Origin of the sequence: Micromonospora sp. CPCC 205546 (assembly GCF_036902715.1) — a bacterium.
Taxonomy (GTDB): domain Bacteria; phylum Actinomycetota; class Actinomycetes; order Mycobacteriales; family Micromonosporaceae; genus Micromonospora.
The window spans coordinates 1-57,671 of sequence record NZ_JBAKHL010000001.1; the positions used below are offsets into that span (position 1 = coordinate 1).

46 protein-coding genes and 1 pseudogene (1 of these 47 running past the window's edge) are annotated in these 57,671 nt (G+C 73.8%); 23 read left to right on the forward strand and 24 right to left on the reverse strand.

From position 1 onward, the window contains the following. Window positions 1–2,529: pseudogene (locus V6U77_RS00005) on the reverse strand (hypothetical protein); the annotation flags it as partial. A gap of 144 nt (window positions 2,530–2,673) precedes the next feature. Here V6U77_RS00005 and V6U77_RS00010 point away from each other — a divergent pair. Together V6U77_RS00010 and V6U77_RS00015 are read left to right on the forward strand one after the other, a co-directional pair. Then, window positions 2,674–3,312: a TetR/AcrR family transcriptional regulator gene (locus tag V6U77_RS00010; RefSeq protein ID WP_334603963.1), complete on the forward strand. Its 639-nt coding sequence runs from the start codon at window positions 2,674–2,676 to the stop codon at window positions 3,310–3,312. Window positions 3,313–3,377: 65 nt separating this feature from the next. Beyond that, window positions 3,378–3,605: a DUF3107 domain-containing protein gene (locus V6U77_RS00015; RefSeq protein ID WP_088960194.1), complete on the forward strand. Its 228-nt coding sequence runs from the start codon at window positions 3,378–3,380 to the stop codon at window positions 3,603–3,605. A 58-nt stretch (window positions 3,606–3,663) separates the two neighbouring features. Here the strand turns inward: V6U77_RS00015 and V6U77_RS00020 are convergent, their stop codons facing one another. Further along, the gene (locus tag V6U77_RS00020) at window positions 3,664–4,317 is read right to left on the reverse strand and encodes a ferritin-like fold-containing protein (RefSeq protein ID WP_334603964.1); all 654 of its coding nucleotides are present in this window, start codon (window positions 4,315–4,317) and stop codon (window positions 3,664–3,666) included. A gap of 314 nt (window positions 4,318–4,631) precedes the next feature. On the opposite strand from V6U77_RS00020, the gene V6U77_RS00025 reads away from it, so the two are divergent. From V6U77_RS00025 to V6U77_RS00035, 3 genes are all read left to right on the forward strand, one after another. After that, window positions 4,632–6,302 carry a DEAD/DEAH box helicase gene (locus V6U77_RS00025; protein WP_334603965.1) on the forward strand — a complete coding sequence of 557 codons (1,671 nt, stop codon included), beginning with the start codon at window positions 4,632–4,634 and terminating at the stop codon, window positions 6,300–6,302. 215 nt (window positions 6,303–6,517) lie between these two features. Further along, on the forward strand, window positions 6,518–7,678 hold the full coding sequence (locus V6U77_RS00030; protein WP_334603966.1) for a class I SAM-dependent methyltransferase: 1,161 nt from the start codon (window positions 6,518–6,520) through the stop codon (window positions 7,676–7,678). Window positions 7,679–7,810: 132 nt separating this feature from the next. After that, on the forward strand, window positions 7,811–8,227 hold the full coding sequence (locus tag V6U77_RS00035; protein ID WP_334603967.1) for a helix-turn-helix domain-containing protein: 417 nt from the start codon (window positions 7,811–7,813) through the stop codon (window positions 8,225–8,227). Window positions 8,228–8,269: 42 nt separating this feature from the next. On the opposite strand, the gene V6U77_RS00040 is transcribed toward V6U77_RS00035, so the two are convergent. From V6U77_RS00040 to V6U77_RS00070, 7 genes are all read right to left on the reverse strand, one after another. Continuing rightward, window positions 8,270–9,361 carry a hypothetical protein gene (locus V6U77_RS00040; protein ID WP_334603968.1) on the reverse strand — a complete coding sequence of 364 codons (1,092 nt, stop codon included), beginning with the start codon at window positions 9,359–9,361 and terminating at the stop codon, window positions 8,270–8,272. A 127-nt stretch (window positions 9,362–9,488) separates the two neighbouring features. Then, entirely contained in the window at window positions 9,489–11,651 is a 2,163-nt protein-coding gene (locus V6U77_RS00045; RefSeq protein WP_334603969.1) for a RecQ family ATP-dependent DNA helicase, read from the reverse strand. A gap of 283 nt (window positions 11,652–11,934) precedes the next feature. Then, on the reverse strand, window positions 11,935–13,062 hold the full coding sequence (locus V6U77_RS00050; RefSeq protein WP_334603970.1) for a branched-chain amino acid ABC transporter permease: 1,128 nt from the start codon (window positions 13,060–13,062) through the stop codon (window positions 11,935–11,937). Continuing rightward, complete coding sequence (locus V6U77_RS00055) at window positions 13,059–13,949, reverse strand: branched-chain amino acid ABC transporter permease (RefSeq protein WP_334603971.1); 891 nt, start codon at window positions 13,947–13,949, stop codon at window positions 13,059–13,061. The genes V6U77_RS00050 and V6U77_RS00055 overlap by 4 nt, the downstream gene beginning before the upstream one ends. Beyond that, complete coding sequence (locus V6U77_RS00060; RefSeq protein ID WP_334603972.1) at window positions 13,949–14,716, reverse strand: ABC transporter ATP-binding protein; 768 nt, start codon at window positions 14,714–14,716, stop codon at window positions 13,949–13,951. Before V6U77_RS00060 ends, V6U77_RS00055 begins: the two co-directional genes overlap by 1 nt. 55 nt (window positions 14,717–14,771) lie before the next feature. Continuing rightward, complete coding sequence (locus tag V6U77_RS00065) at window positions 14,772–15,515, reverse strand: ABC transporter ATP-binding protein (protein WP_334603973.1); 744 nt, start codon at window positions 15,513–15,515, stop codon at window positions 14,772–14,774. A gap of 6 nt (window positions 15,516–15,521) precedes the next feature. Next, window positions 15,522–16,721, reverse strand: a complete 1,200-nt coding sequence (locus tag V6U77_RS00070; RefSeq protein ID WP_334603974.1) for a substrate-binding domain-containing protein — start codon at window positions 16,719–16,721, stop codon at window positions 15,522–15,524. A 323-nt stretch (window positions 16,722–17,044) separates the two neighbouring features. Here V6U77_RS00070 and V6U77_RS00075 point away from each other — a divergent pair, with 323 nt between their 5' ends. Beyond that, window positions 17,045–17,758: an LPXTG cell wall anchor domain-containing protein gene (locus V6U77_RS00075; protein WP_334603975.1), complete on the forward strand. Its 714-nt coding sequence runs from the start codon at window positions 17,045–17,047 to the stop codon at window positions 17,756–17,758. A gap of 205 nt (window positions 17,759–17,963) precedes the next feature. Here the strand turns inward: V6U77_RS00075 and V6U77_RS00080 are convergent, their stop codons facing one another. Continuing rightward, the gene (locus V6U77_RS00080; protein WP_334603976.1) at window positions 17,964–19,088 is read right to left on the reverse strand and encodes a glycerophosphodiester phosphodiesterase; all 1,125 of its coding nucleotides are present in this window, start codon (window positions 19,086–19,088) and stop codon (window positions 17,964–17,966) included. A 141-nt stretch (window positions 19,089–19,229) separates the two neighbouring features. Here V6U77_RS00080 and V6U77_RS00085 point away from each other — a divergent pair, with 141 nt between their 5' ends. Then, window positions 19,230–20,564, forward strand: a complete 1,335-nt coding sequence (locus V6U77_RS00085; RefSeq protein ID WP_334603977.1) for a TrkH family potassium uptake protein — start codon at window positions 19,230–19,232, stop codon at window positions 20,562–20,564. Beyond that, on the forward strand, window positions 20,554–21,225 hold the full coding sequence (locus V6U77_RS00090; protein WP_442934340.1) for a potassium channel family protein: 672 nt from the start codon (window positions 20,554–20,556) through the stop codon (window positions 21,223–21,225). Before V6U77_RS00085 ends, V6U77_RS00090 begins: the two co-directional genes overlap by 11 nt. An 11-nt stretch (window positions 21,226–21,236) precedes the next feature. Here V6U77_RS00090 and V6U77_RS00095 read toward each other — a convergent pair whose 3' ends face one another. The 7 genes from V6U77_RS00095 to V6U77_RS00125 all read right to left on the reverse strand — a co-directional run bounded on the left by V6U77_RS00095 (window position 21,237) and on the right by V6U77_RS00125 (window position 30,002). Then, window positions 21,237–22,928 (reverse strand): serine/threonine-protein kinase, encoded by a 1,692-nt coding sequence (locus V6U77_RS00095; RefSeq protein WP_334603978.1) that lies wholly within the window; start codon window positions 22,926–22,928, stop codon window positions 21,237–21,239. A gap of 70 nt (window positions 22,929–22,998) precedes the next feature. Next, window positions 22,999–24,552, reverse strand: coding sequence for a fused MFS/spermidine synthase (locus tag V6U77_RS00100; protein ID WP_334603979.1), 1,554 nt, complete (start codon window positions 24,550–24,552; stop codon window positions 22,999–23,001). Between the two features lie 36 nt (window positions 24,553–24,588). After that, window positions 24,589–25,536 (reverse strand): coiled-coil domain-containing protein, encoded by a 948-nt coding sequence (locus V6U77_RS00105; RefSeq protein ID WP_334604202.1) that lies wholly within the window; start codon window positions 25,534–25,536, stop codon window positions 24,589–24,591. Between the two features lie 279 nt (window positions 25,537–25,815). Beyond that, window positions 25,816–26,628 carry an inositol monophosphatase family protein gene (locus V6U77_RS00110; RefSeq protein ID WP_334603980.1) on the reverse strand — a complete coding sequence of 271 codons (813 nt, stop codon included), beginning with the start codon at window positions 26,626–26,628 and terminating at the stop codon, window positions 25,816–25,818. Then, window positions 26,621–27,073 (reverse strand): response regulator, encoded by a 453-nt coding sequence (locus V6U77_RS00115; protein ID WP_311413128.1) that lies wholly within the window; start codon window positions 27,071–27,073, stop codon window positions 26,621–26,623. The genes V6U77_RS00110 and V6U77_RS00115 overlap by 8 nt, the downstream gene beginning before the upstream one ends. Next, complete coding sequence (locus V6U77_RS00120; RefSeq protein ID WP_334603981.1) at window positions 27,070–28,827, reverse strand: sensor histidine kinase; 1,758 nt, start codon at window positions 28,825–28,827, stop codon at window positions 27,070–27,072. The genes V6U77_RS00115 and V6U77_RS00120 overlap by 4 nt, the downstream gene beginning before the upstream one ends. Beyond that, the gene (locus tag V6U77_RS00125) at window positions 28,824–30,002 is read right to left on the reverse strand and encodes a PP2C family protein-serine/threonine phosphatase (RefSeq protein ID WP_334603982.1); all 1,179 of its coding nucleotides are present in this window, start codon (window positions 30,000–30,002) and stop codon (window positions 28,824–28,826) included. The genes V6U77_RS00120 and V6U77_RS00125 overlap by 4 nt, the downstream gene beginning before the upstream one ends. A 306-nt stretch (window positions 30,003–30,308) precedes the next feature. Between V6U77_RS00125 and V6U77_RS00130 the strand changes: the two genes are divergently transcribed. Both V6U77_RS00130 and V6U77_RS00135 read left to right on the forward strand, forming a co-directional pair. After that, window positions 30,309–32,684, forward strand: coding sequence for a M28 family peptidase (locus V6U77_RS00130; RefSeq protein ID WP_334603983.1), 2,376 nt, complete (start codon window positions 30,309–30,311; stop codon window positions 32,682–32,684). 142 nt (window positions 32,685–32,826) lie between these two features. Beyond that, a complete protein-coding gene (locus tag V6U77_RS00135; protein ID WP_334603984.1) occupies window positions 32,827–33,132 on the forward strand; it encodes a hypothetical protein in 306 nt (101 codons plus the stop codon). Window positions 33,133–33,179: 47 nt separating this feature from the next. Here V6U77_RS00135 and V6U77_RS00140 read toward each other — a convergent pair whose 3' ends face one another. The 3 genes from V6U77_RS00140 to V6U77_RS00150 form a co-directional block, all read right to left on the reverse strand. Then, complete coding sequence (locus V6U77_RS00140) at window positions 33,180–33,434, reverse strand: Smr/MutS family protein (RefSeq protein ID WP_007465523.1); 255 nt, start codon at window positions 33,432–33,434, stop codon at window positions 33,180–33,182. Window positions 33,435–33,650: 216 nt separating this feature from the next. Next, window positions 33,651–34,019: a tetratricopeptide repeat protein gene (locus V6U77_RS00145; protein ID WP_334604204.1), complete on the reverse strand. Its 369-nt coding sequence runs from the start codon at window positions 34,017–34,019 to the stop codon at window positions 33,651–33,653. Between the two features lie 95 nt (window positions 34,020–34,114). Beyond that, the gene (locus V6U77_RS00150) at window positions 34,115–34,885 is read right to left on the reverse strand and encodes an ROK family protein (protein ID WP_334603985.1); all 771 of its coding nucleotides are present in this window, start codon (window positions 34,883–34,885) and stop codon (window positions 34,115–34,117) included. Between the two features lie 75 nt (window positions 34,886–34,960). Here V6U77_RS00150 and V6U77_RS00155 point away from each other — a divergent pair, with 75 nt between their 5' ends. From V6U77_RS00155 to V6U77_RS00165, 3 genes are all read left to right on the forward strand, one after another. Then, the gene (locus tag V6U77_RS00155; protein ID WP_334603986.1) at window positions 34,961–36,598 is read left to right on the forward strand and encodes an ABC-F family ATP-binding cassette domain-containing protein; all 1,638 of its coding nucleotides are present in this window, start codon (window positions 34,961–34,963) and stop codon (window positions 36,596–36,598) included. Window positions 36,599–36,636: 38 nt separating this feature from the next. Beyond that, window positions 36,637–36,951: a hypothetical protein gene (locus tag V6U77_RS00160; protein ID WP_334603987.1), complete on the forward strand. Its 315-nt coding sequence runs from the start codon at window positions 36,637–36,639 to the stop codon at window positions 36,949–36,951. A 68-nt stretch (window positions 36,952–37,019) separates the two neighbouring features. Then, window positions 37,020–37,745 (forward strand): methyltransferase domain-containing protein, encoded by a 726-nt coding sequence (locus V6U77_RS00165; protein ID WP_334603988.1) that lies wholly within the window; start codon window positions 37,020–37,022, stop codon window positions 37,743–37,745. A gap of 203 nt (window positions 37,746–37,948) precedes the next feature. On the opposite strand, the gene V6U77_RS00170 is transcribed toward V6U77_RS00165, so the two are convergent. Then, window positions 37,949–38,956, reverse strand: coding sequence for a LacI family DNA-binding transcriptional regulator (locus V6U77_RS00170; protein ID WP_334604206.1), 1,008 nt, complete (start codon window positions 38,954–38,956; stop codon window positions 37,949–37,951). Window positions 38,957–39,093: 137 nt separating this feature from the next. Between V6U77_RS00170 and arfA the strand changes: the two genes are divergently transcribed. Genes arfA through V6U77_RS00195 form a run of 5 tightly spaced genes read left to right on the forward strand, consistent with a single transcriptional unit; the run spans window position 39,094 to window position 44,881 of the window. Next, window positions 39,094–40,608, forward strand: a complete 1,515-nt coding sequence (gene arfA / locus V6U77_RS00175) for an arabinosylfuranosidase ArfA (RefSeq protein WP_334603989.1) — start codon at window positions 39,094–39,096, stop codon at window positions 40,606–40,608. A 58-nt stretch (window positions 40,609–40,666) separates the two neighbouring features. Next, the gene (locus V6U77_RS00180) at window positions 40,667–41,995 is read left to right on the forward strand and encodes an ABC transporter substrate-binding protein (RefSeq protein WP_334603990.1); all 1,329 of its coding nucleotides are present in this window, start codon (window positions 40,667–40,669) and stop codon (window positions 41,993–41,995) included. Window positions 41,996–42,001: 6 nt separating this feature from the next. Further along, entirely contained in the window at window positions 42,002–42,967 is a 966-nt protein-coding gene (locus V6U77_RS00185) for a carbohydrate ABC transporter permease (RefSeq protein WP_334603991.1), read from the forward strand. A 10-nt stretch (window positions 42,968–42,977) separates the two neighbouring features. Next, window positions 42,978–43,868, forward strand: a complete 891-nt coding sequence (locus V6U77_RS00190) for a carbohydrate ABC transporter permease (RefSeq protein ID WP_334603992.1) — start codon at window positions 42,978–42,980, stop codon at window positions 43,866–43,868. Further along, window positions 43,865–44,881 (forward strand): glycoside hydrolase family 43 protein, encoded by a 1,017-nt coding sequence (locus tag V6U77_RS00195; protein WP_334603993.1) that lies wholly within the window; start codon window positions 43,865–43,867, stop codon window positions 44,879–44,881. Before V6U77_RS00190 ends, V6U77_RS00195 begins: the two co-directional genes overlap by 4 nt. Window positions 44,882–45,023: 142 nt before the next feature. Here V6U77_RS00195 and V6U77_RS00200 read toward each other — a convergent pair whose 3' ends face one another. Beyond that, window positions 45,024–46,526 carry an amino acid permease gene (locus tag V6U77_RS00200; RefSeq protein WP_442934341.1) on the reverse strand — a complete coding sequence of 501 codons (1,503 nt, stop codon included), beginning with the start codon at window positions 46,524–46,526 and terminating at the stop codon, window positions 45,024–45,026. Between the two features lie 311 nt (window positions 46,527–46,837). Here V6U77_RS00200 and V6U77_RS00205 point away from each other — a divergent pair, with 311 nt between their 5' ends. Together V6U77_RS00205 and V6U77_RS00210 are read left to right on the forward strand one after the other, a co-directional pair. After that, a complete protein-coding gene (locus V6U77_RS00205; protein ID WP_334603994.1) occupies window positions 46,838–48,502 on the forward strand; it encodes a glycoside hydrolase family 10 protein in 1,665 nt (554 codons plus the stop codon). 179 nt (window positions 48,503–48,681) lie between these two features. After that, entirely contained in the window at window positions 48,682–49,218 is a 537-nt protein-coding gene (locus V6U77_RS00210) for a phospholipase (RefSeq protein ID WP_334603995.1), read from the forward strand. Window positions 49,219–49,318: 100 nt separating this feature from the next. On the opposite strand, the gene V6U77_RS00215 is transcribed toward V6U77_RS00210, so the two are convergent. Both V6U77_RS00215 and V6U77_RS00220 read right to left on the reverse strand, forming a co-directional pair. Further along, entirely contained in the window at window positions 49,319–52,156 is a 2,838-nt protein-coding gene (locus tag V6U77_RS00215) for an ATP-binding protein (RefSeq protein WP_334603996.1), read from the reverse strand. Window positions 52,157–52,350: 194 nt separating this feature from the next. Then, the gene (locus tag V6U77_RS00220) at window positions 52,351–52,569 is read right to left on the reverse strand and encodes an FmdB family zinc ribbon protein (RefSeq protein ID WP_334603997.1); all 219 of its coding nucleotides are present in this window, start codon (window positions 52,567–52,569) and stop codon (window positions 52,351–52,353) included. Window positions 52,570–52,625: 56 nt separating this feature from the next. Between V6U77_RS00220 and V6U77_RS00225 the strand changes: the two genes are divergently transcribed. From V6U77_RS00225 to V6U77_RS00235, 3 genes are all read left to right on the forward strand, one after another. Beyond that, window positions 52,626–54,218, forward strand: coding sequence for a lytic transglycosylase domain-containing protein (locus V6U77_RS00225; protein WP_334603998.1), 1,593 nt, complete (start codon window positions 52,626–52,628; stop codon window positions 54,216–54,218). A 72-nt stretch (window positions 54,219–54,290) separates the two neighbouring features. Continuing rightward, a complete protein-coding gene (locus V6U77_RS00230) occupies window positions 54,291–55,307 on the forward strand; it encodes a GNAT family N-acetyltransferase (protein WP_334604209.1) in 1,017 nt (338 codons plus the stop codon). A 97-nt stretch (window positions 55,308–55,404) separates the two neighbouring features. Next, window positions 55,405–57,671, forward strand: partial view of a lamin tail domain-containing protein gene (locus V6U77_RS00235; RefSeq protein ID WP_334603999.1) — the 5' portion only. It continues 1,012 nt past the right edge of the window; only the first 2,267 of its 3,279 coding nucleotides appear in the window; its start codon is at window positions 55,405–55,407; its stop codon lies beyond the right edge, outside the window.

Genomic DNA, 57,671 nt, shown 5'->3' on the forward strand with positions numbered 1-57,671 from the left:
CTCGCAGCGCCGGCCCCCCCGCCTCCCCCCGGCCCCCCGGGGCCCGGCGCCCCCCGCCTCGACGGAGCGCGCCGCGGAGCCCGGTGCCCTGGCGTCGACGACGCGCGGCTCGGCCGACCGGCGGCGCACCGGCGCAGCGGGCGCGGCCGGCATGCCGGGCAGGTTCTGCGGGGCGGCGGCCAGCCCCATCCGGTCCTGCAGCAGGCGGGCGACCTGCCGGCTCACCTCGGCCGGGTCGGCCCCGTCGGCCAGGTCGAGCCGCAGGCTGTGCGCGCCCGCCGGGGTGCGGCGCAGGGCCGCGTCGCGGACGCCGGCCACGCCGCGGACGGCGTCGAGGATGGCGTTGACGTCGAAGCCCTCCGGGCGCTCCCGCAGCGGGGCGGGCTCGTCGTCACGGCGCAGATGGGTGGCGATGCGGGCGAGTTCGGGGGTTTCGGCGGGTGGCTCCACGGCTGGCGGCTCCGGCACGACGGGCACGTCCGGTTCGGCGGGGACGCGCTGCGGCAGCACCGCCGACGCGGGGTCCGGCGCCTGGTCGGCGGCCGGCGGAGCCGGCTCGGGGGCGGATCGGCGGGCCGCGTAGGGAGGTGCGCCCGCCGGGGCGGGCGTGGACGGGTCGCGGGCGGGCCGCCCGAACCCGCCGGTCGTGGCCTCGGCGACGGGCTGCGGCCCGCCCGGGGCCGGTTCGGGGCTCTCCGGCCGGAGCCGGAACGGCCGGGTGACGCGGTCCGGGGTGTCCTCGGCGCGTGGCGCCGCGACGGTCTGCGGGGCGTACGCGAGCGGGGGCGCGCCCGCCGGGGCGGGGACCGACCCGCCGGTCGCCCAGGCCGGTAGCCCGCTCGGGGCGGACGGTTCGACCTCGGACCCCGCCGGACGGTCGACGGCGGTGGCCGGTCGCTCGTACGCCGGTCGGGTCACCGGCGCGGGCTGGTCGACGTCGTAGGGGTGGCCGGGCTCACGGGGCGGCTCGTAGGGCCGGGCCGGCTCGGCACGCGGTGGCTCGTACGGGCGGTGCGGCTCACCGGCCCAGGCCGGCTGCTGTTCCTCCCGGGACCGGCGGCCGACGGGCTCGGCCTCCTCCCGCGAGCGGCGCCCCGCCGACTCGGACTCCTCGCGGGACCGGCGGCCGACCGGCTCGCTCTCCTCCCGCGAGCGGCGCCCCGCCGACTCGGACTCCTCCCGTGACCAGGGCGGCGCCCAGGCGGCGCCCCAGCTCGGGCGGTTCCAGTTCGGGCCGGTCCAGTCCGGCTCGGCCGTCGCGGGCCACTCCGCCCCCGAGCGTCGCGGCCCGCCTGGTTCGGGGTCGGACGACGGTTGCCGGTCGATGCCCGAGGCGCGCTGTGCGCCGGCCTGGTCGGTGACCGGCGACCGGCCCCCTCCCGGTTCCGGGTCGGCGCCGAAGCCACGCCCGGCCGGTCCGGCGGCACGGGGCAGGCGGTCCTGACCGGATCCCCCGGCCGTGCGGTCCGGGTCGAAGCCGCCCGCCGTCGGTTCCTGGCCGGCGCCCGGCGTCCGCTCCACGCGGGAGCCGCCGGCCGCGGGGTCCTGGCCCGGGCCACCGGGCGCGCCCTCCGGGCGGAACTGCCCGCCGTCCGTGCCGACGGCGACGGGGTCGACCCCGCGGTCCTCGCGGAAGGCGCGGTCCGCGCCCAGCGCGTGATCCACGCCGGTGACCCGGTCGCCGGGAACCGCCCGGTCACCGGTGGCGGGGGCGGCGTCGGCAGGGCGCTCGGCGGCCCCGCGCTCGATGACGGCACGGTCGGCGGCGGCACGGTCGGCGCGCGCCGGGAAGGGGCGCGGTTCGGCGGCCGGCGGCTCCGACGGGAAGTGGTTGCCCCAGCCGTGCGCCGTGCCGGCGCCCGGGGGAGGCTCCTCGGCGGCGGCACGCTCGGCGGTCGGCGCGTGGAAGCCGGGCGGCACCTCGAATCCGCTGGCGGCGGTGCCCACGGGCGGAACCTGGACGGCCGGGGGCGCCGACGTCGGCAGGCCCGCGTCGGACCAGCGGCTCGGGCGGCCGGTCGACGGGCCGTCGGAGGAGCGCCGGAGCGCCCCGGACTCCGGCTCGGTGAACCCGTGCTGTGACTCCGGCGGTTGTTCGGCCGCCGGAACCGGGCGCTGCGCGGGCACCACCAGCCGGTCGTGGCCCGGGTCGCGGCGCTGCTCGCCGAGCAGGCCGGGCGGGGCGCTCACGGGGGCCTGGCGGTTGACCGGCGCGTCGTCGGCGGCGTGCTCGACGCCGTTGGTGCGGTGGCCGTTGACCCGGGTCGGCGACTCCGCCCCGGCAGGCGGGCCTGGCACCGGTGGTGGCAGGTCGCCGTGTCGCGGCGACGAGGCGGCCCAGCCGGGGGTCGGTTCGGGCGGCCCCCACGGCGAGACCGGCTCGCGAGGGCCGGAGACCTCCCCGCCCCGGGACCAACTGGCCGCCGGGGGTGCCCACCCGCCGCCGGAACGGCCCAGGTCGTCCTGCGGACCCGTTCCGTCGCCGTGCTCTCCCGGGGTGGCGGCACCGGGTTGCCCTGTTTCACTCACCGCGCGCTCCTTGGTCGCCCCCGCTGAGGCTACCGTGTGGTGACAGTGGCGATAAGTTACGGCGGCGGGCCAATTCCGCGACGGGTCCCGGGCCCGACCGGTTCGGGTGAAATGCCGGCTCGTACGAAGAACTCGGAGGTTCCCATGACCGCTGTGGGGAACGGTGCCCATACCGCCGGCCGGCCCACCCGCCTGCCCCGTTCGGCGCGCCGCAAGCAGTTGCTCGCCGCGGCCCAGGAGGTGTTCGTCGCCCAGGGCTACCACGCGGCCGCGATGGACGACATCGCCGAGCGGGCGGGAGTCTCCAAGCCGGTGCTCTACCAGCACTTCCCCGGCAAGATGGAGCTCTATCTCGCCCTGCTGGACACGCACTGCGACGCGATCCTGGCGAAGGTGGACGACGCCATGCGCGGCACCAACGACAACAAGGAGCGGGTCAGCGCGTCGGTGCGCGCGTACTTCGACTTCGTCGACCACGAGAGCGAGGCGTTCCGCCTCGTCTTCGAGTCGGACCTGCGCAACGACCCGGCGGTACGCCAGCGCGTCGCGCGGGTGGAGCAGGGCTGCATCGCGGCGATCACCGACACCATCATCTCCGACACCGGAGTCAGCCGGGCGCACGCCGAACTGCTCGCCTCCGGCCTGGTCGGCGCGGCCGAGACCGCCGCGCAGTTCTGGCTCGCCCGCGGCCGGCAGCTGCCCAAGGCCGAGGCGGAGGCACTGGTCGCGGCGCTCTCCTGGCGGGGCATCGCCAGCTTCCCGCTGCAAGGTGAGTCAGCCTGAACATCCGGCCCCGAGATCGGATAGCCTTCCCATCGGCGGCTCTTTCGCCCGAATGAGGAGGCACAGTGGAGGTCAAGATCGGCGTGCAGTACGCGCCCCGTGAGCTGGTCCTGGAGAGCGCGCAGTCGCCGGCCGAGATCGAGCAGATCGTGACCGACGCCTTCGGCAAGGACGAGGGCACCCTCTCCCTGACCGACGAGAAGGGCCGGCGGGTCATCGTGCCGGTCAACAAGGTCGCCTACGTCGAGATCGCCGAGGCGTCGCCGCGCGCGGTCGGGTTCACCGTCCGCTGACCGCTCCGTCCGCGACGGGTGACCGGACGATCGCCCGTCGCGGACGGCCGGTCGCGGATCAGTTGTTCAACCCGGCGGCGGCCATCCGCGTGGCGTGCGCCGCGGTCAGCCGCCCGAACAGCCCCGGCACGTCCACCCGTCCGCTGCGCGCGACGAGCGAGGTGAGCGCCCCGCCCTCGGCGGCGGCCACCCGGCCGGCCTGCGACAGCGCCTCGCCGACCAGTCGTCGCGCCCACATCGAGAGCCGGCCGGCCACCCTCGGATCGGCCTCGACGGCCGCCCGGATCTCGGCGACGGCGAACTCGGCGTACGACGAGTCGTGCAGCACGTCGAGGACGAGCTGACGGTCCGGGTCGGCCAGGCCCACGGCGATCTCCCGGAGGAAGTCGTCGCTGATGGCGTCGCCCACGTGAGCCTTCGTCACCGCCTCCGCCCAGTCCCGCGGCTCGGTCGAGTCGTGGTACGCCTGCAGCGGCCCGACGTAGGGCGCCATCGCGTCGTCGGGGAGTACGCCGAGCGCGACGAGCCGGTCGGCCAGCCGCCGGTAGTTGTCGATCTCGGCGGCGGCCATCCGGCTCAGGGCCGCCCGCCGGCGCAGATCGGGGGCGAGCCGGGCGTCGGCGGCCATCCGCTCGAAGGCCAGCAGCTCGCCGAGGGCCACCAGGCCGAGCAGGTCGACGACGGCACGGTCGGGCAGATCGGTCGCGGACACCAGCGCAGGCTACCGCCCGCCGGCAACCCGGCCGGAAGTGGCTCAGATCACACCGGTCGCCCCCGGCGTGGCGCGTGCGCTCGGAATCAGGACGCCCCCGGGTCGGTTCAGGTAGCATGGAGCAGTTGCCGCGGGCGCCGACCTGGCCAGCCTGATCCGAGCGATCAGCCGGTCCGATCGAGTGTGAGGCCTGCGGAGCGCGTGCGGCCCGGTCCGGCAAGGCAGTCTGCCGCCGACCGTGTGGCCCGCGCCACACCGAACGCGCCCTGAGGACATGACGGGGCGCACCCACGAGAGGGCACCCCCAAATCCATATGAGCGAGCTGACTCAAGACCTCATGGACGGCCAGGAACTGGCCGCCACCGCTCCGGTGCGCCCGGAGGCACCCACCTTCGCCGAGCTGGGCGCGCGTCAGGAGACCGTCGACGCGCTGGCCGCGGCCGGCATCACCCGCGCCTTCGCCATCCAGGAGTACGCGATCCCGATCGCGATGCGCGGCATCGACATGATCGGCCAGGCGCCCACCGGCACCGGCAAGACGCTCGGCTTCGGCGTACCGCTGCTGGAGCGGGTGTTCGCGCCGGGCGAGGGCAGCGACGGCGTGCCGCAGGCCCTGGTCGTCGTACCCACCCGTGAGCTGGGCATCCAGGTGGCCAAGGACCTCGCCGCCGCGGGTCGGACCCGGGGCGTGCGGGTGCTGCCGATCTACGGCGGCGTGGCGTACGAGCCGCAGATCGACGCGCTGCGCAAGGGCGTGGAGATCCTGGTCGGCACCCCCGGACGCCTGATGGACCTGCAGAAGCAGAAGCACCTGCGGCTGGACCGGGTCCGCGCGCTGGTGCTGGACGAGGCCGACCGGATGCTCGACCTGGGCTTCCTCGACGACGTCGAGAAGATCCTGGCGATGCTGCCGGAGGACCGGCAGACCATGCTCTTCTCGGCGACCATGCCGGACCCGATCGTCACCCTCTCCCGGCGGTTCCTCCGCCAGCCGATGACGATCCACGCCGGGCACACCGCCGAGACCGGGCCGTCGCCGCAGACCGAGCAGCTGGTCTACCGCACCCACTCGATGAACAAGGTCGAGATCGTGGCCCGCATCCTGCAGGCCGAGGGGCGCGGGCTGACCATGATCTTCACCCGCACCAAGCGGGCCGCCGACCGGGTCGCCGAGGACCTCGACTTCCGGGGCTTCGCGGTCGCCGCCGTGCACGGTGACCTCGGGCAGGGCGCGCGCGAGCGGGCGCTGCGGGCCTTCCGCGCCGGCAAGATCGACATCCTGGTCGCCACCGACGTGGCGGCGCGCGGGCTCGACGTCAGCGGCGTCACCCACGTCATCAACTACGACTGCCCCGAGGACCAGGACACCTACACCCACCGCATCGGCCGTACCGGCCGGGCGGGGGCGACGGGCGTCGCGGTGACCTTCGTCGACTGGGACGACATGCCCCGCTGGCGGATCATCGACAAGACGCTGGGCCTGGAGATGCCGGAGCCGGCGGAGACGTACCACACGTCCCCGCACCTCTACACCGACCTGCACATCCCCACCGACGTCAGCGGCACGCTGCCGACCGCCGAGCGCACCCGCGCGGGGCTGTCCGCCGAGGTCGAGGAGGACCTCGGCGGCGGACGCTCCCGCCGGGGCGAGGGCGGCCGGGGCGCGCGGCGCGGCGAGCGGGGCGACCGGGGCGACAGCCGTGGTCGCGGTGACCGCCGCCCGGCCCGCGCCGAGGGCGGGTCCGACGCGCCGGAGGCCGGCGCTGCGGCCGACGCCACGGAGGAGGGCGCCCGCGTCCCGCGTCGCCGTCGGCGTCGCCGCGCCGGCGAGACGGTCGCGGGCGAGCCGACCACGGTGATCACCGGCGAGGCCACCGACACCCCGGTCGCCGCCGAGGGCGAGGCCACGAAGCCCCGCCGGCGCCGGCGCCGTCGTGGTGGTGGCTCCGCCGCCGGTACGCCGGCCGAGGCGACCGCCGACTGACCGACGAACGTCACCCGAGATCCCCCGGACCGGTGCACCCGGTGCCGGGGGATCTCCTCGTCGCGGCCGGTGGTCCGGACGAGCGCGACAAGCACACCGGCAGTCCCGCGTCGGACACTGGTCCGGACGAGCGCGACAGCACACCGGCCGGCGCGTCGGACACCGCGCGCGGGACGTGTACCGGGAGACCGCCGGTCGACCAGGAGGATGGAGCAATGCCCGAACCGCTGGACGCCGCCCTGACCGAGGTCCGGGCGCTCCTGCTCGACCCGGCGCTCACCCGTGCGGTGGCCGCCGGGCGCCGACGTGGACACCGGCCCTCGATGGTCCGCGCCGAACTGCGGCCGGTCGCGCTGAAGGCGGGCCCCCGGTTGCAGATCTCCACCTCCGACGGCTCCCGCCCGTACACCCGCAACGTGGCCCCCGGCGCGGAGGCGGACGCGGCGGTGGACGCCCTGCTGGCCGAGCCGTTCGGCAACTGGCACGTGGAGACGGCCGACGCCACCCTCCAGCTACGGGTCACCAAGTCCGGCGAGGCGCAGGTGCACCGGGCCGCCGCGGCCCGGCCGGCCGTCGAGCCGGACGGGCACGACCGGGCGAAGGAGTACCTGCTCGACCCCGGCGACCCGATCTTCGCCGAGATCGGCGGCTCGGCGGCGAAGCGGCGCCAGGTCGACGCGTTCCTGCGGGCGCTGGCGGCGACCCTGCCCGACGACCTGACCGGCCCGTTGCGGGTGGTCGACCTGGGCTGCGGCAACGCGTACCTGACCTTCGCCGCGTACCGCTACCTCGCCCGGCGCGGGCTCGACGTCGAGCTGGTCGGCGTGGACGTCCGGGAGGACCAGCGGCGGCGCAACACCGAGCTGGCCGAGCGGCTGGGCTGGGCCGACCGGGTCAGCTTCGTGGCCGGCACGATCGCCGACGCGGTCGTGGAGCCCGCCCCCGACCTGGTGCTGGCCCTGCACGCCTGCGACACCGCCACCGACGAGGCGCTGGCCCGGGCGGTGCGCTGGCAGGCGCGCTGGGTGCTCGCCGCGCCCTGCTGCCACCACGACGTCGCGGCCCAGCTCCGCGCGCGACCGACGCCGACACCGTACGAGCTGCTGACCCGGCAGGGCATCCTCCGCGAGCGCTTCGCGGACGTCCTCACCGACGCGCTGCGGGCCGGGCTGCTGCGGCTGCACGGCTACCGGGCGGAGGTGGTGGAGTTCGTCGACTCCCGGCACACCCCGCGCAACCTGCTCATCCGGGCCCGGCGCACCGGCACCCCGCCGACTGCCGCCCAGCACGCGGAGTACCGGGAACTGGTGAACCAGTGGGCGGTGACCCCACGGCTGGCGGCGCTGCTGCCCACGCCGGACGCCGCCACGGTGTGATCCGTGCCGTTCGGCAGGGCGCACAGTCCCGCCGACGGGACGGTCTGTCGATCAGTGAATCTTTTCCTTACCTTTCCGTACTACCCTCGGAGGCGCACCGCCGGGTGCCGGTCGGAGGGAAGACCCGCAGGAATGGGTTCCGTAGAGGTTTCGCCGCAGATGGCCTTCGCACGTTTCGTGCGGCGCGCCATCGACGACGCCCGCGAGGAACGCGGCTGGACCGTCACCGACCTGGCGTCGCACACCGGCGTCGGCCGGTCGACCGTGTTCCGCTGGCTCGCCGGGGACTGGCAGGACTACCCCGAGCTGGCCAAGGTGCGCGGCTTCTGTGCCGCGCTCGACCTGCCGGTGGCCGCCGCGTTCCGCGCGCTCGGCCTGCCCGACGCCGGCCCCTCGCCCCGCCGGCGCGTCGACGACGGCCCGGTAGAGGCGGACGTCCGGGTGATCCTGCAACGGCTGGCCGACCCCGCCGTGCCGGCCGAGGAGAAGCACCACATCCGCGACCTGCTGCGCTACCTGGCCCGCCGCCCGATCCGCCGGGCCGGCTGAGCGGCCCACCCTCCACCCGGCCGCAGGACCCGCCCGGCGGGGTCAGGGCACGGTGAGCGTGAACTCCGCGGTCCGCACCACGCCGGCGACCTGGAAGTCCAGGTAGAGCCGGTACCGGCCCGGGTCGGGCGCGGTCACCCAGAACGTCACCGCCCCGTCGACCGGCTGCGGTTCGGGGTGGACGTGCAGATAACCGAGGTCTCCCTCGCGCAGCGCGACCAGGTGCCCGTACGCGCCGAGGTAGCGCTCCAGCGCCGGGCGCCCGCCGGCCGGGTCGCCGACGCGGAAGGTCAACGGGACGGTCACGCCGGCCTGCGGGGTGCCCTGGTAGCTGACGGTGAACCCGTCGACCGTGGCCGAGGTGGCCGCCGCCGGCAGCAGCCTCGGCTGGTAGCCGCCCGGCGCCGTCAGGTCCGCCCCGAGGGTCACGGCGGTCTGCCGGCCGTCGTCGGCGAGCGCGGTGAAGTCGGCGTACGCCCGCCAGACGCCCGGCTGCGGCAGGGTCAGCGGCACCGACCAGGTGCCGTCGGCCGCCATCGTCGGGTGCAGGTGCTGGTAGCCGGTCAGGTCGCGGCGCACCACGATCAGGTGCATCGGCTTGTCGTGCACGACCGCGAACCGGGTCACCGGGCGGCGTCGCGCGTCCCGCACCTGGAAGCGCAGCTCGCCCGGACGGCCGGCGGTGAACGCGGCGGCCACCGGGGCGAGCGTGTAGCCCGCCGCGCTGACCGAGAGGCCGCCGGCCTGCGCCGCCGCGGCCTGGTCGACGCCGTGCTCGTGGGCCCCCGTCCCGGGCGCGTGGCTGTGTCCGGTGAGGGCGCTGTCCGGCCCCGCCGCCACGGACGGGCCACCGCCGTCGAGCCGGCCGAGGCCGAAGCCGAGCAGGACGGCGAGCACCAACCCGCCGACGACCAGCGCCAGCCGGACGGTGCTCCGGTCCGGCACGGCCGACACCTGCTCGGGCGCGCCCGCCCCGCGCTCCGACGCGACCGACCCGTACTCCGGCGCGGACGGCGCGGGCGAGCCGTGCTCCGGCGCGGACGGATCGGGCCGCGGCGCGGGCGAGCCGTGCCCGGGCGCGGCCGGCACCTGATCAGCCACCGCCGCCGTCCCGCTCGCGGCCGCCCAGCTCATCGGTCATGTCACCCACGCTACCGCCCCTTCGGACCGCGCCGGCCCGCCGGTCAGGCGGCGTGGCGACGGTCGCAGTCGCACCCGGCCGGGAACTTTCCGGGCCCGGGTGGCCCGGCGGGAGGTGCCGTCAGCCGGCCACGGCCAGCGCGAGGGGAAGCACGTCGGGGGCCCCGGCCCGGCGCAGCTCCCGGGCGACCATCGTCATCGTCCAGCCCGAGTCGACCAGGTCGTTGACGAGGAGCACCGGCCCGTCGAGCCCGGCGAGGGCGTCGGCCAGCCCGTCCGGCACGGCGAAGGCGCCGTGCAGGGCGCGTACCCGCTGGGCGCTGTTGCCGCGCGGGCCGCCGGCCGGCGCGCCCGTCGGCGTCATCTGGCCGAGCAGCGGCAGCCGGCCCACGGCGGCGATCCGCTCTGCGAGCGAGCCGACCAGCCGGGGCCGGCGGCGCGAACCGACCGCGACCACGCCGACGGGGCGGCGCGGCCACCGCTCGTCGCCGTGCGCCCACGCCTTGAGCACCTCGACCACGGCGGCCGCCACGTCGTCGGGGACGTCGGCGTCCGCCGCCTCCGGCCCGACCAGGTCGCGCAGCCGGCCGCCCCACCCCAGGTCGGACAGCCGTCCCACCGCGCGCCCCGGCAGCGCCTGCTCCGCCGGGGCGATCCGCCCCTTCAGCGGTACGCCCACCGCCTCCAGCCCGGTCGGCCAGAGCTTCTTCGGCGCGATCTCCACCCCGGGCCTGCCGAGGAAGGTCTGCGCGGCGCTCAGCGCCACGTCCGACACGTCGGCCGTGAACAGCGGGCCGGCGCAGCGGTCGCACCGGCCGCAGTCGGCGGCCCCGGCGTCGTCCAGGCACTCGCGCAGGTAGCGCAGTCGGCAGTCGGGGGTCCTCGCGTACTCCCGCATGGCCTGTTGCTCGGCGGTGCGCGCCTCGGCGACGCGGCGCAGCCGGGCCTCGTCGTAGGTCCAGGGCTCCCCGGTGGCGAGCCATCCGCCGCGCACCCGGCGGACCGCGCCGTCGACGTCGAGCACCTTGAGCATCAGCTCCAGCCGGGCCCGGCGCAGGTCGACGATCGGTTCGAGCGCCTGGGTGGAGAGCGGGCGGTCGGTGCGCAGGGCGGCCAGGACGGCGCGGACCTGCTCCTCGGGCGGAAAGGCGAGCGAGGCGAAGTAGCGCCAGATAGCGGCGTCCTCGGTGCCGGGCAGCAGCAGCACCTCGGCGTGCGCGACGGCCCGGCCGGCGCGGCCGACCTGCTGGTAGTACGCGATCGGCGACGGCGGCGCGCCGAGGTGCACCACGAAGCCGAGGTCGGGCTTGTCGAAGCCCATGCCCAACGCGCTCGTGGCGACCAACGCCTTGATCTTGTTGTCCAGCAGGTCCTGCTCGGCGGCCCGCCGGTCGGCGTCCTCCGCCTGGCCCGTGTAGGAGGCCACGGCGTAGCCCCGGGAACGCAGGAACTCCGCGGTCTCCCCCGCCGCGGCGACCGTCAGCGTGTAGACGATGCCCGAGCCGGGGAGCCGATCCAGGTGGTCGGCGAGCCACGCCAGCCGGTGCGCCGGGCTCGGCAGCTCGACCACGCCGAGGCGCAGCGACTCCCGGTCCAGGCTGCCGCGCAGCACGAGGGCGTCGCCCAGCTGCTCCGCCACGTCGGCGGTGACCCGGGCGTTGGCGGTGGCCGTGGTGGCCAGCACGGGGGTGCGCTCGGGCAGGTTGCCGAGGAAGGTGCGCAGCCGCCGGTAGTCCGGCCGGAAGTCGTGCCCCCAGTCGGAGACGCAGTGCGCCTCGTCGACCACCAGCAGGCCGGTGGTGGCCGCCAGCTTCGGCAGCACGGTGTCCCGGAAGTCCGGATTGTTGAGCCGCTCCGGGCTGATCAGCAGCACGTCCACCCCGCCGCCGTGGATCTCGGCGGTGATCTCGTCCCACTCGTCGAGGTTGGCGGAGTTGATGGTGCGGGCCCGGATGCCGGCCCGGGCCGCCGACTCGACCTGGTTGCGCATGAGCGCCAGCAGCGGCGAGACGATCACGGTCGGCCCGGCGGCACCGCCCTGGTCGCTCTCGGGTAGCGGTGCGGCGGCACCGCCCTGGTCGCGCTCGCGCAGCAGGGCGGTGGCCACGAAGTAGACCGCCGACTTGCCCCACCCGGTGCGCTGCACGCAGAGCACCCGACGGCGGTCGACCACCAGCGCCTCGATCGCCCGCCACTGGTCCTCCCGGAGCCGGGCGTGCTCGCCGGCCAGCCGCCGCAGCACCGCCTCGGCCCGCTCCCGTACCGCCGTCCGATCCTGACTCATCCGGCATTTCTACCAGCTACCTCGGACGTCCCCGCCGGACGACCGGGGCTGAGCCGGCAGGAGTCAGGCCGGCTCGCGGGACACCACCGCCCAGACCGCCTCGACCAGGCTGGTCGTGCGGAGGCCCGGACCCGTCGTGACGCGGAGGCGCACCCGCCCACGGACGGTCGGTACTCGGTCGACGCCTGCGGCCGTCGGTCCCCCGCCACGCGGAGGCCCCGCCGACGACGAGCTGCCGCGGTGGGCGGCGACGTCGTCATCGGCGGGGCCGGGGCCCGCGCCGTCAGGGGCGGCGGGACGGGGTGCGCAGGGAGTGCCGCAGGAGCGCCAGGCGCGGGGCGAGGCTGGCCAGGCCGCCGGGGAAGAAGTAGACGGCCAGGATGAAGACCGTGCCGAGCACGAAGAGCGGCTGGGACAGCGGGTTGCGCAGGAACGCCGGCAGGGCCTCCACCGCGTCGGACGTGCCGAACGCGACCAGCCGGTGGTCCAGGTACATGTAGAGGATGCCGCCGATCACCGGGCCCCACCGGGTGCCCGGCCCGCCGAGCACGACCATGACCAGCAGCGCCAGGGTCCACTCGGAGGAGGTGATGTGCGGCGAGGCGCCGCCGACGATCAGGACGTAGACCGCGCCGCCGGCCGCCGCGAGCCCGCCGGCCAGGGTGAACGCCACCAGCTTGAACCGGTACGGGTCGAGCCCCAGTACCCCGATCCGCCGCTCGTCGTCGCGCAGGCCGGCGAGCACCCGCCCGGTCGGCGAGCCGGAGACTCGGTGCACCACGAGGACCACCACGACCAGGTACGCCAGCGCCAGCCAGTAGAGGTTGACGGTGTTGGTGACCCCGACCAGCCCCTGCGGCAGCCCGGACACGTCCAGCGGCAGCCCCTCCTCGCCGCCGGTGAGCCCGCCGAAGTCGCGGGCCACCAGGATCGCCCCGACCTGGGCGAAGGCGAGCGTCACCATGGCGAACGCGATGCCGACGGTACGCAGCGCCACCGCCCCGAGCAGCGCGGCGAGGATCGTGCCGCCGGTGATCGCGAGCAGCCCCGCCTGCCACAGCGGCAGTCCCGCCTTGGTGACGAGGATGTCGGTGCCGTACACGCCGGCGGCGAAGTAGAGGGCGTGCCCGAAGGAGAGCATCCCGGTGCGCCCGAAGAGCAGGTCGTACCCGGCGGCCAGGCCGCCGAAGACCAGGCAGACGGCGAGCAGTTGCAGGGTGCCCGGGGAGTTGAGCGCCCCTTCGAAGACGCCCGGCAGGTGCAGCGTGGAGTAGGGCAGGATCAGCGCGACCAGCAGCGCGACCAGCGGCAGGTACGGGCGCAGCCCGTGCCAGCGTCGGCGCCCCGGCGTCAGCTCGTCGGGCACGGCGGCCGGCGGCGCCGGGACCTCGGGGCTCTTGACCTCGGTCATGCCGTTGCCACCTTTCCGGCGATGCCCTGCGGGCGCAGCAGCAGCACCACGGCCAGCAGCGCGACCACGCAGATGTCGCCGAGCCCGGAGGTGCCGTAGTAGTTGACGAACTGTTGGGTCAGGCCGACGGCGACCGCCGCGTACGCGGACCCGGTCACCGAGCCCATCCCGCCGATGACCACCACGATGAACGCGAAGATCAGCAGCGAGCCGCCCTGGCCGGGTGAGACGGTGCCGAAGTAGACGCCGCCGAGCGCGCCGGCCAGCGCCGCCGCCGCCCCGCCGATGGCGAACACGAGGGTGAACGCCTTGCGCACGTCGATGCCGAGGGCCGTGACCATCTCCCGGTTCTCCACGCCGGCCCGGATGATCAGGCCGTAGCGGGTCCAGCGGAGGAAGGCCAGGATCGCGCCGAGCACCAGTACCGCGGCGATGATCAGCAGCAAACCGCCGTTGGGCACGTTGGCGCCGAGGATTCCGGTGACCTGCCGGGTCCACTCGGGGCGCGGGAACGGCCGGGCGTCCGCGCCCCAGCTCGCCTGCAGCAGCGCCACGCCGGCCAGCGAGAGGCCGACGGTGACCAGCACCTGCTCGATGGTGCGGGAGTAGAGCGGCCGGATCAGCACCAGCTCGACCAGCACCGCCACCAGCGTGCCGGCGGCCACCCCGAAGGCGACCGCCACCACGAAGCCGAAGCCGTCCGACCCGGCGCCGGGCAGGTTGTGCGCCGCCCACCAGGTCCCGTACGCGCCGACGCCGAGGAAGACGCCGTGGGCGAAGTTGAGCACGTCGGCCAGGCCGAAGACCAGGGAGAGTCCGCTGGCGACCAGGAAGTAGAGCGCCGCCAGGCCCAGCCCGGTGAGCGCCAACAGGATGACGGTGTCCATCAGGGCCGGTCCTTCCGCGCGGCGGCCGGCGTACCGGCGGGGTGATGTCCCTCCGCCGAGCCGACGCCCAGCAGCGACTTCGTCAGGGCGGTCTCCAGCAGCAGTTCCTGCGCGTCGCCGGTCCAGGCGACCTGGCCGGCGGCCAGCACGACCGCGTCGCGGGCGAGCCGCCGGACCACGGCCAGGTTCTGCTCGACCAGCAGCACCGGCACGGACTCGGCGACCCGTTCCAGCACCTCGGCCACCTCGGTCACCACCTTCGGCGCGAGCCCCTTGGTCGGCTCGTCGACCAGCAGCAGCCGGTTGTCGTTGAGCAGCACGCGGCCGATGGCGAGCATCTGCTGCTGCCCGCCGGAGAGCGAGCCGGCCCGTTGCCGTCCGCGCCGGTCCAGCTCCGGGAAGAGCGCGAAGACCTTGTCGTACGCCGGGGTGCTGCCCCGCCGCTCGGCGAGCCGGAGGTTCTCCGCGACGGTGAGCCCGGCGAAGACGCACCGGTCCTCCGGCACGTAGCCCAGCCCGCCGCGGACCAGCCGGTGGGTCGGCCGGGCCAGCAGGCTCTGGGCGCCCATCCGCACGGCGCCGCGCACCTCGCCGGCGGGCGGGGTGAGGCCGACGATCGCGCGCAGGGTGGTCGTCTTGCCGACGCCGTTGCGCCCGAGCAGGACGGTGACGCCGGTCGGGGCGACCGTGAAGGACACCCCCTGGAGGATGTGCAGCCCGGCGATGCGGACCGACAGGTCCTCCACGCTGAGGATGGGTTCCATCATGAGCCGCCCTTCGTTCGCGACTGCGGGACTCGCAAACCCGGCTCGTTCCTCGCGCTCACAGGGCCTCCCCCAGGTAGGCCTCTTGCACGGTGGGGTTGGCCATCACCGTCTCCGGGGTGTCGCAGGCCAGCAGCGCGCCGTGGTGCATCACGGCGATCCGGTCGGCCAGCTCCAGGATGACGTCCATGTGGTGCTCGACCATCAGCACCGACCGGCCGCTGTCGCCGGTGAGCGAGCGGATCACCGAGACCAGCTCGGGCACGTCCTCGGCGCTGACCCCGGCCATGGGCTCGTCGAGCAGCATGACCCGGGGCTCCCCGGCGAGCAGCAGGGCGATCTCCAGCTTCCGCTTCTCGCCGTGGGCGAGGGTGCCGGCCAGCGCCGTACCCCGGTGGGCGAGGCCGACGCGGTCGAGCGCCGCGTCGGCGGCGGCGGCGACCTCCCGGTCGGCCGCCGCCCGCCGCCACAGCTTCATCGAGCCCCCGCGGTGCGCCTGCACGGCGAGCCGGACGTTCTCCCGCACGCTGAGCGAGGAGAAGACCGAGGATGCCTGGAAGGTACGGCCGAGGCCGAGACGGGCCCGCTTGTGCGGCGGCAGGGAGCCGATGTCCTGCCCGTCGAGGGTGATCCGACCTTCCGTGGCCCGGCGCACACCGGTGATCAGGTTGAACAGTGAGGTCTTGCCGGCGCCGTTGGGCCCGATGACGCCGAGGAACTCCCCGGGCGCCAGGTCGAGGTGGACGCCGTCGACGATGGCGACCTCACCGATCCGCCAGGTCAGACCGCGGGTGGCGAGCATCCGGTGTCAGCCCTTCATCGCCACGGCCGGCGGTGCGGACTCGTCCCCGGTCAGCGCCTTCTGGGCGGCGGCCGTGAACGCGGTGCCGCTGCCGGTCAGCTTGGCCTGGAACATCGGCTGGAGCAGCGCGTGGTCCTCGGCGCGGATGGTCATCTTGCCCTTGACCCCGTCGAAGCTCCAGCCCTCCAGGGCCTTGACCATCTTCTCGACGTCGTCGCCGCCCTCGGAGATGGCGCGGACGACCATCTGCGCGGCGGCGAAGCCGTCCGGGTGGAACAGGTCGACGGTGCCGACCTTGGCCTTCAGCGCCTGCACGGCCTCGTTGTCCGAGGCCCCGTCGAAGTAGTGCGACAGGAAGGAGATCTTGGCGCCGGCGGCGCCGAAGGTCGGCCACGAGGCGCGGATGTCCAGGCCGGTGACGACCGTGGTGGAGGAGAGCACGCCCTGCTGGTCGAGCGTCTGCCACATCGCGGGGGCGGTGGTGCCGGCCCAGGCGACGAAGAGCAGGTCCGGCTTGGCGGACTTGATCTGGCTGGCGAACGGGGTGAACTCGGTGGCGCTGGCCGGTGCCCGGACGCTGCTGACGGCCGCCCCCGCGCCGCCGATGACGGCCTTCACGGCCGCCTCGTTGGCGTCGCCGAAGGCGCCGTCCTGGGCGAACACCACGACCTTCTTGCCGGCCGGGTCGCCGATGAACGACTTCGCGGTGACCACGTCCTGGTACGACTGCCGCCCGGAGCGGAACGTGTACTTGTTGGCGCCGGTCACCGCGTCGGTGGCGGCGGGTCCCGAGATGAAGAGGACCTTGTTCTGCGCGGCGATCGGGGCGACCTGGAGGGCCACGCCGGAGGCCGTCGAGCCCGCGATGATCTTGTTGCCCTTGCCGATCAGGTCCTTGGCCGCGGAGACCGCCTTCGCCGGGTCACCCGCGTCGTCGACCTCGGTCACCTCGACGGCCCGGTCGCCCACCTTGTTGGTGCCCTTGGTGGCGAAGTCGAGGCCGGCCCTGAAGCCCTCGATGTACTGCTTGCCGTAGCTGGCGAGCGCTCCCGACTGGGAGTAGACCAGGCCAACCTTCACCGGGGCGGCGCCGTCACCGCCGCCGGAGGCGGTGTCCTGCGGGCTACCACAGGCCGTGGCGGCGAGCGCCGCGGCCATCATCGTGGCGGCGGAGAGGAACATCCGCCGCGTCGTCCGGACCGTCATTGCGACTCCACGTGAGGACTCGGAGGTGGGGAACTCATATGACGGCCCACGCTAGAAGTGACGTCACCCACGGGCTATGTGGCCGAAACACACAAGTAACCGGAGCCGGGTGGCCCCCGCTACCAGCGGCCGGCACGCGGCGCGGGGAGCGCGGGAAGCCGGTGGCGGCCCCCGCCATCGGCTGAACCCCTCATGTGTCGGGCCCGGACACCGCGAAGGACGAGCCTTCCGAATATCGTGAAAGGGATGATTAGGCGAAAATCGGTGCCTTAGCCTCGATCAGAAAGCCCATTAACCGCATGAAACTCGCATGGGGGATGAAAGTGAGAGTTCGACTCGCCCGGCTGGTCGCCGTGGGGGCGGCGGCCGGCGCAGTGCTCCTCGGAGCCGCCGGGACCGCACAGGCGCAGCCGCAACCGCAGCCAGGAACGACGACGATCAGCATCAACCCGGGCAACGTGCCGACCACGGCGGCCGAGGCCCCGCAGGGGTGCGACCCGGCGCTGGGCGGTGGGCCGTACGAGGACCGCGACGTCTGGGTCTTCAACCTCCCCGACGTCGAGCGTGACTTCGTCTCCGTGACCGCCACGTTCAGCATCCCGAACGACGGCACCGCCACGGTCACGATCCCCGACGCCGACGACAGCGCGATCGTGCGGCAGGGCACCAGCAAGGCCTGGGTGATCGTGCCCGAGGGGTGGACGCTCGTCAGCGCCACCGCGGTGGTCACCGGCGAGCCGGAGCCGGGGTTGCAGTTCGTGCTCACGCACGCCTGCGCGGCGAGCCCCAGCCCGACCGGCAGCCCGACCGGCACTCCGACAGCCACCCCGACCGCCACTCCGACGGCCACCCCGACAACCACCCCGACCCGCACCCCGACCGGCCGCCCGACGGCCTCGCCGACCAAGAGCGAACTGCCCATCACCGGCGTCTCGGGCACCGGCACCCTGCTCCCGATCACCGCGCTCGGCCTGGTCGCCGTCGCGGTCGGGGCCTTCTTCCTCGTCGCGCACCGCAGACGGAACACGACCGGCTGAGCCGGCGGGCACACGCTGCCGACAGCGTCGTGCGAATGACTTGGGTGACGGGGGGCGGTTCCGCGGGGAACCGCCCCCCGTCGTGCCGGGACGTCGTCGGAGGCCGCTCGACGGCGTCCGCGCGTCCGCCCGTCCCCGCTGAATCGCCTGCGACATCAGCTCGACAGGCGCGACGCGGGCGGGCGGCGGACGGGCGGCCAGGGCGTCAGCGCCGGGCGAGACCCTCCCGGGCAGCGACGGCGGTGTCCGGGTGGTCGGTGAAGACGCCGTCGAGGCCGAGGGCGAGGAAGATCTCGTACTCGGCCTGGATGTCGCCGCGGGCGTTCGGGTCGGCGCCGATGCGCAGATCGGCCGGCAGGAACTGGTTCTCCGCCCGGAACGTCCAGGCGTGCACGATCAGCCGCTCCCGGTGCGCGTCCCGGACCAGAGTGGTCGGGGCGAGCAGCCTGCCGGCGGCGTCCCGCGGCACGATCAGGGTCTTGTTCGCGCCGACGCCGTCGGCGTACGAGGCGATCCACTTCAGGCCGGCCGGCTTCGCCAGGTCCTGGTAGGTGCGGGCGTCGCCGGCGACGGTGAAGTCGTACGGGCGGCCGGTGGCGTCGAGGAGCTGCGCGAGCCGGACGTCGGTCATCCGGTCCAGCTTGCGCAGGTTCGCCGTCTCGAACGACTGGATGACCACCGGGGAGTTGCGGCGGGTCAGCCCGTTGCGCCGCAGCACCTCGACCAGCGGCTCCTCCAGCGGCAGCCCGATGGACGCGAAGTAGCTCGGGTGCTTGGTCTCCGGGTAGATCCCGATCGTCCTACCCCGGGCCCGCCCCTCGGCTCGGGCCAGGTCGACGACCTCCTGGAGGGTGGGCACCTGGAACCGGCCGTCGAAGGCGGTGTTGGCGACGCGCACCTTCGGCAGCCGCTCCTTGGCCCGCAGGGTCCGCAGTTCCGCGAGGGTGAAGTCCTCGGTGAACCAGCCGGTGACGGCGACCCCGTCGATGGTCTTCGTGGCCCTGCGGGCGGCGAACTCGGGGCGGGCGGCCACGTCGGTCGTACCGCTGATCTCGTTCTCGTGCCGCGCGACCAGCGCACCGTCGCGGGTGGCGACCAGGTCCGGCTCGATGTAGTCCGCGCCCTGCCGGATCGCCAGCCGGTAGGCCTCCAGGGTGTGCTCCGGCCGGTAGCCGCTGGCGCCGCGGTGGGCGATCACGAGGGGTCGGTCCGTCGCCCGGACGCGTTCGGCGGCGGGCGCCGGGGCGGCCGAGGCCGTCACCGCGGGCACGGCCGCGGCCACCGCGAGCAGGGCGCCGGCCAGGCCGAGGGCGCAAAGGGTACGTCGCAACGTCGTCTCCTTGTCGTCGGGGGATCCGCCTCAGCACACAGGCCCGCGACGACGGCGAGTTGGTCGGCGTCTGACCGGCGGGTGAACCCTCGGGATGCCGATTCCCGCACCCGGCTCGCATCGAAAAAGGAAGATTGTCTGGTGCGCCGGCTCCTTCGTCATCCCGTACGGCTGGTGCCGCTCGGCTTCCTGGTGACGATCATGGTCGGCACCGGGCTGCTGATGCTGCCCTGGGCCACCAGCGAGCACCGGCACACCCCGTTCCTGACCGCGCTGTTCACCGCCACCTCGGCGGTCTCGGTGACCGGGATGTCGATCGTCGACACCCCGAGCTACTGGAACGAGTTCGGCCTCGCGATGATCACCGTGCTCACCCAGGTCGGCGGTCTCGGCATCGTCACCGGGGCGACCCTGGTGATCCTCGTGGTGGCCCGGCGGCTGGGGCTGCGCAGCCGGCTGCTGGTGCAGGCCGAGACGGCCGAGTTCGGCATCGGCGACGTACGCCGGCTGCTGCTGCACATCGCCGGCCTCGCGCTGGCCTGTGAGGCGGTCATGACCGCGATCCTGACCGCCCGGCTGTGGCTCACCTACGACTACCCGTTCGGCCGGGCCCTCTGGGGCAGCGTCTTCCACGCCGTCCAGGCCTTCAACAACGGCGGGTTCGCCCTCTACACGGACAGCCTCGTCGCCTTCTCCACCGACGCCTGGGTCACCATGCCGCTCTCGTTCGGCGCCATCGTCGGCGGGCTGGGCTTCCCGGCGCTGTTCGAGGCGTTCCGGGAGTGGCGGCAGCCGACCCGGTGGGCGGTCGCCACCAAGCTGACCGTCTGGGGCAGCCTGGCTCTGCTGGCGGTGGGCTTCCTCGGCCTGCTGGTCATCGAGTGGGGCAACCCGCGCACCCTGGGCATCCACGCCTGGCCCGAGAAGTTCCTGGTGGCGTTCGCCCAGAACGCGTTCGTCCGCACCGGCGGTTTCAACGTGGTGGCCGTGGACGGCCTGGAGGAGGAGACCTACCCACTGTTCATCGCGCTGATGTTCATCGGCGGCGGGAGCGCCAGCACGGCCGGCGGGATCAAGGTGGCCACCTTCTTCCTGCTGGCCTTCGTCATCTGGGCGGAGTTGCGGGGCGAGCCGGACGTCACGGTCGGGCACCGTCGGGTGGCCACCGCCAGCCAGCGGCAGGCCATCACCGTCGCGCTGCTCAGCGTCGCGCTGCTGGCCGCCGGCACGATGTCGCTGATCTTCCTGACCGAGGGTGTCCCCCTCTACGCCGCACTGTTCGAGGTCACCTCGGCGTTCACCACCACCGGCCTCAGCGTCGGGGTGGCCGCGTCCCTGCCGGAGAACGGCCAGTTCGCCCTGATCGTCCTCATGTTCGTCGGCCGCATCGGGCCGCTGACCCTCGGATCTGCGATCGCCCTGAACACCCGAAAGCGGCTGTACCGCTACCCGGAGGAGCAACCCGTTGTCGGCTAGAAGGAAGACGGACGAGCGCAGCGTCGTGGTGGTCGGGCTGGGCCGGTTCGGGTGCCACCTGTCCGGCGCCCTGACCGCGCTGAACCACGAGGTGCTGGCCATCGACCGCAACCCGGAGCAGGTGCAGCGCTGGTCGGCGCAGCTAGACCGCGTCGTGCAGGCCGACGCCACCGAGGAGGGTTCGCTGCGCCAGCTCGGCGTGGCGGACTTCGGCCGGGCGGTGGTCGCCATCGGCGCCTCGGTGGAGGCCAGCGTGCTGACGGTGCTGGCACTGGCCGACCTGGGCGTACCACAGATCTGGGCCCGGGCCACCTCGACGAAGCACGCCAAGATCCTGGACTCGGTCGGCGCGCACCACGTGATCTTTCCCGAGGCGGAGACCGGGGAGCGGGTGGCCCACCTGATCGTCAGCAGGATGCTCGACTTCATCGAGTTCGGCGACGACTTCGCCATCGCCAAGGTGTGCACCCCGGAGACGATGCTCGGCCGGCCGCTCGGGGAGCTGACCCCCACCGAGCGCTACGGGGTGCGGGTGGTGGGCGTCAAGCTGCCCGGGGAACGCTTCCGGTACGCCACGGACGCCACCGTGATCGCCCCCGGCAGCATGCTGATCGTCGAGGGGGACATCGCTCAGGTGCAACGGTTCGCGGAACTCAGCTGACCACGTCGGGCTCAGTCATCGTCCTCGTCCCTTTCCGTGTCCCTTTCCTTTTCCGTTTCCTGACTTACTTTTTTTCCACCACCCGACCCCTTGCCCTTGCCGGAGTTGTCGGACTTGGCCTTCGACCCGCCGGAGTTGCCGCCCGAACTCCCGCCGGAGTTGCCGGCGGACGTGCCGGCCTTCTTCGTCGGTGTCTTGGCCGGCGCCTTCGCCGGCGCCTTGGTGGGCGCGACGCCGGGCGCCGCGCCGGCCACCCCGGAGACCTGCGCCGTGCAGGTCCCGTCGCCGAGGCGGAACTCCAGCGGCAGCGGGTTGACGCCGGTGTGACGGCCGGTCAGGGTGAGCTTCTCCGACGCGCCGGGGGCCAGCACGGCGCGCTGCGGGGCGGGCTCCACGACCACCGCGCGCCCCTGCTGACGCACCGGGACGGGCGTCGCCTTCGTCACCGTCTGCTCGCCGGGGAAGCTGAAGCTCAGCCGCCAGTCGCGCAGCTCCCGCGTGCCGGTGTTGGTCAGGGTCAGCTCGGCGGCGAAGTCCTTGCCCGAGTCGGTGCGCAACGCGTACGCGACCCGGCAGGGCGGCGGCGCCGGCGCCTGGGCGCCCATCCGCGCCTCGGTCGGCTGGTCGATGCCTCCGCTGGCCGGGCTGCGGGAGGTGAAACCCCACAGCCCCGCCGTCACCGCCACCAGCCCGGCGGCGGCCACCCCCGCCTCGATGCGCCGACGTCGGGTCGCCGCGCGCCGGTTGCGCGTACGGGAGAACGGCAGCGCGTCGGTCGCGGCGGACCAGGGCAGGATCGTGGTGCCGGCGGCGGCCAGCGCGGCCTCGTCCACGGGCCCCGCCGCCGGGGAGACCGGCACCGCGGCGACCATGCCGGCCGCCTCGGCGAGCGTCCGCGCGACCTCGGTGGTGGCGGGCCGGTCCCCCGGGCGCTTGGCCAGGCAGCGGCTCACCAGCTCGCGCACCTCGTCGGGCAGTCCCGGCACCGGCGGCATCGGCTCCGGCTCGTTGTACATGTGGGCGCGCAGCATCTGCGTGGTGGTGCTCGCCTGCCACGGCAGCCGGCCGGTGAGCATCCGGTAGAGCAGCAGGCCGACCGCGTACACGTCGGTGGCCGGGGAGACCTGACCGTTGTCGAGCCGCTCCGGCGCGAGGTACGCGGGCGTGCCGAGCAGGGCGCCGTCCGGCCCCTTCTCCTTCTCGCCCACCAGCGCGGAGATGCCGAAGTCGACCACCTTCACGCCGGTCGCGGTCAGCATGACGTTGCCGGGGGTGACGTCGCGGTGCACCACGCCGCGGCCGTGCGCGGTGGCGAGCGCCGAGGTGACCTCCGCGCCGATCGTCACCGCCTCCCGCCAGGGCAGGCTGCCCCGGCGCAGCCGGCCGGTCAGCGACTCCCCGTCGACCAGCTCCATGACGACGTACGGCACGGTCAGGCCGACCTGCTCGGACTCGCCGTAGTCGTAGACGTTGGTGATGTTGGGGTGGCACAGCCGGGCCGCGGCCTGCGCCTCGATCCGGATGCGGTGCCGGAACGCGCGGTCGGCCGCCAGCCGCGACGCGAGCACCTTGACCGCCACCTGGCGGCCGAGCACCTCGTCGTAGCCGCGCCAGACGACGGACATGCCGCCCGCCCCGAGCTGCTCGATCAGCCGGTACCGCTCACCCAGCAGTTGTGCGCCGTCCCGGTTCGCTCCACCCATGGGGGTCGTTGTTGCCCCGGACCGACCCGGCTACACCTCAAGGGTCGGAATCGGTCAGCGATTCACCCGTTCAGGCGGTGGCGAGGAGCTGGTCCACGGGCGCGTAGTCGTCGGTCAGCACCAACGCCTGCCCGACGAACGCGGTGAGGTCGGCGCCCGCCAGCAGGTTGGCGTCCTCCCGCAGCTCGGCCAGCCGGGCGCGGACCGCCTCCAGCGGCAGCGGGGCGTCGGAGGCGACGATCAGGAAGTTCGAGCCCTCGCGTCCGGCGAGCGCCGCCGCCGGGGCGATCAGCGCGACGTGCCGGAACTCGGCGGCGACGGTGGCCAGTTCGCTGCGGATGAAGCGCAGCGGCGGGTAGTCGATGACGTTCTGCACATAGACGCCGCCGGGGCGGGCCACCCGGCGGACCTCGGCGGCCATCTCCCGGGTGGCCAGGTGCCAGGGCACCACCAGGTGCCCGAACGCGTCACCGACCACCAGGTCACGGCTGTCGGTGGCCTCCCCGGCGACCAGCATCCGGGCGTCGCCCACCACCGCCCGCAGGTCCGGCCCCTGGCGTACGCCGAGCTGCCGCTCGCCCAGCTCCACCAGCCCGCCGTCGATCTCGAACACGACGTTGTCGGTGCCCGGGCGGGTGGCGGTCAGGTAGCGGGGCACGGTGAACCCGCCCCCGCCCAGGTGCAGCGCGTCGAGCCGCTGCCCCTTCGGGGCGATGACGTCGGCCACCGCCCCGATCCACCGGGTGTACGCGTACTCCAGGTGGGTGGGGTCGGCGAGGTCCACGTACGAGTGCTGGGCGGAGTTGAGCAGCAGGGTGCGGCCGGAGTCCCGGGCGGGGTCGGCCTCGACGCTGGCGCAGTGGTAGGCGGTCTCGATGTCGCACGGGTTCGGGGCGACCGTGGTCAGCCCGGCGCCGACGAGGCCGAGCACCGCCAGCGCGGCCTTGGCGCGGGCGGGGCCGGGCAGCCCCGCGGCGTCCTGGCGGCGCAGCCACACCCCGAGGCCGAGCCCGGTGAGCCCGAGCGAGGCCGCCAGGGCGAACAGGATGACCGTGCTGGGCAGCGCGGCCACCAGCACGAACCCGGTGCCCAGGGTGGCCGTGATCCCGCCCAGCGTGCCGATGCCGGAGAGCCGGCCGACCACCTGGCCGGTGCGCCGCAGGTCGGCGAGCTGGAGCTTGACCACCAGCGGGGTGACCGCGGCGAGCAGGGCCGCCGGCACGAAGACGGCGAGCGCGACGAGCAGCAGGATCGCCGAGGCCGCCCCGCCGCGCAACACCTCGCCGGCGTACCTGACGACGGGCAGGGTGACCGCGGTGGCGATGCCGGCCAGCACCAGCGCCGGGGCCAGCAGGGCCCTCGGGTTGCGCCGGTCGGCCAGCCAGCCGCCCGTCCACGCGCCGTAGGCGATGGCGGCCAGGGCGATCCCGATGACCGAGCTGGTCACCTGGAGGGTCACCCCCACGTACGGCCCGACCAGCCGTAGCGCGACCGTCTCCAGCACCAGGACGGCGCCGCTGGAGAAGAAGACCAGGAACGCGGCGAGGCCGTTGGGCAGGGCCCGGGCGGTCGTCGCCGTCGGCTGGGCCGGCGGGACCGTGACGTCGGAGGATGGGGAGCTCACCCGCGCGATGGTACGCAGGAAAACTGGGCCACCGGGTCAGTACATCGAGAGATGAACATGGTTCGTGTGGTCGGCGGCGGGGCTGCCGCTGCCGCCGTACGCCCGCCAGCCCGTGCCGGGGTGCCAGATCTGCCGGTACCAGATCACGTAGAGCACGCCCAGTCGGCCGGCGTTGCGCACGTGCCAGGCGGCGAGGCTGTCCCCGTACGCCTTGTCCCCGCCGGTGGCGGTCTTGTCCTCGAACCCGCCGGCGGCGGCTGAGAAGTCGCAGGCCCGGCCCTTGGGGTGCTCGCCGGAGCCGCCGCTGCGGTAGCAGGAGACGTACCGCTTGTAGCCGGCCGCCTGGGTCTGCTTGAGGGCGTTGTACGTGCGCGGGGTGATGCAGCTGGAGGTGGTCGGGTCGTCCACCGAGCAGGACTCCGACGGCCAGGAGCCGTCCGAGTTGCGGGGGGCCGGCTTCGCCGAGGATGAGCTGGCGCCGCTGAAGCCGCCGCTGCTGCCCGAGCTGACCTCCGCGAGCGCCGCCTCGGCTTCCTTCTTCTTCTTCGTCATCACCGCGAGCTGCTTCTGCTGCTCGCGGACCTCGGTGTCGATGGCGACCTTGGCCTGCCGGGCCTGCTCGCGCGCCTCGGTCAGGTCGCGCAGCCGCCTGCCGTCGCGCTGCGCCATCAGGTCGAGGCTGGCCGCCCGCTCCAGGAACGCCTCCGGCGAGACGCTGTCGAGCAGCATCGACGTGGGCGTCAGCCGACCCAGCCGATAGGACTGGGCGGCCACCTCGCCGACCTGTGCGGTCAGCTCGACCAGCCGGACCTCCAGCGCGCCCAACTGCTTGACCATCTGCTTCTGCCGCGCCTTGGAGTTGTCCAGCTTCCCCTTGGCCTCGATGTGGGCCTTGGCGGTGGCCTCCAGGGCGTCCCGGAGCTTCTTGGTGCCGCCCTCGTTGGGTTCCGCGTACGCCGGCACGGCACCGCCGGCGAAGAGCATCGTCGCGGCGACGAGCAGGGCGACCAGCGGTCGGCGGGCACGCCGACCGGCGGTCGGCGGGCAGTGGCCGTCAGGCCCGGCGGGCAAGGTCCTGCGCACGAAAGCATCCTTCCGTCGGCCGCCGGCCCCGGACGACAGCACGGCGCGGCGGCGGCCCCCGCCGGGCGCCGGTCGGCGGCCTGCTGGCGGAGACCGGCGGTCAGGATACCGGACGGAGCGCGGTCGACCGGGCCCGTGAACGCCCGATCCGTCGATCATCGACGCAGGGTCTTTCCGACGTCACGATCCGTCGAGCAGCGCCTCGCGTACGTCCGCCCAGACCTGCTCGCTCGCGGCCACCAGGAGGCCGTGGCCGTCGTCCGCCGGGCGGTAGTCGTTGCCGTCGAAGCGCCGGGCGACCCCGCCCGCCGCCCGCACCAGCAGGCTGCCCGGGGCGTGGTCCCACGGCAGGGTCCGCCAGAAGAGCACGAACTGCTGGTCGCCGGTGAGCACGTCCAGGTATTCCCGCCCGGCGCAGTGCTGCCCGGGGAGCAGTTCACCGAGCCGGCCGCCGCCCGCCTCGACCCGCGCCCTCGACGCCGGGGGCAGGAAGTGGGACATCGCGACGCCGCGCAGCGCGTGGAGTTCCGTCGTGCCCTCGTCGGTGCGCACCGGTCGGCCGTCGAGCCAGGTCCCCTCGCCGGCCCGCGCGACGGCCAGCGTCCCGGCGAGCGGGTCGAGGATCCAGGCGGCGGCCGGCTCCCCGTCCGTCAGCAGCGCCACCATCAGGGCGAACGGCCGGCGCCCGGCGGCGAAGTTCGAGGTGCCGTCGACGGGGTCGACCAGCCAGACGTCGCCGGAGCCGCGCAGGTGCTCCAGCAGCGCCGGGTCGTCGGCGACGGCCTCCTCGCCCACCACGACCGAGCCGGGACGCAGCCGGCGCAGGGCCGTCGAGATCATCTCCTCGGCGCGGCGGTCGGCGACCGTGACGAGGTCGCCGGGCGCCTTCTCGCTGATGTCGGCGTCGTCGAGCTTGCGGAACAGCGGAAGCACGACCTGGTCGGCGGTCTCGCGCAGCAGACCACCGACGTCGTCGAGCAGGGTGTCAGCCACGCGGCGGCAGCTTGACCACGCTGACGAAGAACTCGTCGATCTGCCGGACCACCGAGATGAAGCGCTCGAAGTCCACCGGCTTCGTCACGTACGCGTTGGCGTGCAGCTGGTAGCTGCGCAGGATGTCCTCGTCGGCCTGGGAGGTCGTCAGCACCACGACCGGGATCCGGCAGAGCTGCTCGTCCTTCTTGATCTCCTCCAGCACCTCCCGCCCGTCGCGACGGGGCAGGTTCAGGTCCAGCAGGATCAGGTCCGGCTGCACCACGTCGGCGTACTGACCCTCGCGCCGCAGGTAGGCCAGCGCCTCGGCGCCGTCGGAGACGACGGTCAGCCGGTTGCGGAGCTTGTGCTCCTCGAACGCCTCCTGGGTCATCAACACGTCACCCGGATCGTCCTCGACCAGCAGGACCTCGATCGGGCTCTTGCCGTCCGCCGGCGCGGTCATCCCACCGTCTCCCTCATGTCACCCGTTCTACCGCCTTCCGGCGCCTCGTCGGGCCCGTCCGTGCCATCCGTGTCGTCCGTGCGCCGGTCGGCCTGCGCCGGGGTGCCCGTACCGGCCTCCGCGGCGGGCTCGTCGCCGTCCCCGCTCACGGCCTCGCCGCCGGCCGGACCGTCGGCCGCACCGTCCGTCGACGCGGCCGCCGCCTCGACGTCCTCGGGCAGAGCCGGGAGGGTGAAGCGGATCGCCGTGCCCTCCTCGGTGTCGGTGTCCACCCAGACCCGGCCGCCGTGGTACTCGACGATCTTCTTGACGATCGCCAGCCCGATCCCGGTGCCCGGGTACGCGTCCTTGGCGTGCAGCCGCTGGAAGATGACGAAGATCTTGTCGGCGAACTCCGGCTCGATCCCGATGCCGTTGTCCTGACAGCTGATCTCCCACTCGTCGTCCACCAGGCGGGCCGAGACGTGCACCCTGGGCGGCACGTCCGGGCGGCGGAACTTGATCGAGTTGCTCACCAGGTTGGCCAGCAGGTTGGTCAGCAACGGCTCCTCGCCACGGATGACCGGCAGCTCGTCCCAGGTCAGCTCCGCGTCGGCGTACTGCCGGGCCGCCTCGGTCTGGCCGGCCACGTCGCCCATGATCTTGTTGAGGTCGACCTCGGTGAAGCCGGTGGTGAGCCGGCCGATCCGGGAGAAGGCGAGCAGGTCGTTGATCAGGCGCTGCATCCGCTGGGCGCCGTCGACCGCGAACGCGATGTACTGGTCGGCCCGCTCGTCCAACTGCCCCGCGTAGCGGCGCTGCAGGAGCTGGCAGAAGCTCGCCACCTTGCGCAGCGGCTCCTGCAGGTCGTGCGAGGCGACGTACGCGAACTGCTCCAGGTCACGGTTGGAGCGGGTGAGTTCCTCGGCCTGCTTCTGGAGCTGGCTGTTGACCCACTCGATCCGCTCCCGGGCCTCGCGTACCTCGGCCAGGTCCTTGGCGATCTTGCGCCGCATCGCGTCGACGTCCTCGGCGAGCCGGACGAACTCGGGCGGGCCGGTGCCGTCGATGCCGTGCTGGTAGTCGCCCTCGGCGACCTCCCGGACCTGGTCGGCGAGCCCGGTCAGCGGCCGGATCACCATCTTGTCCAGGGAGACCAGCAGCATGCTGCCGGCGATGATCACCACCGCGACGGCGACGATCAGCAGGACGACCAGCATGTTGCTGGTCCGCCGGACGTCCTGCGCGCTCTGCTGCCGGGCCTCGAAGATCTCGAGCTGGAGGTTGTCCAGCGCGCCGCGGACCCTCTCGAACCGCTCCCGGGCCTGGTCGGTGATCAGCGCCTGTCCCGCGGCGGTGCCGCGCTGCTGGGTCGTGGTGACCACCGGCACCGCCACCGCCTGGCGCCACTCCTCGGCCCGCTGCTCGACCGCGAGGAGTTCCACGCGGATCTCCGGGTAGTCGCCGAGCAGTCGCTGCATCGAGTCGACCAGGTCCTGCTCCCGCTTGCGCCCGGCGTCGTACGGCGCCAGGTCGGCCGGGTTGCCGCTGACCGCGAAGCCGCGCACCGCGGTCTCCTGGTCCACCAGCGCGTTCTGCACCTCCTGCGCCTGCACCCGCAGCGGCCCGGTCTTGTTCAGGATCGCGTCGATGTGCGTCCGGTTCTTCGCCGCCAGGGCCACCTCGCCGGCGGCCAGGCCGATCAGCAGGACGGCGACGACGGTGAGCAGCGTGACGACCCGCCGGCGCAGGGTCCAGTCGCCGACGCGCGTCATCGGCCGCCGCCCCGGCTGACCAGGAGCATGGCGACGTCGTCGGCGAAGGGACCGCCGTTGAGCTGCTCGGCGCGCCCGACCAGCCAGGCCGGCAGCTCCGCCAGCGGCACGGCGAGCGTCGCCGGGTCGGCGAGCAGTCCACCCAGGCCCGGCACGTCGAGGCGCTCGTCGCCCTCGCCGATCCGGCCCTCGATGAGGCCGTCGGTGTACATCAACAGGGACCAGTCATCGGTGTCGAACTCCAGGTCGTAGGCCACGGGCCGGCGGGGTCGTACGCCGAGCAGCAGGCCGCCGGGTGCCGGGACCGGCACCACCCTGCCCCCGGCGAGCATCAGCGGCGGCGGGTGCCCGGCCAGCCGGACGGTGGCCCGGTTGGCGTCGAGGTGCAGCCGCACGGTGGCGACGGTCGCGAAGATCTCCTGCAGCCGGCGCTCGCTCATCAGCACCTGCTCCAGCGCCGGGAGCACCTCGTCGTCGGGCACGCCGGCGAGGATCAGCGCCCGCCAGGCGACCCGCAGCTCGACGCCCAGGGCCGCCTCGTCCACGCCGTGCCCGCAGACGTCGCCGACGATCAGGTCGAGCCGGTCGGGCCGGGTCTGCACCACATCGTAGAAGTCGCCGCCGATCAACGCGGCGTGCCGGCCGGGCCGGTAGAAGGTGTGCACCGCGACCACGTCGGTGGTCATCAGCGGCTGGGGCAGCAGGCCCCGTTCGAGGCGGGCCGACTCGGCCTGGCGCAGCTCGACCTCGCGCAGCCGCCGGGCGTTCTCGTCGGCCCGTTTGCGCTCCACGGCGTAGCGCAGCGCCCGGGTCAGCAGCACCCCGTCGACCTGGCCCTTGACCAGGTAGTCCTGGGCGCCCTCGGCGACCGCGACGATGCCGAGGTGCTCGTCGGAGCGGCCGGTCAGCACGCAGACGGCGGCGCCGCTGGACATCTCCAGCACCTGACGCAGCCCGTCGAGGCCCTGCGCGTCGGGCAGACCCAGGTCGAGCAGGACGCAGTCGACGCCCATCACGCGCTGGCGGGCCTCGCTGAGACTGGTCGCCACCAGCAGGTCGATCATCGAGTTGGTCTCGGCGAGCAGCTCGCTGACCAGGAAGGCGTCGCCCTCGTCGTCCTCGACCAGCAGCACCCGCAGTCGCTCGCCGGGAGGCAGGTTGGGATGACGTCCCATCCCGCCGTGCGGATACGGCACGACGGAGGAACCGGCCAGGCCGGTCCCCCGGTACGGCCGGGTCACCGCCGCGAGACGCGGGAGATCGCTGGTGATGTCGGGCTCCTTCCGAGTGCCCTGCTGATCCTGTATTACACAACGTTCGCACACAACACGACGGGCTCCGCAGGCGCGGGCATGGGTCGGATCACTGCGCGGTCAGGGCAAAGCGGACGGATGCGCCTGTCGTTCCGCCACCGGGAGTCCCGTTGACGGCCTCCGGGGTGCAGGATGGTGCCCACCTGAGACCCCTCCCGAGGAGACCCCGTGGGCGCACCCCCCACCCGCACCGCCGACCGCGCGCTGGCCCGACCCCGTCGCCGGTCGGCCGCCGCCGCGGCGGCGCTCGTCGCGCTCGTCGCCGTCGGTGCCGGAGCCCTGCTCGACCTGCGCGCCCCCGCGCCGCGCCCGAACGACGCGCCACCGGGCGAGTTCAGCGCCGCCCGGGCGTACGAGCACGTCGAGGTCGTCGCCGCGCGCACGCACGTGGCGGGCAGCCCGGCGAACGACCAGGTCCGCGCCCACGTCGAGGGCGTGCTGCGCGGCCTCGGCCTGGAGACCGAGGTGCAGGACACCGTCGCGCCCGAGGCCGGCCAGCTCAGCGGGGCGGCCGGCGGGGCCACCCTGGCCCGGGTACGCAACGTGGTGGCCCGGCTGCCCGGCACCGCCCCCACCGGGAAGGTCTTCCTCGTCGCGCACTACGACTCGGTGCAGTCCGGGCCGGGCGGCAACGACGACGCCGCGGGCACCTCCGCCATCCTGGAGGTGGCCCGCGCGCTGACCGCCGGCCCCCGGCCGCGCAACGACATCGTCTTCGTGCTCACCGACGCCGAGGAGGCGTGCCTGTGCGGGGCGGCGGCGTTCGCGTCCGGCCACCCGCTCGCCGCCGACGGCGGCGTGGTGCTCAACCTGGAGGCGCGCGGCTCCACCGGCCCCGTCATCATGTTCGAGACGTCGAGGGACAACGCCGCCCTGGTGGACGCCTTCGGTCGGGCCGCCCCGCACCCCGTGGGCACCTCGTTCGCCGTGGAGATCTACCGCGCGCTGCCCAACGACACGGACTTCACCGCGTTCCTCGACAACGACTTCGTCGGGCTGAACTCGGCGTACATCGACGGCGGGGCGATCTACCACACCCCGCTGGACACCCCGGCCGCGATGGACCGGGCAAGCCTCCAGCACCACGGCGACAACGCCCTCGGCCTCGCCCGCGAGTTCGGCCGGGTCGACCTGGCCGCGCTGGACTCCGGGCACGACGCCACCTACTTCCCGGTCCCGGGCGGGCTGGTCCGCTACCCCGGCTGGCTGGTGCTGCCCCTGGCGCTGCTGGCGCTCGCCGCCGTGGCGGCCCTCGGCTGGCTCGCCCGGCGGCGGGGCCGCGTCACCACCGGCCGGCTCGCCGCCGGCTTCGGGCTGGCGCTGCTGCCGATCGTGCTCGCCCCGCTCGCCGCGCAGCTGCTCTGGGCGGCGGTCACCGCGCTGCGGCCCGGCTACGCCGAGCTGCTCGACCCGTACCGGCCGATCTGGTACCGGCTGGCCGTGGTGGCGCTCGCCGCCGCCGTCCTGTTCACCTGGTACGCGCTCACCCGCCGCCGGGTCGGGCCGGCCGCGCTCGCCATCGGCGGGCTGGGCTGGCTGGCCGTGCTCGGGGTGCTGCTCGCCGTGCTGGTGCCCGGCGGGGCGTACCTGGCCACGCTCCCGGCCCTGGCCGGCGCGCTGGCCGGGCTGGTCGCGCTGGGCGTGCGGATCGACGGCCCGTGGCCGGTGGTCGCGGCGACCCTGGCCGCCGCGGTGGCCGTGGTGATCCTGCTGCCCACCGTCGTCCTGCTCTTCCCGGCGCTCGGCATGGCGATGGGCGGGGTCGCGGCGCTGTTCGCGGCGCTGCTCGGCCTGGCCGCGCTACCGGTGGTCGACCTGCTGCACCCCGAGGCCGGCGGGCAGCGCGGGATGGTCGCCCTGCGCGCGCGCCGCCTCGGCGCGCTGCCGGCCGCCGCGACCGCGCTGGCGGCCGTGGTCCTCGCCGGGGTCGGGTTCGCCGTCGACCGCTTCGACGCCGCGCACCCCGTGCCCACCCACCTGATGTACGCCCTCGACGCCGGCACCGGTCAGGCCCGCTGGCTCAGCCACGAGGAGGACCCCCAGCCCTGGACCGACGGCTACGTCGACGGGATCACCGAGGTCGCCGACTTCCCCGGCCTGGGCGACGCCGAGCTGCGCGCCGGCCCGGCGCAGGCGGCGGACCTGCCCGCCCCCAAGCTGGAGGTGCTCGCCGACACCACCGCCGGCACCGAGCGCACCCTGCGCCTGCGGCTCGTCCCGCAACGCCAGGTCCGGCTGACCACCCTGCACGTGGACGCGGCGACGGCGACGGTGCTGCGGGCCGAGGTGGCCGGCCGCACGGTGCCGGTGGAGGCCCGGGAGGGGCGGTGGGGCTTCGGCCTGGTCTTCCACGCCCCGCCGCCGGAGGGGATCGAGGTGACGCTGACCGTGACGCCGAAGGCCGGGCAGGTGGCGCTGCGCGCGATGGACGCCAGCGACGGCCTGGACGCCCTGCCCGGCTTCCGGCCGCGCCCACCGGACGTGGGGATCGTGGGCTCGCACAGCTCGGAGATGCTGGCCGTGGCCCGCACCTATCCGCTCTGACCGGCTCGAACTGAGTCCCGTCGAAGCACTTCTAGATTGGGTTGGCATGAGAAGTCGACACCCGATTTCCGCTGCCGCACTACTGCTCGCCGTGCTGGGACCGGGTCTCGGCGGGTGCGCGGGAAACGACGACCCAGGCAGGGTGACGCTCGACATTCGCCTGACCGTCTGTGAGAAGACCGGCCAGAAGTGCTTCGACCTTGGCGTACCCGACGCGGAGGTCGTCCTGCTGACGTCGAGTGACGAGCGGCTCACCTCCGGACGGACCGACGCCACGGGAAAGGTCACCCTCGACGTCCGACAGGAAGGGCCCGGCCGCGCCGTCGTCACGCATCCCCTCATCGAGGGCGGCCGTAAGGAGGTCGAGGTCACCTTCCCCGCCCAGGGCGGGAAGCTGGGTCAGACGATCTGGGCCCGCTTGTCGCAAGACGCGGCAAGGGGCGGGTGAGTGAGCCCCGAACGACCATTTCGATGCAGGTCAGGGGCATGTCGCTACTACTTCCAGCGGAAGTGCACGAAGAGGCGGCCGAAGTTCTTCGAGTCCTTCTCGACGCGGTGGTAGAGCTGCTTGACGTCCTTCTGGTCGAGGAAGCGCAGCACCCGCTTCTTGAGCTGGCCGGAGCCCTTGCCGGGAATGATCTCGACGAGGGTGGCCTTCTTCGCCACCGCCTCGTCCATGATCCCGCGCAGGGCCCGGTCGATGTCCTGGCCCTTGTTGAAGATCTCGTGCAGGTCCAGCTTCAGCTTCATCGCGTACCCGCCGGCAGCTCACGTCCCATGACGCCGATGGTAGGCGTCCCGCGGCGTCCACCGCGATGCCGGTGATCAGGACCGTATGGACGTTACCCGGCAGTTTTATGGTCCATGGCGTCCTGATCACCCCGGCGCCTGGCGTTGCGCGTTCCGTGCTGACGACGTGGGCGGGGCAGCTCGGTGGAGCTGCCCCGCCCACGTGTGCCCGCTTCGTCAGCGGTTGCCCTCGACCCGGGTCTGCACCCGGTCCAGGGCGACGCGGTAGTCGTCGTTGCCGCTGTGCATGGCCGCCGCGATGCGCAGGTGCCGCAGCGCGTCGGCGTGCCGGTTGAGCCGCTCCAGCGTGCGGCCCAGCACGTGGTGGGCGTAGTGGTCGGCGGGGTCGCGCTCGATCAGCTCCCGCAGCTGCGCCTCGGCCCGGTTGAGCTGGGCCGACTGGAAGTACGCCCGGGCCAGCAGCTGGCGTACCGAGGCGTTGCCGGGCTCGGCCGCCACGATCGGTTCGAGCAGCCGGGCCGCCCCGGTCGGGTCGCCGGCCTCGAAGAACATGGTCGCCCGCCGGTACTCGGCCAGAAGGTCCATCCGGTCCACCCCCTCGTGTCGGGCCACTGTCCCGACGCTGGCACAACATCCGCCGTACCGCGACTGTTCCCGGCCGGGAATCGCGCGGGCGGGGGTCAGGTGGCGGCGCCGTGCCGGCCGGCGGCCAGCTCCCAGGCGCGGACGCCACCCACGATGCCGGCGGTGTTGGGCACCACCACCACGTCGTCGCCCATCCGGGCGAGCTGCTCGGGGCGGATCAGCCGGGAGTTGCCGCCGCCCAGGTAGAGGCGGTCCCAGCGGAACACCGGGCGCAGCCCGTCCACGACCTGGCGGATGCGGCGGGACCAGAACGCGTCCCCGAGCCGGCGCCGCTCCGGCTCGCCGACGTACGTGTCGTAGGTGGTGTTCCAGCGCACCGGGGCGTGCGACAGCTCCAGGTGCGGGGCGAGCACCCCGCCGTCGAAGAGCGCGCTGCCCAGCCCGGTGCCGAGAGTCAGCACCAGCTCGCAGCCGGTCCCGGCGACCACCCCGGCCCCGTGCACCTCGGCGTCGTTGAGCACCAGCGCCGGCACCCCGAACGCCTCGGCGAGCGCCGTGCGCGCGTCGAACCCGGACCACTGGGTGACCAGGGCGGGGTCGACCTTCGAGCGGGGGCCGGAGCGGGTCACGTAGTGCGGGGTGGCCACCACCACCCCGTGCCGGATCATGCCCGGCAGGCCGACGGTGAGCCGGTCCGCCGTGGGCAGCCGGCCGGCCAGGTCCAGCAGCGTCTTGACGAAGAGCGCCGGCGGCAGGGGGTACGGGGTGGGCACCCGCAGCGGCTGGGCGCGCATCGTGCCCGCCTCGTCCAGCACCGATGCCTTGATCCCGCCGCCGCCACAGTCGATCGCCAGAGTGGTCACCACCCGAGCAGTGTGCCGCGCGGCTGCCGGGGCGCGGAGCACGGGTGGGCGATCGGGGCGGGATAGGGTCGGGCACTGATGAGCGCGACGATGATCGTCAAGGGGCTGGCCGCGGGGCACGGGGACCGGGCGCTGTTCGCCGGGCTGGACCTGGTGGTGGCGCCGGGAGACGTGGTGGGGCTGGTCGGGCCGAACGGGGCCGGCAAGTCGACGCTGCTGCGTACCCTCGCCGGGTTGTTGCCGGTGGAGGCGGGCAGCGTGACGCTCAGCCCGCCCACGGCGAGCGTCGGGCACCTGCCGCAGGAGCCCGAGCGGCGGCCCGGCGAGACCGTACGGGACTTCCTGGCCCGGCGCACCGGGGTCACCGCCGCGCAGGCCGCGCTGGACGCGGCGACGACGGCGCTCACCGACGGCGCGCCCGGCGCCGACGACGCCTACGCCGAGTCCCTGGAGCGTTGGCTCGCCCTCGGCGGCGCTGACCTGGAGGAACGGGCCGAGCAGGTGGCCGCCGAGCTGGGCCTCACGGTCGACCTGGAACACCCGATGACCGGGCTCTCGGGCGGTCAGGCGGCCCGGGCCGGGCTGGCCTCGCTGCTGCTCAGCCGCTACGACGTCTTCCTGCTCGACGAGCCGACCAACGACCTGGACCTGGCCGGCCTGGAACGGCTGGAGCAGTTCGTCACCGGGCTGCGCGCCGGCACGGTGCTGGTCAGCCACGACCGGGAGTTCCTCGCCCGCACGGTGACCCGCGTGCTGGAGCTGGACCTGCACCAGCAGCAGGTCCGACACTACGGCGGCGGCTACGCGGGCTACCTGGAGGAACGCGAGGTGGCCCGCCGGCACGCCCGCGAGGACTACGAGGAGTACGCCGACACCCGCGCCGGGCTGGAGGCGCGCGCCCGCACCCAGCGGTCGTGGATGGAGAAGGGCGTCAAGAACGCCCGCCGCAAGGCCACCGACAACGACAAGATCGGCCGCAAGTTCCGCGCCGAGGCCACCGAGAAGCAGGCGGCCAAGGCCAAGCAGACCGAGCGGCTGATCGAGCGGCTGGAGGTGGTCGAGGAGCCGCGCAAGGAGTGGGAGCTGCGGATGGAGATCGCCGCCGCGCCCCGCGCCGGCGCCGTGGTGGCCTCGCTGCGCGACGCCGTCGTACGCCGGGGCGACTTCACCCTCGGCCCGGTGACCCTCCAGGTCGACTGGGCCGACAAGGTGGCGGTGACCGGGGCGAACGGCTCCGGAAAGTCCACCCTGCTCGCCGCTCTGCTCGGCCGGCTCCCCCTCGACTCCGGGCACGCCGCGCTCGGCCCCGGCGTGGTGGTCGGCGAGGTGGACCAGGCCCGGGGGCTCTTCCTCGGCGACGTGCCGCTGATCGACGCGTTCGGCGCAGCCGTACCGCAGTTGTCGCCGGCGGACGCGCGCACGCTGCTGGCCAAGTTCGGCCTGCGCGCGGGGCACGTGCTGCGGCCGGCGGCGACCCTGTCGCCGGGCGAGCGGACCCGGGCGGCGCTGGCGCTGCTGCAGGGGCGCGAGGTGAACCTGCTGGTGCTGGACGAGCCGACGAACCACCTGGACCTGCCCGCCATCGAGCAGCTGGAATCGGCGCTGGCCAGCTACCCGGGCACGCTGCTGCTGGTCACCCACGACCGGCGGATGCTCGACGCCGTGACGACCAACCGGCGGCTGCGGGTGACCGCCGGGCGGATCGCCGAGGATTGATCCGTGCCGACCCGCTCGCGGCGGGTGAGAATGACCTCATGCTCAAGTGGGAGTACGCGCTGCTGGTCCGCCGCCGCCAGGCCGCCACCACCGACGTCGGCTGGGAGATCGTCTTCGTCTGGTACGGCCCGGACGGCTCGATGGTCGACGTGACGCCCTACGGCGACACCGCGCTGGCGCACCTGAACCGGGCCGGCGACCAGGGTTGGGAGTTGGTCGCGATGAGCGAGGACCCGTCCCTGCCCGGCAACAACGAGCTGCACCGCTACCACCTCAAGCGGCCCAAGCCGGCCGCTCCGCCGCCCCGGCAGCGGATGCGCGGGGGGCGCCCCCGGCGGACGATCGGCGGCTGACCCGCCCGATCGGGCGTCTCGGGCATAACGGGCGGGGATCCGGGTATCGGCCGGCGGGAGGTGGCCGGATGGTCGCGCTGGCACAGCATCCGCCCTCGGCCGAGCGGCTGCGGGCGATCGACGGATTTCTCGCCGAGGCGTGGGCCGACCAGGCCCGGCACGACGACCGGCTGCGCGACCTCGCGGTGCAGGTGCGCTTCGACCGGGGGGTGGCCCACCTCGGCGGGGAGGTCGCCGGGCAGGACGAGCTGCGCCTGGTCCGGGACCGGGTCGGCCGCCTCGCCGGGGTGCTCGGCGTCTGGTGCCGGGTACGCGTGGCCGGGCGCGACCCGGTGGTGGTCGACCTGGGCTGCGGCGCCACCAAGCAGTGGCCGGGCAACCTGGGGCTGGACATCTTCCCGGCCCCGGGGGTGGACGCGGTGGCGGACCTCGCCGGCTCGTTGCCGTTGGCCGACGACTCGGTGGACGTCTTCTTCGCGGTGCACATCCTGGAGCACCTGATCGACTTCCTGCCGCTGGTCGACGAGTGTCACCGGGCGCTCCGGCCGGGTGGCGTGCTGCACGTGATGAGCCCCTGGTGGCGGCACGTGAACGCCGTCGCCGACCCGACCCACGTCCGGCTGCTCGACGTGCAGACGGTCAAGGGCATTTGCCTGCAGCGACCGCCGGGCACCCCACGCTGGTATCCGCTGCACGTGGGCTGCGACGGCTCGTCGATCTTCGCCGACCTCGCCCCGCTGCCCCCGGACGCGGACGGCCCCACCCCCGCCCACCTGGCCCGCTTCTTCGACTGACCCCCTGCCCCGCCCCCGCACCTGCCCACCCTGCCCCCTGCCCGCCTGCCCGCCTGCCAGCGTCGATCATGAAGTTGACGGCGATCTCGATCTCCAGAACCGCCGCCAACCTCATGATCGACGGGGCGGAGGCGGGGCGGGGCAGGGCCGGGGCGGAGGCGGGGCCGGGGCGGGGCAGGGGCGGGGCGGAGGCGGCGCAGGGGTCAGCGGCCCAGGGTGCTCTCGCGGGGGGCCAGGTTCCAGGGGGCCGAGAGTTCCCGCGGCGGGGCGGTGCGGTCGCCGTCGATGCGGCCGGCGAGCAGCTCCACCGCCAGCCGGGCGATGCGCTCCTTGTCCGGCGCGACGGTGCTCAGGGTGGGGACGGAGAAGCGGCCGTCCTCGATGTCGTCGAAGCCGGCCACGGCCACGTCCCCGGGGACCCGCAGGCCCGCCTCGTGCAGGGTGCGCAGCGCGCCCAGGGCCAGGGTGTCGTTGAAGCAGAAGACGGCGTCGGGGCGTACGCCCGAGGTCAGCAGGGCGCGCATCGCGGCGGCGCCGTCCGCGCGGTGCCAGGCCGTCGCGGGCGCCACCAGCCGCTCGTCGTAGGCGAGGCCGGCGTCGGCGAGCGCGGCGGTGTAGCCGGCGAGCCGGAGCCGTGCGCTGGCCCCCTCGGGAGTGCGCTGCGAGCCGATGGCGGCGATCCGGCGACGACCGAGACCGGCCAGGTGGGCGGTGATCTCCCGGGCGGCGCCCACGTTGTCGATCCCCACGTGGTCGGCGGGGCCGTGGTCGACCCGCTCGCCGAGCAGCACCATCGGGGTGCCGGCGAGCCCGGTGAGGTCCTCGGCGGTGAGCGCCAGCGGGCTGAAGATCAGCCCGTCGATGAGGTGCTCGGTGATGCCCGACGCGACCACGCGCTCCTGCTCGCGGCCGCCGCCGGTCTGGTCGATCAGCACCGTCCAGCCCAGCTCGGCCGCGGCCGTGACGACGTGCCGGGCCAGCTCGGCGAAGTAGGGGATGTCGAGCTCGGGGACCGCGAACGCGATCACTCCGGTGCGCCCCTTGCGGAGGTTGCGGGCGGAGAGGTTGGGCCGGTAGTTCAGCTCGGCGATGGCCTCCTCGACCCGGGCGCGGGTGTCGGGCCGGACGTGCACGTAGCCGTTGACCACGTTGGAGACGGTCTTGACCGACACGCCGGCCCGTTCCGCCACGTCCTTGAGCCTGTGCCGCACCACACCGCCTCCCTTCATGGGTGGGCACTTTACCTCGTAGGGGGCTCTTTACAACGTTGGTTACAACGTTGTACAAACCATGAACACCAGGTGACCGTGGTCACCCGGCACCAGCAACGAGGAAAGGTGGCACCCCCTTGCGGACCGCGCAGCTCACCATCGACCCGGCCTTCGTCGTCGGACCGGCCGACCGGCGGCTCTTCGGCTCGTTCGTCGAGCACATGGGCCGCTGCGTCTACGGCGGGGTCTACGAGCCGGGGCACCCCACCGCGGACCCGCGCGGCCTGCGCGGCGACGTGCTGGAGCTGACCCGGGAGATGGGCGTGTCGGTGGTCCGCTACCCCGGTGGCAACTTCGTCTCCGGCTACCGCTGGGAGGACGGCGTCGGCCCGGTCGGTGACCGCCCCCGCCGCCTCGACCTGGCGTGGAAGACCGTCGAGACCAACGCCTTCGGCCTCGACGAGTTCATGACCTGGGCCGCCGAGGCGGGCGTCGAGCCGATGATGGCCGTCAACCTCGGCACCCGGGGCGTGCAGGAGGCCTGCGACCTGCTGGAGTACACGAACCACCCGGGCGGGACCCAGCTGTCCGACCTGCGCCGCAAGCACGGCGCCGAGGATCCCTACGGGGTGCGGCTCTGGTGCCTCGGCAACGAGCTGGACGGCCCGTGGCAGGTCGGCCACAAGACCGCCGACGAGTACGGCCGGCTCGCCGCCGAGACCGCCCGCGCCATGAAGATGATCGACCCGTCGATCAGCCTGGTCGCCTGCGGCAGCTCCAACCGGACGATGTCCACCTTCGCCTCCTGGGAGGCGACCGTGCTGGAGCACACCTACGAGCACGTCGACTACATCTCCGCGCACACCTACTACGACCCGTCCGACGGTGACCGGGCCAGCATCCTCGCCTCCGCCGTCGACATGGACAACTTCATCCGCGAGGTCGTCGCCACCGCCGACCACGTGGCCGCCAAGCAGCGGCACCGGCGGAAGCTCAAGATCTCCTTCGACGAGTGGAACGTCTGGTACCAGTCCCGCCTGCAGGCCGACCTGGACCGGCGCGGCTGGGTGGAGGCCCCGGCGCTGATCGAGGACGACTTCACCGCCGTCGACGCCGTGGTGGTCGGCGACCTGCTGATCACCCTGCTCCGGCACGCCGACCGGGTCGGGGTCGCCTGCCAGGCCCAGCTCGCCAACGTCATCGCCCCGATCCGCACCCGCACCGGCGGGCCGGCCTGGCGGCAGAGCATCTTCCACCCGTTCGCGCTCACCGCCCGGCACGCCCGGGGCACCGTGCTACGCACCGAGCCGGTCGGCCCGACCTACGTCACGAAGCGGTACGGCGAGGTCCCGGTGCTCGACACGGTCGCCGTGCACGACGAGGAGACCGGCGAGCTGACCGTCTTCGCGGTCAACCGTGGCGAGACCGTCCTCCCCCTGGACATCGACCTGCGCGGCCTGCCAGGACTGTCCGGTGGAGCCCACCTGAGCCTCGCCGCCGGGGACGACCCGACGGCGACGAACACCGAGGCCGAGCCCGACCGGGTGACGCCCCGGCAGTTGCCCGACCCCACCATCGACGGCGGCCGGTGCTCCGTGCGCCTTCCGGCCGTCTCCTGGAACGTGCTGCGCTTCTCCCCCGTCGGTGGCTGACACCGCCCCGGTCCTGAGCAGGCACACTTCATCCCGTCCCCCAAGGAGCAAAATCCCCATGATGCAGAACGAAATGAGCCGGCGGCGCCTGCTCGGCCTCGGCCTCGGGCTCGGCGCCGCGGCCTCGCTGACCCTGGCCGGTTGCGGCGGTGGCGACGACGACGCGGGCCCGGCGGCCGGCAACGGCGGCAAGGACTACACCGGCCCGAAGGTGGACCTGAAGCTGTGGAACGGCTTCACCGGCGGCGACGGTGAGATCTTCAAGGCGCTGGTGACCCAGTTCAACACCGAGCACCAGAACATCGCCGTCTCGATCGCCACGTACCAGTGGGAGGACTACTACAACAAGCTCCCCGGCGCGGCCTCCAGCGGCGCCGGTCCGGACATCGCGGTCATGCACATGGACCAGCTCGCCACGTTCGCCGCGCGCGGCGTGATCACCGAACTGGACGACGTCGCCAGGACCCTGGAGCTCTCCGAGGGCGACTTCGCCCCCACCGTCTGGAAGGGCGGGCTCTACAACTCCAAGCGTTACGGCATCCCGCTGGACATGCACCCCCTCGGCTTCTACTACAACAAGGGGGTCATGCAGAAGGCCGGGCTCGACCCGAGCAAGCCGCCGACCACCAAGGACGACTACACCGCCGCGCTGACCGAGCTGAAGAAGTCCGGGGTGCAGGGCTTCTGGGTCAGCCCGTTCCAGTTCACCGGCGGCATGACGTTCTACTCGCTGCTGCACCAGTGGGGCGGCAGCGTCTTCGACGCCGAGGCCACCAAGGCCACCTTCAACTCCGACCAGGCCGTCGAGGCGTGCACCTGGCTGACCGACCTGATCAAGCAGGGCCACTCCCCGGCCAACGTCGGCCAGGACGCCGACTACCTGGCCTTCAAGAGCGGCAAGAACGCCTTCAACTGGAACGGCATCTGGCAGATCAACGACCTGAAGAAGAGCGCGGACGTCCAGTGGGGCGTCGCGCCCCTGCCGCAGATCGGCTCGCAGCCGGCCGCCTGGGCGAACTCGCACAACTTCACGATCGTCAAGCAGCGGGCCAACGACGCCAACAAGGTCTCGGCGGCGAAGGTCTTCATCAACTGGCTCAGCCAGCACTCCCTGGACTGGGCCAAGGGCGGCCAGGTCCCGGCCCGCAAGGCCGTGCGCGACAGTGCCGACTTCAAGGCGCTGGCCGAGGTCAACGCGCTCGCCCCCGAGCTGGAGTACGCGGCCTTCCCGCCGGCGGCCCCCGGCCTGGGCGAGGTCATGACGACGTTCTACAACTCGTTCAACGAGGCCGCCCTGGGCAAGAAGTCGCCGAAGCAGGCGCTGGACGACGGGGTGGCCAAGGCGAACAAGCAGCTGGAGGACAACCGCAAGAAGTACGGGAGCTGAGTTCCCGTGGCGGACGTGATCGAGGCGGGGGCGGCGCGCGACGGCGCGCCGCCCCCGGCGGCCGGCGCCACCCGCCGGGGCGCCCCCGCGCGCCGGACGGGGCGGCTGACGCCGTACCTCTTCCTCGCCCCGTACCTGCTGCTGTTCGGGGTCTTCGGCCTGCTGCCGATCCTGCTCGGCCTCTGGCTCAGCGTGCACCAGTGGGACTTCCAGTTGCCCAACCGGCCCTTCGTCGGGCTGGACAACTACGCCGAGCTGTTCTCCAGCGAGTCGGCCGTCTACGGCGACTGGTGGCAGAGCGTACGGGCGACGGCGATCTTCACCGTCTTCGCGGTGCCGCTGCTGGTGGTCGTGCCGCTCGGGCTGGCGCTGCTGCTCAACCGCTCGTTCCCCGGCCGGACCTTCTTCCGGGCGATCTACTTCGCGCCGTACGTGCTGGGAGTGGCGGTGATCGGCCTGCTCTGGCGCTTCCTGCTCGACGCCAACCTGGGCCTGGTCAACCGGATCGCCGGCATGGTCGGGCTGCCCTCCGACACCCCGTGGGTGACGGACGTGCCGTGGGCCTGGGTCTCGCTGGTCGGGGTGACCGTCTGGTGGACCTCCGGCTTCAACGCCGTGATCTACCTGGCCGGGCTGCAGGACATCGCGCCGGAACTGTACGAGGCGGCGAAGGTGGACGGCGCGAGCGCCTGGGAACGGTTCCGGCACGTCACGCTCCCCGGGCTGCGCCCGGTGCTGCTCTTCGTGATCACCACGACCGTGCTCGCCTCGGCGAACGTCTTCGGCCAGTCTTTCCTGATCACGCAGGGCGCGCCGGGCACGGAGACCCGCACGGTGGTCTGGTTCATCGTCGAGGAGGGACTGCGGGACAACGACGCCGGCCGCGCCGCCGCGATGAGCATCGTGTTCGCCCTGATGCTGGCGGTCGTGAGCATCGCCAACTTCCGCCTCTTCCGCTACCGGGAAGACTGAGGGGACCGCCATGACGACGCCCACGCGCGCCCCCGCGCCGACCCGCACCGACGCCCCGGCGCCCGGCCGCGCCCCGGGAACCCTGCTGCGGCGGACCGCGCTCTACGCCACCCTGGTCGCGCTCGCCCTGGTCTTCCTGCTGCCGCTGGCGTGGATGGTCATCACCTCGCTGAAGACCTACACCGGAGCCCAGCAGATCCCGCCCACCTGGCTGCCGGACCCGATCTCCGGGTACGGCTACGAGCAGATCCTGAACAACGCGGCCAACCCCGTGCTCCGCTGGTTCGCCAACAGCATGCTGGCCGCCACCGTGCACGCGCTGCTGGTGCTGGCCACCGCCTCGATGGCCGCGTACGCCCTGGCCAGGATGCGCTTCCGCGGCCGCAAGGTGCTCTTCGCGCTGATCGTCGGGACCCTGTTCATCCCACCGACCTCGCTGATCATCCCGAACTTCCTGATCGTCGACGAGCTGAACTGGATCGACACCCTGACCGTGGTGATCGTCCCCGGGGCGGCCAGCGCGTTCGGGGTGTTCTTCCTGCGACAGTTCTTCCTCTCCCTGCCCCGGGAGCTGGAGGAGGCCGCGGTGCTGGACGGGGCCAACCAGTGGCAGATCTTCTGGCGGGTGGTGCTGCCGCTGTCCAGGCCCGCGCTGGCCACCCTGGCGGTGCTGTCGTTCCTCACCAACTGGAACGACTTCCTCTGGCCGATCTTCGTGCTGTTCAGCCCGGAGACGCTCACCCTGCCGCCGGGCCTGGGCCTGCTCCAGGGCTCCTACGTGACCGACTACCCGGTGATCATGGCGGGGGCGGTGCTGGCCAGCGTGCCGGTGCTGATCCTCTTCGTGCTCGCCCAGCGGCACATCATCCAGGGCGTCTCCCGCAGCGGGCTGAAGGGATGACGGTCCGGACGATCCGGCGGCGCGGCGCGGCGGCGGTGCTCGCCGCCGCGCTGCTCGCCGCCGGCTGCGGCGGTGCAGAAGAACCTTCGAGGACGGGAGACGACGCACGCATGTTCACCAACCCGGTCGTACGCACCGACGCGCCCGACCCGCAGGCGATCCGGGTGGGCGACACCTGGTACCTGTTCCACACCAACGCCGGCGGCCGCAACGTCCCGGTGCTCACCTCCACGGACCTGGTCGACTGGACCCCGGCCGGGGACGCCCTGCCGGAACTGCCGGACTGGGCGGACGCCGGAAAGACCTGGGCGCCCGAGGCGATCGAGCTCACCCCGGGCCGGTTCGCGCTCTACTACACCGTCGCCGGGCGCGAGTCGGGGCGGCAGTGCGTCGGGCGGGCCGTGGCGAGCGCGCCGCAGGGGCCGTACCGGGACGACTCGACCGGGCCGCTGATCTGCCAGGCGGAGCTGGGCGGGGCGATCGACGCCAGCCCGTTCCGGGACGCGGACGGCAGCCTCTGGCTGCTGTGGAAGAACGACGGCAACGCCATCGGGGTGGACACCTGGATCTGGTCGCAGCGCCTCTCGGACGACGGGCTGCGCCTGGTGGGCGAGCCGACGAAGCTGCTGAAGCAGACCGAGCCGTGGGAGGGCACCCTGATCGAGGGCCCGTTCCTGCACCGGCAGGACGGGAAGCTGTTCCTGTTCTTCGCCGCCAACGCCTACGACCGCGCCGAGTACGCCGAGGGCTACGCGGTCTGCAAGTCGCCCACCGGGCCGTGCGTGAAGGCCCCGGAGAACCCGATCCTGAAGAGCAACGAGTCGGCCTCCGGGCCGGGGCACGCCTCGATGGTGGTCAAGGACGGGCGCACCTGGCTGCTCTACCACGCCTGGCCGCCGGGCCAGGAGGGCACGGTGGACCCGGGCCGCCAGGTCTGGCTCGACGAGGTCGTCTGGACCGACGGCAAGCCCGTCGTCAAGGGCCCGACGGCAAAGCCCCAGCAGCGGCCCTGACCCGGTGCCCGGAGGGTTTCCGGGGAGCCCGGCCCGCGCAGGGATCAAGCCTGACCGCCCGGAGCGGGCCGGGCTCCCCGGAAACCCCCACCCGCGACAAGCGAAAACCCCCACCCGCGAGGAGCCGGAACCCCGCCCGAGATCAGACGGAAGCCGGTGCCCGGGAGTCGGCGGACGAGGATCGCCGGGCGAGGCGGTTGCGCCGGTAGCCGTAGCCGAAGTAGATCACCACGCCGAGCAGCATCCACGCGGCGAACCGCAGCCAGGTCTCCACCGACAGGTTCAGCATCAGGTAGAAGCAGGCCAGCGCCGAGAAGATCGGCAGCACCGGGGAGAACGGCACCCGGAACGGCCGGTCCAGGTCCGGGCGCTTACGGCGCAGGATCGGCACCGCGACCGAGACCAGCACGAACGCCGCGAGCGCGCCGATGCTGACCAGGTCGGCCAGGGCCGACAGCGGCAGGAAGCCCGCGAGCAGCGCGACCGCCACCGTCATGACGGCCGAGATCCGGTACGGGGTGCCCCAGCGCGGGTGCACCTTCGCGATCGACGGCGGGATCAGCCCGTCGCGGCTGATGGCGAAGCCGATCCGGCCCATGGCCACCAGGTCGACCAGGATCACGCTGGTCAGGCCGGCGACGGCGGCGATCGAGACGAGGATGCCGGCCCACTCGGCGCCGACCGCGTTGAAGGCCGCCGCGATCGGGGCGCCCCGGTCGATCTCGGTGTACGGCACCATGCCCACCACGACCAGCGAGACGCCGATGTACAGCACGGTGGAGATCAGCAGCGTGCCGAGCAGCCCGAGGGTGAGGTCCCGGCGGGGCCGCTTCGTCTCCTCGCCGAGGTTGGCCACCGCCTCGAAGCCGGTGTACGCGAAGAAGACCACCGCCGCGGCGCTGAGCACGCCCACGAAGCCGAACACCGAGGGCTCCAGGCCGAAGAGCGCCTGCGTCACGGGCTGCTTGATGCCGTCCTCGCTGCCGTCGGCGGGCTCCGCCGCGGGGATGAACGGGGTGAGGTTGGCGGCCTTCACGAAGAACAGGCCGGCGACCACGATGAAGACGCAGATGGCGACCTTGACCAGCACCAGCAGGTTGGTCACCCGGGCCGACTCGCGGATGCCGACGATCGCCACAACGCCGAGCAGCAGCACGATGCCGATCGCGCCGACGTTGACGATGCTGCCCTCCTCGCCGAACCACGCGGTGGGCAGGCCGACGAGTTCGGCGAGGTAGCCGGACCAGCCCCGGGCGACCACCGCCGCGCCGAGGGCGAACTCCAGCAGCAGGTCCCAGCCGATGATCCAGGCGACGATCTCGCCCATGGTCGCGTACGCGTAGGTGTAGGCGCTGCCGGCGGCCGGCACGCTGGAGGCCAGCTCGGCGTAGCAGAGCGCGGCGAGCAGGGCGACCAGGCCGGCGATGGCGAACGAGATCACCACGCCGGGCCCCGCGCTGTCGCGGGCCTCGATGCCCGTGAGCGTGAAGATGCCGGTGCCGATCACGATGCCGATGCCGAAGCCGGTGAGGTCGCGGGCGCCGAGCCGGCGCTTGAGGCCGGGCCCGCCGTCGTCACCGTCGGCCTCGCTCTGCGCGATCACGTCCCCGATCGGTTTGGTACGCAGCACCGACACCGCGCTCACTCCTCCCACCGTCCGGACCACCCCCGTGGCGGCCGGTGACCGGCGATGCTACCCACGGTGCACCCCCCTCAATCCCCACGTTCACACCAATCCGGTCACCACCGGGAGTGTGCGGCCCGCCACCCTGTGCCCCGTGACCCCGGCCACAGGGGCGAGCCGACGTGGACGGACGGATCGATCCCACCCAGACTCTTGCGCAGAGCCCCGAGGTGTGAAAATTTCCTACCAGCGGCAGTTTGTCATCGGCGAATCTTGCCGTCTGCGCCGCGAACGACCCCTGACACGGGAGCCCCAACGAAGGGACACACCGCATGAAGGCAACTCGGCTCGGAGCCGCCGGGCTGGCCGCCGCACTACTCGGCGCGTTCGTCGCCGCCACTCCGGCGAGCGCGGCCCCCGAAGCGGCGGCCACCGCCGCCTCCACCACCACCTGCGTCACCGATCCGGCCACGCCGAAGCGCCAGTTCCGGGCGATGTGGATCTCCTCGGTCGTCAACATCGACTGGCCGAGCAAGGCTTCCCAGACCTCCCCGGACCGCGTCGCCACGCAGCAGGCCGAGTACCGCCAGCTGCTCGACCTCGCCGAGCGGCTCAACCACAACGCCGTGGTCGTCCAGGTCCGGCCGACCGCCGACGCGTTCTGGCCGTCGCCCCACGAGCCGTGGTCGGAATACCTGACCGGGGTCCGCGGCGAGAACCCGGGCTGGGACCCGCTGAAGTTCGTGGTCGAGGAGGCGCACAAGCGCAACCTCGAGTTCCACGCCTGGTTCAACCCGTACCGCATCTCCATGCCCGCCCCGGGCGGCGCCGGCGCCGACATCAACCAGCTGGCGCCGAACCACCCGGTGCGCGAGCACCCCGAGTGGAGCTTCGCCTACCCGCCGGCCGGGGTCGCCGGAAGCCGGCTCTACTACAACCCCGGCATCCCCGAGGTCCGCGAGTTCGTGCAGACCGCGATGATGGACGCCGTCAAGCGGTACGACGTCGACGGCGTGCACTTCGACGACTACTTCTACCCCTACCCGAGCGGCACCCACCAGGTGCCCGACGACGCCACCTTCGCGGCGCACAACCGGGGCTTCACCGACAAGGCCGACTGGCGGCGGGACAACATCAACCTGCTGATCCAGGAGATGAACGCCAAGATCAAGGCCGAGAAGCCGTGGGTCAAGTTCGGCGTCAGCCCGTTCGGCATCTGGCGCAACCAGTCGGCCGACCCGCTGGGCTCGGACACCACCGGCAGCCAGTCGTACGACATCATCTCCGCCGACACCCGCAAGTGGGTCAAGCAGGAGTGGATCGACTACATCGTGCCGCAGCTCTACTGGTACATGGGCCAGTACCCGGCCGCCGACTACACCCGGCTGGTGCCGTGGTGGGCGGACGTGGTCAAGGGCACCCGGGTGCAGCTCTACATCGGGCAGGCCGACTACAAGAGCGGTGACCCGGTCTACGGCTCGTTCTGGATGAACCCGCAGGAGTTGTCCAACCACCTGACGCTGAACCGGCAGTACCCGGAGGTCCTGGGCAACGTCCACTTCTCGGCCGTGCAGGTGCGGGCCAACCGGCTCGGCGCGACCGACATCTACGCCGCCGAGCACTACTCCCGTCCGGCGCTGATCCCGACCATGTCGCACCTGCCGAAGAAGCCGCTGCTCATGCCGGTGGTCACCAAGGCCGCGCGGCAGGACGACGGGGTCCGCCTGAGCTGGCGCCAGCCGGCCGACGGCGTGGGCCCGCTCGGCACCGCCGCCTCGTACGCGGTCTACCGCTTCGACGGGCTCGGCCTGGCCGGCCGGTGCGACTTCGCCGACGCGGCGCACCTGGTCGACACGGTCCGCGCCGACGCGGGCACCCGGACGCAGTCCTGGGTGGACACCACCGCCGAGGCCGGCAAGCGGTACACCTACTACGTGACCGCGCTCGACCGACTGGCGAACGAGAGCCCGGCAAGCCCGCCGGCGTTCGTCCGCTGACGTCCCACCGGATGCCCCGGGTGCCCCTGGCGCCCGGGGCATTCGTCTGTTTCGACGCCTGTCACCAAATCTCGGTGGGCACCGCATCCCCCGCAGGCATTCATGATCGACACTGTTCGGCACTCCGGTGACCCACCGGTAACCCCCGTCCGCCCGCACATCCCCCCGCGGAGGTACCCGTGCCCAGACGCCTCACCACCCTGCTCGCCTCGGCCGCGCTCTCGATGCTCTTCGTCTTCGGGGTCTCCTCCCCCGCCGCCGCCGTCACGACCTCGCAGAAGCTGTCCGTCCTCTCCGGCTGGACGCAGACCAGCGCCACCAGCTACAACTCCTGGAACTCCGGCCGGCTCAACCAGGGCGCCTGGGCGTCGTACGGGTTCAACTGGTCGACCGACTACTGCTCGTCCAGCCCGGACAACCCGCTCGGCTTCAAGTTCAGCCTCTCCTGCTACCGGCACGACTTCGGCTACCGCAACTACAAGGCGATGAGCCGGTTCTCGGCGAACAAGGCCCGCCTCGACAGCGCCTTCTACGCCGACCTGAAGCGGGTCTGTGCCACGTACAACGCCGCCGTGCGGCCCGCCTGCACCAGCCTCGCCTGGACCTACTACCAGGCCGTCAGCGCCTTCGGCTCCGTGGCCGCCGTGCAGCAGGCCGACATCGACCGCGCCGCCCGGATGAAGGCCGACGCCGAGCGCCGCGCCGGCCTGAGCTGACCCCAGCCGTACCGCCGAGGGTCCGCGTCCCACCCGAGGGGCACGGACGCGGACCCGGCGCGGACGCGAACCCGCAATCGGCGCGCGGGCGGCCCGACCGTCAGGCGTGGCCCGTGTGGTGCCGGCGCAGGTCCGGGGTGACGGGCTGGCGCGGAGCCACCCGGGCATGACCGGCGCCGAACCGCGCCGAGCCCACCGCCAGGTCCGGATGCTCGACGGCGAGGGCCAGGGCCGCCGCCTCCTCCAGCCCCAGCTCGGTCCCCTCGCCGTACGCGCCGTCGAAGGCCGCGTCGCCCAACTCCCGGCGCAGCTCCTCCTGCCGCTGCGCCCAGTACCCCCCGTAGATGCCCGGGGTGCAGCGCATCTTCGCCCGCGTCGCCCCCGCCGCGCCGAACAGGCGGGCCGCCGTCAGCCCGTCGCCGCCGGCCGCGCAGCGCACCGCCATCGCGTTCAGCGTGTCGCAGGCCCGACCGTGGAATCCGTGGCTCATCCGCGAGCGGAGCGCCACCTGCAGGTGCTCGTGCGCGGCGACGAGGTCCCCCCGCGCCAGGGCGACCATCCCGAGCAGCATGTCGACCGAACGCCGCCCCCGCTCCACCGGGCGAGCCGCCTCCACCGGGCGGGCCGCGCCCAGCAGCTCGGCCGCCTCCTGCAGGGCATCCCGCCGCCAGAGCAGCTCGGCCAGACTCAACACGCCGAAGAGCGCGTCGCCGAGCACCTCCTGGCCGGACGCCCAGTCGATCACCTCGCGGCAGATCCGCTCGGCCTCCGCGAACTGTCCCATGTCGACCAGCGGGGCCGCCCGCCCGGCGAGCACCCGGGCGAGCAGGCCGGCGTCGCCCGCCTGCCGGGCCGCCGCCTCCGCCCGCTGGGAGTAGCGCAACTCCTCGCCGAACTCGCCGTCCGCGCCGGCGTGCAGGGAGTGCATGTGGTACGCCGCCGCCAGCTCGGCCTCCGGGATCCGCTCCCCCGTCTCGGCGATCCGCCCGTACAGCCGGAACAGCCAGAGCCGGCCCTCGCGGGCCAGGCCCCGCTCCCGCCACCACTGGTCGAGGCCCCCGGCCAGCCGCAGGCCGGCCCGGGCACTGCCGCCGGTGGCGCACCAGCGCAACGCGGCGCGCAGCTCGCCGGCGAGCGGGTCGAGGGCGTAGAGCGACAGGGTTACCGGCCGCCCGTCCGGCCCCAGGTGGGCGCGCTCCAGCGCGTGTGTCGACCACGCCACGTGCCGGTTGCGGGCCGACTTCTCCTCCCCCGCCTCCACCAGCCGCCGCGCCGCGTACGCCCGGATCGGGTCGAGCATCCGGTAGGTGCTGCCCGAGGCGTGCGGCTCCGCCAGCACCATCGACTTGTCGACCAGCACCGAGAGCGGATCGAGCGGATCGTCGCCGAGCAGCCACTCCACCGCAGCCAGGTCGACCGGGCCGGCGAAGACCGCCAGCCAGCGCAGCAGCCGGGCGGCGCGCGGCCCCAGCGTGCGGTACGACCAGGTGACCGTGGCCTGCATGGTCAGGTGCCGTTCGGTGGCGGAGCGCTGCACCCCCCGGACCGCCGGGCTGGGCGGCGCCATCCCCACGGCCGCGGCCACCAGGTCCACGGTGTCCTGCCGGTCGGCCGGCCGGCCCGGCTCCACCGGGGGCGGGTCCGGGTCCTCCCGGCCCGCGTCCAGGGTGCCCAGCACGTCGTCGAGGCGCTCGGCGAGCTGCCCGACGGAGAGCACCCGCAGCCGGGCGGCGGCCAGCTCGATGGCGAGCGGCAACCCGTCCAGCCGCCGCACCACCCGCCGCAGGTCGGCGGACTCGGCCGGGTCCGGCGCCCGGCCGCCCCGGGCCGCCGCCGTGCGGTCCAGCAGCAGCGCGACCGCGTCGCTCTCCGCCCCGTCCGCGGGCGGGTCGACCGACAGCGAGGGGATCCGCCAGACCACCTCGCCCGGCAGGCCGAACGACTCCCGGCTCGTGGCGAGCACCCGGACGCCCACCCCGCCGGCGAGCAGCCGGGAGATCACGTCCGCCGACGCGGCCGGCTGCGCGTCGCAGGTGTCCAGCAGGACGAGCATCCGGCGCGCCGCCGCGTACTCCACCAGCGTGTCCACCATGGGGCGCCCCGGTTCGGGACGCAGGCCGAGCACGGCGGCGACCTCGAAGGCCACCAGGCCCGGATCGGTGACCGCGGCGACGTCGACGAACCAGACACCGTCCGGATGCGACTCCACCAGGTCGACGGCGAGTTCCACGGCCAGCCGCGTCTTGCCCGCGCCGCCGGCCCCGAGGACGGTCACCAGCCGGTGCGCCTGCACCAGCCGCTTCAGCTCGGCGCGCTCGGCGTGCCGGCCGACGAACGAGGTGACCGGCGTGGGCAGGTTGTGCGCGGTCGCGTCGGCGGTGCGGGGCCGCGGGAACTGCCGCTCCAGGCCGGGGGCGACCAGCTGGTAGAGCCGCTCCCGGTCGTCGAAGCCACGCAGCCGGTGCAGGCCGAGGTCGATCAGGGACGCGCCCGGCGGCAACGGCTGCACGTGCCGCGCCGTCGACGCCGAGCAGAGCACCTGGCCGCCGTGGGCGGCGGCGGCGACCCGGGCCGCGCGGTGCACCTCCGGGCTGACGTACTCGCCGTCGCGCGGCTCCGCCCAGCCGGTGTGCAACCCCATGCGGACCCGGGGCATGGCGTCGGCGGTGGGCCACTCGTGACTGGCCAGCGCCCGTTGCGCGGTCAGGCAGGCGGTCAGGGCGGCCGTCGCGTCGTCGAAGGCGAGGAAGAACGAGTCTCCCTCGGTCAGCAGCTCCGCGCCCTCGGTCGCGGCGATCGTGTGGCGCAGCAGGCGCCGGTGCTCCCGCAGGACCGGCCGGTATTCGGGTCCGAGCAGCTGGGCCAGCCGGGTGGAGCCCTCGATGTCGGTGAAGACGAAGGTCACCAGCCCGCTCGGGAGGTGGATCCGTGGCGACATGGTGGAACCTCCGCCCGTGACGTCGGACTCATGCTGCCTGATACCGGACCATCACGCATCGTGAGAACAGCCGGACGGGCCCGACCCCGCGGAATTCGTCCGCCCCTGGCTGCCCGCTGGGGACGCGCCGACGGCGGCTCGGGGCGGAGGACCGGCCCGGGCGGGCGGGGCGGGACGACCGGCGGACCGGCCGGTCAGCAGCCGCAGCCACCGCCACAGCAACCCCCGCCGGCGGACGCCGGCGCGCCACCGGTCGCCCCGCCGCCGCGGCCGGTGACCGCGACGGTGGAGAGGAGCTTGACCGTGTCGGCGTGCCCCTGCGGGCAGGACGCCGGCTCAGCGGCCCGCGCCATCGGACGGTTGACCTCGAAGGTGTCGCCGCAGGCGCGGCAACGAAACTCGTACCGGGGCATGGCACCAGGGTACGACCGGTCCTGACGTACGGGGGGACATGGGTGATACTCAACTTGTGGCGGACGGCGAGGACAGGACGACCCTTCGGCCCCTGCGGCCGGCGGCCCCGGTCGACGGGCCGCTCGCGGGTTCCGGCGCCGCGCCCGAACCCGCGACGCGGTTGCCGCGCCCCCGCCGCCCCTGGCTGAGATCCACGGCCGCCGGCGACACGAAGCCGGCCGCCGACACCGGGCCGGCGACCGAGCCCACCGCCGAGGCGAAGCCGGCCGCCGACACCGGAACCAAGCCAGCCACCGAGCCCACCGCCGAGGCGAAGCCGGCGGAGAAGGCGAAGCCGGCCGGAAGCGCGAAGCCGGCCGAGAGCGCGAAGCCGGCCGACGACGCGAAGGCGATCACCGGGACCAGGCCAGCCACCGAGCCCGCCGCCGAGGCGCGGCCGGGGGAAGAGACGAAGCCGGGCGAGAAGGCGAAGCCGGGCGAGAAGGCGAAGCCGGGCGACGTGCCGGCCGCCGACGCGGGACCGGCCACGACCGGTGAGCCGGACGGCAGCGCCGGCACGGCCGCGAAGCCGGGCGACGGGACCGCCCCGGGCACGAAGACCGACGGCGCGGCCGGGGCCCCGACGGCCGGGTCCGGGGCGAAGACCGGTGACGACGCCGGTGCGGCGTCGGCGACGGGCGACCTCGCGGAGACGAAGGTCGACGTGCCCGCCGCGAAACCGGCCACCGGGCCCCGGCGCCGCAGGGTGCAGTTCGCGCACGCCGTACGCCGGCCGCCGCACCGCATCGCGATGACCGCCGCCCGCGCCACCCGCGACTGGTCGCGGCGCCCCAGCGGCCGACTCACCCTGCCCGGGGTGTTCCTGCTCGCCCTGGTCGCGGCGACGGCCGCGGCGGGCGCGCTCCTGGTGCCCGCGACGGCCCGGGGGCCCCGTCCGGTCGCGGTCGACGCCACCTCCGTCGCGCCGACCACCGTTCCGCAGGCGCCGCTGCCCGGCGGCACGCCGCTACCCGGCGGGACGGCTCTGCCCGGCGGCACGGTGCCGGCCGGCCCGCCCCCCGGCGGGATCACCGGGCGGCCGTCGGACGCGCTCGCCGGCTGGGCCGCCGAGGTCGGCCCGAAGGTCGGCATCTCGCCGGTGGCCATGCAGGCGTACGGCTACGCCGAGGTGGTGCTCGCCCAGACCAACCGCAGCTGCGGGTTGAGCTGGACCACCCTGGCGGCCATCGGGTTCGTCGAGTCGGGGCACGGTCAGGCCAACAACGCCCGGCTCGGCCAGGACGGCAAGGCGCTGCCCGAGATCATCGGCCTGCCGCTGGACGGCAACGGCGGCCGCATGCGCATCCCCGACACCGACCGCGGCGTGATGGACAAGGACCCGGTCCTCGACCGGGCGGTCGGGCCGATGCAGTTCATCCCGACGACCTGGCAGGAGATCGGGGCCGACGCCGACAACGACGGCGTCAAGGACCCGCACGACCTGGACGACGCCGCCCTCGCCGCCGGCAACTACCTCTGCAAGGGCGGCCGGAACCTGACCATCCCCGCCGACTGGTGGAACGCGATCCTGTCCTACAACGACGTCCGCCGCTACGCTCAGGACGTCTACGACACCGCCAACCGGTACGGACAGGCCAGTCGCACGTGAAGTGATCGTCCGCATACATTGGAGGACCGGACACTTCCCCCGGGCAGCGGTTAGCGGCAAGCTAGACGGGTGATGGTGCGCGAGTGGGACCCCAGGACCGCGTCGTCCGCCGAGATCGCGTCGCTGCTGGGCACGCTGAACGCGGTCCTGGCGGTCGATCTGCCGCAGGATCCGCCGTGGCGGGAGAGTTCCATGCGGGAATACCTCGCCGAGGTGATGCCCGGTGAGCGGCGGATCTCCTGGGTCGCCCAGGCGGAGGCGGAGGCGGACGGCACCCCCGGAGCGATCCTGGGCCACGTGCACGTGCTGCTGCTCGGCGACATCGGGGTGCTGGAGGTGCTCGTGCACCCGTCGGCGCGGCGCACAGGTCTCGGCCGGGACCTGCTCCTGACCGCCGCCCGCCGGGTCTACCAGGAGGGCTTCCAGTCGATCGGGGTGGAGGTGGTGGGCGACACGCCGGCGATCGCCTTCTACGAGTCGCTCGGCTTCTCCAAGGAATACGTCGAGACCCGCAGCGTGCTGGACCTGTCCGGGGTGGACTGGGCCGAGCTGGCCGAGATGGCCACCGGCATCAGCGCGGGCTACCACCTCCAGTTCCACCCCGGCGGCCCGCCGGACGAGCTGATCGAGGCGTACGCGCGGGCCAAGGCGGAGGTGCGCGACGTCGAGGACGGCGAGCTGCGCCCCAGCTCGTACGACCCGCAGCGGCTGCGGGACAGCTTGGACTGCCTGCACCGGCGGGGCATGAGGCCCTACATCGTGCTCGCCCTGCACGAGCAGACCGGGGAGGTGGCCGGGCTGACCGAGGTGGTCGTGCCGGTCCAGCATCCCACCCGTGCCGACCAGTACGACACGATCGTCGTGCAGAACCACCGGGGCTACGGCATCGACCGGGCGATCAAGGCGCGGATGCTGATGGAGCTGCGGTCGGCGGAGACCGAGCTGACCGAGGTGCAGACCTGGAACGCGCAGGCCAACGAGGCCATGCTCAAGGTCAACGCCGAGTTGGGCTACCGTCCGGACCGCGAATGGTGCGAATACAGCATCGACGTGGCCGAGCTGGTGCACCGCCTCGACGCCGGCCGCTGACCGGAGAGTTCACGAAACTGTCCGGTGGGGGATGGACGGCGGTCAGCACCGACCCTTAACGTGCGTTAGTTCCCCGTCCACCCATCGTGGAGGCCCCATGCGCCCGCGCCGCACCCTTGCCGCGCTCGCGACCGCCACCGCCGCCGTGACCGTCGCGGCCGTCGGCGTCGCACCCACCGCGGCCAGCGCCGCGCCCACCGAACTCTTCATCTCCGAATACGTCGAAGGCTCGTCGACCAACAAGGCGATCGAGCTGTTCAACGGCACGGGCGCCGCCGTCGACCTGGCCGCCGGCGGCTACCAGCTCGAGTTGCACTTCAACGGCTCCACCACGCCGACGAGCCTGGCCCTCACCGGCACCGTCGCGGCCGGTGACGCCTTCGTCCTCGCCGCCGCCTCGGCCGCGCCGGGCATCCTGGAGCGTGCCGACCAGACCACGGGCGCCAGCCTGTTCAACGGCGACGACGCGATCGTGCTGCGGCGCGGCGGCACCGTGCTCGACTCGATCGGCCAGGTCGGCGTCGACCCGGGCGCGGAGTGGGGCACGGGCGTCACCAGCACCGCCGACAACACGCTGCGCCGCTCGGCCGCCGTGACGTCCGGCGACACCGACCCCTCCGACGCGTTCGACCCGGCCGCCCAGTGGGCCGGCTTCCCCGTCGACACGTTCGACGGGCTCGGCACGCACACCGTCGACGGCGGCGGCCCGGTCGACGCGCCCGCGACCCTCGCCTGCGGCCCGGCGCTGGTGACCTCGGCCGGCACCCCGGCCACCCGGGAGGTCACCGCCACCGACACGGACGACCGGATCGTCGACCTGGCGGTCACCTCGGTCAGCCCGACCCCGGCCACCGGCTCCGTCAGCCGCTCGGCGCTCGTCCCGGCCGACGCGGTCGGCGGCACCGCCCGGGCCACGGTCGGCACGAGCGCCGACCTGGCCGCCGGGGCGTACACCGTGGTGCTGACCTCCACCGACGCGGACGGCGGCACCGCCACCTGCACGCTGGCCGTGCAGGTGACCCGGGAGCTGACCGTCGGCGAGGTGCAGGGTCCGACCACCGACGCCGAGTCCGGTCCCGCCGACCGGTCGCCGCTCGCGCCGGCCACGGGCAACGGGACCAGCAGCACGCTGTACGACGTACGCGGCGTGATCACCCAGCTCACCCTGGCGCGCGACTCGGGGGGCCGGGACCAGCGCGGCTTCTTCCTGCAGAGCCGCTCGGACGCCACCGACGGCGACCCGACCAGCTCGGACGGCATCTTCGTCTTCATGGGCTCGTTCACCTCGCTGATCGGCGGCTACGTGCCGACGGTCGGCGACGAGGTGGTGCTACGCGCCCGGGTCTCCGAGTACTTCAACTTCACCCAGCTCTCCGGCGCGTCGTTGGTCCGCCGGATCGCCTCCGGGGTGGACGTGAACGCCGAGGTCGAGGTGACCAACGCGGTGCCGCCGGTAGAGGTGGCGGCGGCGCAGCGCTTCTTCGAGCGGCACGAGGGCGCCCGGCTGCGGGTGCGGGCCGGCAGCGGCGCGGTGAGCGGGCGGAACGTCTTCGCCTCCACCGCCGACGCCGAGATCTTCGTGATCGACCGGGACGACCCGCTGCTCGACCGCGCCGACGCGTACGCCCGCCGGGTGTTCCGGGACGCGCACCCGCTGGACAACGACCCGACCCGCCGCTTCGACGACGGCAACGGGCAGCGCGTCCTACTCGGCAGCATGGGCGTCAAGGGCGCCACGGGCGACAGCGGCGCGCTGCTCCCGCCCGCGCGCACGTTCGACACGCTGACCGCCGACGCGGTCGGGGGGCTCTACTACTCGTTCGAGAAGTACGGGGTGCAGGTCGAGTCGGCCGCGTTCACCGGCGGGGCCGACCCGTCGGCGAACCACCCGCCGAAGCCGGCCAACCGCTCGGAGGAGGTCGCGGTCGCGACCTACAACGTCGAGAACCTGTACGACTACCGCGACGACCCGTTCGACGGCTGCGACTTCGCCGGCAACGCCGGCTGCACCGGGGTACGCCCGCCGTTCGACTACGTCCCGGGCAGCGAGCGGGAGTACCGCGAGCAACTCGTCGCGCTGGCCGACCAGATCACCACCGACCTGCACTCCCCGGACCTGATCCTGGTGCAGGAGGCCGAGGACCAGGACATCTGCTCGGTCTCCGGCACCGAGTTGGTCTGCGGCAGCACGGACAACGCCGACGGCGCGCCGGACAGCCTCCAGGACCTGGCGCTGACCATCGCCGCCGCCGGTGGCCCGGCCTACCAGGCCGCGTACGACCGTACCGGCGCGGACGCCCGGGGCATCACCGCGGCGTTCCTGTTCCGCACCGACCGGGTGTCGCTGGCGGCGCCCACCGCCGG

Bases quoted from the DNA above. Each gene is read 5' to 3' on its own strand.
- V6U77_RS00045 (WP_334603969.1), bottom strand. From the start codon at position 11,651: ATGAGTCAGGATCGGACGGCGGTACGGGAGCGGGCCGAGGCGGTGCTG.
- V6U77_RS00070 (WP_334603974.1), bottom strand. From the start codon at position 16,721: ATGACGGTCCGGACGACGCGGCGGATGTTCCTCTCCGCCGCCACGATG.
- V6U77_RS00060 (WP_334603972.1), bottom strand. From the start codon at position 14,716: ATGATGGAACCCATCCTCAGCGTGGAGGACCTGTCGGTCCGCATCGCC.
- V6U77_RS00120 (WP_334603981.1), bottom strand. From the start codon at position 28,827: ATGACGCGCGTCGGCGACTGGACCCTGCGCCGGCGGGTCGTCACGCTG.
- V6U77_RS00215 (WP_334603996.1), bottom strand. From the start codon at position 52,156: ATGTCGCCACGGATCCACCTCCCGAGCGGGCTGGTGACCTTCGTCTTC.
- V6U77_RS00115 (WP_311413128.1), bottom strand. From the start codon at position 27,073: ATGACCGCGCCGGCGGACGGCAAGAGCCCGATCGAGGTCCTGCTGGTC.
- V6U77_RS00025 (WP_334603965.1), top strand. From the start codon at position 4,632: ATGAGCGAGCTGACTCAAGACCTCATGGACGGCCAGGAACTGGCCGCC.
- V6U77_RS00180 (WP_334603990.1), top strand. From the start codon at position 40,667: ATGATGCAGAACGAAATGAGCCGGCGGCGCCTGCTCGGCCTCGGCCTC.
- V6U77_RS00205 (WP_334603994.1), top strand. From the start codon at position 46,838: ATGAAGGCAACTCGGCTCGGAGCCGCCGGGCTGGCCGCCGCACTACTC.
- V6U77_RS00160 (WP_334603987.1), top strand. From the start codon at position 36,637: ATGCTCAAGTGGGAGTACGCGCTGCTGGTCCGCCGCCGCCAGGCCGCC.
- V6U77_RS00165 (WP_334603988.1), top strand. From the start codon at position 37,020: ATGGTCGCGCTGGCACAGCATCCGCCCTCGGCCGAGCGGCTGCGGGCG.
- V6U77_RS00145 (WP_334604204.1), bottom strand. From the start codon at position 34,019: ATGGACCTTCTGGCCGAGTACCGGCGGGCGACCATGTTCTTCGAGGCC.
- V6U77_RS00105 (WP_334604202.1), bottom strand. From the start codon at position 25,536: ATGCTCTTCGCCGGCGGTGCCGTGCCGGCGTACGCGGAACCCAACGAG.
- V6U77_RS00050 (WP_334603970.1), bottom strand. From the start codon at position 13,062: ATGACCGAGGTCAAGAGCCCCGAGGTCCCGGCGCCGCCGGCCGCCGTG.
- V6U77_RS00035 (WP_334603967.1), top strand. From the start codon at position 7,811: ATGGGTTCCGTAGAGGTTTCGCCGCAGATGGCCTTCGCACGTTTCGTG.
- V6U77_RS00125 (WP_334603982.1), bottom strand. From the start codon at position 30,002: ATGGGACGTCATCCCAACCTGCCTCCCGGCGAGCGACTGCGGGTGCTG.
- V6U77_RS00030 (WP_334603966.1), top strand. From the start codon at position 6,518: ATGCCCGAACCGCTGGACGCCGCCCTGACCGAGGTCCGGGCGCTCCTG.
- V6U77_RS00220 (WP_334603997.1), bottom strand. From the start codon at position 52,569: ATGCCCCGGTACGAGTTTCGTTGCCGCGCCTGCGGCGACACCTTCGAG.
- V6U77_RS00140 (WP_007465523.1), bottom strand. From the start codon at position 33,434: ATGAAGCTGAAGCTGGACCTGCACGAGATCTTCAACAAGGGCCAGGAC.
- V6U77_RS00040 (WP_334603968.1), bottom strand. From the start codon at position 9,361: ATGAGCTGGGCGGCCGCGAGCGGGACGGCGGCGGTGGCTGATCAGGTG.
- V6U77_RS00155 (WP_334603986.1), top strand. From the start codon at position 34,961: ATGAGCGCGACGATGATCGTCAAGGGGCTGGCCGCGGGGCACGGGGAC.
- V6U77_RS00195 (WP_334603993.1), top strand. From the start codon at position 43,865: ATGACGGTCCGGACGATCCGGCGGCGCGGCGCGGCGGCGGTGCTCGCC.
- V6U77_RS00190 (WP_334603992.1), top strand. From the start codon at position 42,978: ATGACGACGCCCACGCGCGCCCCCGCGCCGACCCGCACCGACGCCCCG.
- V6U77_RS00230 (WP_334604209.1), top strand. From the start codon at position 54,291: ATGGTGCGCGAGTGGGACCCCAGGACCGCGTCGTCCGCCGAGATCGCG.
- V6U77_RS00010 (WP_334603963.1), top strand. From the start codon at position 2,674: ATGACCGCTGTGGGGAACGGTGCCCATACCGCCGGCCGGCCCACCCGC.
- V6U77_RS00065 (WP_334603973.1), bottom strand. From the start codon at position 15,515: ATGCTCGCCACCCGCGGTCTGACCTGGCGGATCGGTGAGGTCGCCATC.
- V6U77_RS00055 (WP_334603971.1), bottom strand. From the start codon at position 13,949: ATGGACACCGTCATCCTGTTGGCGCTCACCGGGCTGGGCCTGGCGGCG.
- V6U77_RS00095 (WP_334603978.1), bottom strand. From the start codon at position 22,928: ATGGGTGGAGCGAACCGGGACGGCGCACAACTGCTGGGTGAGCGGTAC.